Source organism: Acidaminococcus sp. HCP3S3_G9_1 (assembly GCF_052122455.1).
Lineage (GTDB): Bacteria > Bacillota > Negativicutes > Acidaminococcales > Acidaminococcaceae > Acidaminococcus.
In genome coordinates, this window is the sequence record NZ_JBQKCH010000015.1 from 1 (window position 1) to 55,007 (window position 55,007).

Here is a 55,007-nt window from a genome sequence, read left to right on the forward strand (position 1 = left end):
GCGTCAGATGTGTATAAGAGACAGACTTAGTACTATGCCCAGCTCCAAAACTCCCGCTTTCGCGTATCTGGGTACATCTTCCGCGCCTGGCGGGAAACGGGTGCCCATCTCTTTTCGCGCATCTGACCCATCTCGCGGGCCTGTCTCCTCCTTCCTTCGGCTGGAGACTAGTGACTGCCGGCTAGTGACAGGAAGTGCTGCATCCGGCAACACTTCCTTGTTGACATTCCATTGCAACGGCTGTATAATGCAAAACATCAAGTACAGAGGGGTTGATGGATTATGGCATCCGTTAATGTAAATATCCGTATAGATGCGGATCTGAAAAAAGAGTTTGAGGAATTTTGCAGCAACGTGGGCATGAACATGACCACTGCTTTCACCATTTTTGCCAGAAGAACGGTCCGGGAAAACCGGATTCCCTTTGAAGTGTCCGCCGACTGCCGCCGGGCAGCCATCCACCAGGTACCGGTGGATCCTACTCCGGCCCAGGGAACGGCCACCAAGAGACCGGAAGACATGTTTGAGGAAATCAAGCAGGATTTCAATATTTGAAAAAAATCCGGCTGCCGCCAGAAAAAACTGGAGCAGCCGGATTTTTGTCACTCGACCAGTGACAAGTAACAAGAGAACAGTAACCGGGGGTGTGAATTTTTTCACACCCCCTTTTTAATTGTTTCAGGGTTTGGCATCCTATGGGAAAGGAACCCATCTGCCGGAGGCAGATGCTGTTGAAGGGAAACGCAGCCATAGGCTGCTAACCCACCACCAGCCTGGCGGCTGGTCCCCCGCCCTTGCAAAGGGCGGATAAATTGATCGGAAGCATCTACGTGCTGGAAGCCCTGTCCCTCCCGCCCTTGCAAAGGGACGGATAAATGGCACGCAGGCTTCGCCCTGGGGCCAGAAGCGAGGGCGTCAGCCCCAGCGTATATCCGCCCTTTTCAAGGGCGGGGGACCGTTGCGCTTGCGCAAGGGTGGTGGGTTAGCAGCGTCGGCTGCGTTTCCCTTTCAATCCGGCGGAGCCGGTTTCCACAACCACCAACGATGAACCCCAAGGCACCTAACCACCTAACCACCTAACCACTTAGCCACTTATCCCCCCTGTCCCCCTCCAACCTCATGTAAAATGATACCAAATACAAAGAAAAAACGAATAAATAACCAATATTGACAAGCATCTTACAGCCACATATAATGGAAATATAATATGTATAGAACGATGTTATGTTTTCTATAATTTAAAAGTACAGCAAAAGAGTAGACTTTTTACGGCAGAAAGAGGAATCTTTCAGGGAGGATATGGTCATGAACAAAATCTACAAAGTCATCTGGAGCCGGGTCCGGCACTGCTATGTGGTGGTGTCTGAGCTGGCTAAACGGGCTGGAAAGGAAAAAAGCACCTGTCTGTCCACGGCAGGAAAGACGGTAGCCGTGCTGGGCCTGGGAGCGGTGCTCTTTATGGGGAGCCCCTGTTCAGAAGCGTTTGCGGCAACAGGGAAAGTCACTGGGGGTGCTTCAACCAACCAGGCAACAGGAGAAAATGCCACAGTCAGCGGTGGTGAAAAAAACAAGGCCGAAGGGAAAAATTCCAGCGTTAGCGGCGGTGGTGATAATGAAGCTGTAGGCGAATCCTCCAGCATTAGCGGTGGCATGCAGAATAAAGCCACCGGGAAACATTCCAGCGTTACCGGCGGTACTCAGAATCAGGCAGGGGGCCAATTTGCCACGGTCAGTGGGGGCAGCGGCAACAAAGCCTTTGGCGCAGATTCTGTGGTTATTGGGGGTACCGGCAATATTACAGGTAAAGTGGCTGTAGATAAAAACGGGGATCCTCTTCTGGATGCCAACAGAAATGAATATGCGGCCGACGCCTCCAATCCATTTCCTATTTATGGGGTAGGCTCCGTAGCCATAGGCGGCTATTCTTCCACTATCCAGGGAAACTATTCCGTAGGCATCGCTGGCGGCAGCACCAGTGCAGGGGCTGCCAGCGCTGTGGCGGCCGGCAACCAGGCCACGGTGACTGTGGCCAATGGGGTGGCCATCGGCTATGAAGCCACGGCTTCTGTCATTGATTCTTCTCGTGCAGCCGATACAGAAGGTCGTATTGTATCCTTTGGCCATAAAAAAGGTGATGTATATTATACGGTACAGTATCAGAATCATACCGTTACGGAAAACACCTATGATTCTGACGCCTACAACCGCCTGGTCAACGTAGCCGACGGCATCGATGACCATGACGTGGTGGTCATGGAACAGTTGACCAAGGCCAAAGCGGAAGCGGTGGCAACGGCTAAAAACCAGATCAAGGTCAAGGGTGATGAAACCAACGTCCATGCGGAAGAAACCACGGACCAGGACGGCGTACAGACCACCACCATCAGCCTGAAGCCCAAGGTCACGTTGAAGGACAGCACCGACACCACCGGTGCCAAGCAGGTGGTGCTGGACGGCACGGCTGGCACCATTTCCGCCGGCCTCAGCACGGACACGGGGAATTTTATTTCCCTAGACGGGACCCAAGGCCTTGCCAAGGTGGGAGCAATCCAGATCGGCAATCAGTCCTTTACCTATGATTATATGAAGCCGGGCAGTCTCAATGACGATGGGGCCACCCTCAAGCTGGAATCTGTCCGGGCAAGTGCATCGGGGAACTTTGTGACGGGCCTTTCCAACCGTACCTGGACGCCGGGAAATTATGTGACCGGCCGGGCTGCCACGGAAGACCAGCTGGAACAGGCGGGCCGCCACTTCCTGAGCATCAAGACGGCCTATAAAGATGATGATGGCAATTCGATAACGCCGGTTGCAGAAAACAGCTTGGCCAATTACTACAATGATGGAGCCAGTGGCTCGGCTTCCATGGCCTTTGGCGTGGGAACTACAGCATCCGGCGATTTGTCTTTGTCCATGGGTGTGAACAGCGCTGCTTCAGGTATCAATTCCTTGGCCATCGGCTATGGCAATGAGGCTGCTGGTACCCAGTCGGTGGCTGTGGGCAACAGTACCAACGCCAGCGGAAATTTTTCGGTTGCCATGGGCCTTGGAGCCCAGGCCGGTACGAAAAATGATGATGCAGAGTCCACCGAACATGGAGCCGCTGTGGCCGTGGGTTATGGTGCAGAAGCGGTGGAAACCGGTTCTGCTGCTTACGGCTATTCGGCTGGGGCAAATGCTGTCGAATCTTCCGCTTTTGGTACCAGTGCTAATGCCACGGCAGATGGTGGCGTAGCTTTAGGCGCACACTCTGTTGCCAATCGGGAAAAAGGATCTACCGGCTATTTGGCTCCGGATATGACGGATCCTGCCAATGCAGCTAAGGCAGCCACTTGGGTGTCCACTTCCGGGGGTGTTTCCCTGGGGGGGACAGATGTAGAAGGTAAGACCATCAGCCGCCAGATCACCAATTTGGCTGCCGGGTCTGCGGATTCCGATGCGGTGAACGTGGCCCAGCTGAAGGCTGTGGAAACCAAGGGCATGAACTTCCAGGGCAATGATACTGACACTTCTGTCCATGTAGACCAGGGGGGGACTCTCCAGATCCAGGGCAGCGGCCGGAAGGAAGATACGGAATACTCCACCCAGAACATCAAGGTGCTGACGGATACGGCCAACAACCGGCTTTCCATTTCTCTGGACAAGAATCCAGTGTTTGATTCCGTCACTGCCGGTACGGAAAGGACTTCCGCTGACGGAGGCCAGGCCGGCTCCCTCAAGATCGTAGGAGCGGACAGCAGCAGTACCAACAAGGCCACCACCATCACTGCCGGTTATGTTGATACACCGGAACTTTCCGGTACCACTGGCACGGGCCGCCTCAGCTACACCGATGGGGATGGCGCGGCCCATACGGTGGCTACTCTCGGGGATGGTCTGAAACTGGCTGGAGATACGGGAACGGGCAGCGTTGCACTGGACAAGACGCTTGACGTAAAGGGCGGTGCAACTGACCTGGCAACGGGCAATAATATCGGCGTTACCGCCAATGGTTCCACCCTGTCCCTGAAACTGGCCAGGGATATCACCGGGCTGGATACAGTGACCGCTGGGGGCGCTAAATTGGGCACCCAGACCGACGGGAATAATCCTGCCCAAAGCGGTGACTATCTTACCGGATTGGACAATACCACCTGGACCGTAGGGCAGACCCAGCCTGTCACCGGCCGTGCGGCTACGGAAGATCAGTTGAAGAGCGTGTCCGATGTGGTGGACAGCAACAAGACCCAGATTACCACCAATACGGAAGCCATCGCCCAAGGCCTGAATTTCTCGGCCAGCAACAAGGTAGATGGCACCTATAAGACGGTCAAAAAGAACCTGGGCGATACGGTGGCCGTCCGCGCCAACGATGCTCAGGATGGGCACACCTACAAGACGGACAACCTGACCACGGAAATCGACGATAACGGCATCATCACCGTGAAGATGGACACCCAGCTTACGGCGGACAAGGTGACTGTGGGAACAGGAGATAAAACCATTACGGTGGATGGAAATAGTGGCAATATGACCACTGGTTCTTCTACTCTGGGCAGCAACGGCCTGACCATCAACAATGGTCCCAGTGTCACCCTCAGCGGCATCAGCGGCGGCAGTAAGCAGATTTCCGATGTAGCCAGTGGCAAGTCTAGGGATGATGAATCCGGCAACCCTGTTTATGAAACAGAAACCAATGCCGCCAATATCGGCGATGTGAAGAATATCGCCGCCAAGACCGTAACCGTCAGCGGAGATGGGGCGAATACGAAAGTCGAAAGAACTCCTAATACCACAGACGGAACAGTGGACTACAAGGTTTCCCTGAATGACACCGTGACTCTGGGCAGCGATGCCGACAAGAAAATCGCTCTTGATGGCACGGCTGGCACTGTTTCTGTAGGGGATAAAGTCACCCTGAATGGAAATACAGGAACGGCCACCATTGGCGGAGCCACCCTTGGCAAGTCTGGCTCGGATACATATCTGACCGGCCTGACCAACAAAACTTGGGATGGTACAGCTGTGAGTGGTCGTGCGGCCACCGAAGATCAGCTGAAGAGTGTGTCTGATACAGTGAATACTGGCTGGAATGCCAAAGTGGGAGACCAGATCCTGGCGGTTACTCCTGCCAATAAGACCCTTACTTTTACAGCGGGAGATAATATTGCTCTTACACCAACTGACAGCAGCAAAACCATTACCATTGCTACCCAACCCAATGTAAACTTCACCACGGTCCGTGTGGGAAGTACGGATGGAACCGATGGTATTTACATCGGCAGCCAGCCCGGCGGCGGTGCCAACGGCAGTGCCACGTCAAACATTACCAGTATTACAGGACTCAAAAATACAGCATGGGTGACGGACCATTTTATGTCCGGCCGGGCAGCTACGGAAGATCAGCTGAATGAAGTAGCGAAAACCATCAAAGGGGAAGCCAGTGCTTCGGATATTTATGTAGAAAGTGGCTCCGTTTCTTATGGCAATAATGGGGAAGGCACAGGGACTTTAGTCAGGAAGAATGACAAGACCACTGGGCAACTCACCGGGCTCCACGATTACTATGTCACCGGCGGCAGTGTCAGCACGGATGGTAAGACCCTGAATCTGACGAAAAATGGCGGTGATGCCATTCCGGGCATTGATATGACCAATGTGCTGAAGCTGAATCAGGACAGCCATCTGGTGGCTGCCGACAGTGGTGAATACACGGTAGGCAGCGACGGCAAGGTAACGCTGAAGGTGAAAAATAACGCAGCGGGAAGCACTCCTACGGATGTGGTGATTTCTGGTATTGCCAGCAATGCGGCTCTGCAGCAGGGCTTGAATTTTGAAGCCAATGAGGCAGAGAAGGAGGGCGGAAGTGCTGCCTACAAGGCTCAGCTGGGCGGCAAAGTCAGTATCAAGGGTGGTGCTGCTCAGAACGGCCATACATACAATACGGACAATATCACCACTACCATGGATAATGGCACCATCACAGTGAAGTTGGACAATGACCTGACGGCTCACAGCCTGACGGCCGGGTCCAGTACGGTCAACGGTACGGTCAGAGTGACCGGTACCGGCGGAGCTTATATTGAAATGGATGGCAGTGACGGGTCCCTCCATATGGGGAACAATGGCGGCCGGTATTCTGCTCTTTATCAGGATTATGGCGGTGCCGGTTTCCTGAATTCTGCAGACAGCTCACCTCGGCTGAAATATGATGTGGATACCGCCAAAGGCACCTATCATACCATTGCTACCCTGGAAGATGGCCTGAAATTTGCCGGTGATGATGCCAAAAATGATACATCCAAAGTCGTCAGCACAACCCTCAACAGCACCCTAAATATCACCGGCGGTGCTGCCGGCAATCTGACTGATAACAACATCGGCGTGGTGAAGAACGATGCTGGCGACGGCCTGGCAGTCAAGCTGAATAAGGACCTCACCAATATGGGCACCATCAGCTTTGCACCCACTACAGGGACTACAGGCAGTGGTATCAAGATTGGTTCTCAGACCATCGCCAACAATGGCACCAGCCCCAATGATGCTGCTGGGGATTACATTACGGGCCTGACCAACACCAAATGGTCGAAAGATGGCATCGTCAGCGGTCGGGCGGCTACGGAAGACCAGCTCCAGCAGGTGGCCAAGTCCATTGTGGACGGGAAGGAAACCGGCGGTGGCTTCGGCCTCAGCGACAATGCAGGCAATGTGGTGAAGCAGGATCTGGGCGGTTCCATCCAGCTGAAGGCGGCAGACGACAATTTGACCACCACAGCGGATACCACTGGCAAAGCCATCACCATTGGTCTGAGCAGGACGCTGACCGATATGACCAGTGCCACCTTCAAGGACGGCACCAGCGGAGCCACTGCCGTAGTGGATGGCAAGGGCATTGTGGTGACGCCGAACCAGGGAAGCGAAGCCGACAAGGTGAAACTGACCGCCGACGGCCTGTCCAATGGCGGCAAGCAGATCACCAATGTGAAGAGCGGACTCTATGATACGGCACAGAATAAGCCGGTGGATATCTCCACCATTACGGCAGGCAGCCCTATGCTGCAAAATGGGGCCACTATCGGCGATTTGCAGACCGTCAGCAATGGTGTGAAAACAGAACTGACGGACAAGGGCCTGAACTTCAAGGGCAATGACGCTACCACCACTGTCCATAGAAATCTGGGCGACACCCTGACCATCCAGGGAACCGGCGCGGATGGCCGTGACTACGACGGCGGCGCCAATGTGCAGGTCAAGGCGGATAAGAATGCCAATACGCTGACGGTCCAGCTGGATCGTGACCTCAATGCCCATACCCTGACGTTGGGGAAAGCATCCACCGGAACGGGAACAGGGGAAGCAGGGAAGCTGATCCTCAATGGGACCAACAAGGATAATGGGATGAGCCCGGTATCCATCGGTGTCACCTATCGGGGAAATCAGGACAAAGAAGCCATGAAGACGGCCATGTCCCGGATTACCTATAAGGGCGGTAATGGAAATGACCACACCGTGGCTACCCTGGAAGACGGGCTGCAGCTGGCCGGGGACAATGGGGAAGCCCTCAATACCACCCTGGACAAGAAGGTGACCATCAAGGGCGGCGTCGCGAAGGACAAGCTGGTGGACAATACCACGGACCCCACGAAGAACAACAACATCGGCGTCGTTGCCAGCCAGGATAAAGATGGCAATACCACCCTCTCCCTGCAGCTGGCCAAGGATATCACCGGCCTTAATACGGTGACGGCCGGCACGGTTGTTATGGGGAATCAGAGTGTCGTCAGTGACGGCAAGGTTACAGAAACAGGAAACTTTGTTGCCGGGCTTGAGAACACAGACTGGGATGGGAAGGATTATGTTTCCGGCCGGGCGGCTACGGAAGACCAGCTGAAAAAGGTCAATGATTCCATTACCAAAGTCCTGGGCAATGGGACATTTGCCATTACGGCCGGTGGCAGAGGGGAAGCCGTGGATGCCACCATTGAACAGAATCTGGGCAGTGCCATCCGGATTTTTGGGGATGCCCCTGTAACCAACGAGAAAAACGATGGCTCCGGGGATTTCTGGGATCGGAGCAAGGCCAATATCCTGACCAAGGTGAAGAAAGACCATGATGGAAATGATTACGTTTCCGTAGAACTCCAGGATCATCTGGACGTGGGTGTCCATGGGGATGGTAAAACCATCGAAGGCACGGACGGCAGCATGCAGTTTAAAGGCAAGTCTGCCAAAGAAGTAAATATTACCGGCGATACCGGGATCACCCTGAGCGACAATGGCAAAAAGGCCGTTGCTCTCCGCCAGGCTGACGGCGCAGGCTATCTGGATCTGACGGGGACGGCTGGAACCCAAGCTACGGTATCCGTCCATACCGTTGCCAAGAACCTGGCCCAGCAGGACCAGACTCGGCTTACCTATACCGACCAGGGCAACAAGGCTCATGAGGTGGCTACCCTGGAGGATGGGCTGATCTTCGCCGGGGATACTGATGACAATGTGAGCCGGACCCTGAACGGCACCCTGAAGATTTATGGCGGTGCAGATGTAAACAGTCTGTCCGATGGGAAGAATATCGGTGTGGTGGCTTCTTCCGACGGCCTGCAGCTGAAACTGGCCAAAAATCTTACCGGCATCGAAAGCATCACCGGGCTGACCAATACCACCATTACATCTGCTGATTTTGCCACCAAAGGCCGGGCAGCTACGGAAGAACAGCTGAAACAGGCCATGAGCAGCGTTACCACAGTCACTTCCGGAGGCGGCTTCGGGCTGACGGCAGATGATGGGAAATCGGTTAAAGCGGATTTGGGCCAGACGGTTTCCGTCAAAGGGAGCAGCAACATCACCACTTCCGTGTCCGAAGATGGCAAGTCCATCAACATCAAGCTGAACAACAATGTGGATTTGGGCTCTGAAGGCTCCATTTCTGCTGGTGGCGTGACCATCAACAACAGTGGCATTGATGCCGGCGGCAAGAACATCACCAACGTGAACAGCGGCATCGTCAAGGGCGATGACAGCGACAACACCAACGCCGCCAACATCGGCGATGTGAAGAAACTGGCCGGTGAAGCGGCCCAGGGGGCTGTGGACAGCCTGGGTACCCGGGACTTTACCGGGGATGACGGAGAAACAATCTCCCGAAAACTGGGCAAATCCATGAAACTGTCCGGCGGGGCAGATACGGCCAAACTCACCGACAAGAACATCGGTGTGGTGAAGAACGCCGACGGCACCGGCCTGGACATCAAACTGTCCAAGGAACTGACCGGCCTTACCAGCGTCACCACCGGCAACAGCACCTTGAACAATGATGGCCTGACCATCAACAACAGTGAAGGCAAAGCCGGTACGACCATCACCAACAGCGGTATCAAGATTGCCGCCAATGGGGAGGGGACCCACAATGTGGAAATCAGCAGCAGCAATGTAAGCATGGGAGGCCAGCAGATCCACGATGTGGCTCCCGGCACGGCACCCACCGATGCGGTGAACGTAAGCCAGCTGGGGGGTGTGGTCAATGGAGTGAACAATGCCATTACCCGTCTGGACAGCCGGGTGGACCGGGTGGGGGCCGGCGCCTCTGCTCTGGCGGCTCTCCATCCGCTGGAATTCGATCCGGAAGACAAACTGAACTTCGCCGCCGGCTTCGGCCATTACCGGAGCGCCAATGCGGCGGCCATCGGGGCTTTCTACCAGCCTACGGAAAGCGTCCGCTTCAATGTGGGCGGCAGCTTCGGGGGCGGGGAGAACATGGTGAATGCCGGGGTGACCTTCTCTCTGGATCCCCAGCGGCGGGACCGGTTCCAGAGCCGGATCGCTCTGATGCGGACGGTCCAGCAGCTGCGCAGCGACAACGAAACCCTGCGTCAGGACAACCAGAAAGTCCACGCCCAGCTGGACGCCATGAACGACCGGCTGAACAAGCTGACGGCCCTGGTGGAACAGCTGAGTGCAAAGAAGTAATGGGGATTGTCAGCAGCCCAAGGAAAGGGGCTGTTGCACGTTAATGGTCGATGAGACCTCTTGAAAGCCCTTTTATCTGTGTCTTGTCATTATGGACTGAAAGAGGCATTGAAAAATGATGGATCATTTTTCAATGCCTCTTTCTTTGTCTTTCAGTCCGCCCCCTTGGGGGCGGGGGACCGTGCTTGCCCGGTGGTGGGGGTGTCTGTCGATTGACGCCGGTTGTCTCCGTTGCTGTCACCGCCAGGCGGGGCACCCCTGCCCGACGCCGCTTCCCGTCGCTAAAATTTTCGGCCTCGCCATTCGAATCCGCTTCCCGCCAACGCGCTGACGCTTGAACGAGGCTCCCAGCGGATGAGCGAAACCGGAAATTTTTTCACGCTCCGCTCAAGGGTCGTTCAGTGGTACCCCGCCTGGCTCTGTCCTTTCTGTTGTCTAAAAAATTACAATAAAAAAGGACTTCCGGTCTCTAGGAGGCCGGAAGTGGTGTAAAATTTCAGTATGCAACAAAAAAATTTACCTAAGGATTATACAAAATTGGGCACAGTTTTGCAACTCCATTTGCCTATGGATATTGAATATTCGATTCCTAAAGATAATTCGGTCTGGCTGGTTCGCGATGGTGTAGAAAGGATGAACCTAGGCAAATTGTTTAGCACTTACTCTCATCTGGAGAGAAATGAAGTGGACCCACGCCAGATGCTGGAAGAGATTCCGGACTTCTTCCTTAAAACTGAAACGACCTTCGGGATCTGCATCCGTCATGGAGATGAACTGCATAAGCGGCATCTTAAGAAGTTACTGCGCAAACTTCTTAAGATGAAGAAAGCGTCAAACACTGTCTTCGTCCATGGGACCGGCAAAAGGAAGACTCCTCTGCAGAAGGCTGTGGAACGGCTGCAGGGTTACATCTCCCGTTTGAAGGACTACGAAACGGCGCTGCATATCTGCGGAGACCGCAACAGCTATGCAAAGACAGACCATGATGCCACCTTCATAAGAATGAAGGAAGACGCCATGCTCAATGGGCAGCTGAAGCCGGGCTACAACATCCAGTTTGCTGTAGATGTGGAATATGTAGTGTGGACGGGAGAGAGCCCCTGGCCCACCGATGTGAAAACACTGATTCCCTTCCTGGAAGATCTGCGGGAACATCTGGGAAGCAACTACCGTAAGATAGTTGCCGATGCGGGGTATGAAAGCGAGGAAAATTACGAGTATCTCCTGAAAAATGGAATGATCTCCTTCATTAAGCCGAATAACTACGAAATCTCCAAGAAGCATTCTTTCCAAGACGCAATCTGGCGCAGAGAAAACATGGCCTATGATGCGGCAACTGACAGTTATCTCTGTGCCAATGGAAAACAGGTAAAATGCGAAGGCACGAAAAAAAGAAAGAGCCGGAGCGGATACGTGATTGAGAATACAGTGTATGCGTGCCACGATTGTACGGGATGTCCGTACAAGAAGGATTGCATCAGGGGCAACAATTCCAAGCAGCCCTTGGAGCAGAGAGAGAAACATTTTGAGGTTTCAAAACGGCTCCTGGAACTGCGGGCAGAAGATGAGGAACGGATAACGTCGGAAGAGAGAAAACTGCTGAGGATGAACCGGTCGATCCAGGCTGAAGGTGTCTTTGCAGATGTGAAGGAAACTCAGTTGTTCCGGCGATTCCTGGGGACCGGGCATCTGAACGCGCTTACAGAGACTGTAATCTGCGTCCTAGCGCACAACTTCAACAAATTGCACCACAAGATCCAGAACGGAACCCAGGGCAGATATCTATTTCCCTTGAAAGAGTTGGCCTGACCCACTTGAAGAACTAAAAAGTGGCAAAAAAAGCCGCCAAAATGGACGGCTTACATTGTTGTACTCAATTTCAGGGAATTTGAGATGTTTTTTTGATTTTCCATTGAAGACTTTGAAACTGAAGAAAGAAGGGGGGCTGTTGCATGTGTGAAAATCTCACACATGCAACAGCCCCTCCATTTCCTTAGATAGCCATGTGTGCTATTTGTTGTTTTCAGCTTGCAGATCATTGACTGCGGCCACGATTTTATCGAGTCCTTCTTTTAGGAAGGAACGCGGACAGGCAACCGTCATCCTGAAATACCCGCTGCCTCCTTGACCAAAAACACGGCCATCTTCAATAAGGACCTTGTGCTTTTTTATCATCAATTCAAAGAGCCGCTCAGGGTCGCCGTATGCTCCCAAATGAATCCAAGCAAGGAAGGTCCCTTCTGGTTTCTTATAATTTGCCAGAGGCAAGTGTTTTTGGAGATATTCGACCAGAAAATCGAAATTTCCTTCGATGTATTCCATGACTTCATCGACCCATCCGTCACATTTGCTATAGGCAGTTTCTGTCAGTACCATATCAAGAGGCGGTGCGAAACTGATATAATGTTTCAGCCGTGTTTCATGATACCAAATCTTTCTCAGTTCTTCATCCCGGACAATGATTTGGGAAATGGGGACACCTCCGACATTGAACGTTTTCCCTAAAGCTACAGCTGTAATGACCTTAGGGTAATCGGTAACTGTCATAGTAGGATGATGTGTCACATCCTTTCTCGTTGCATCACAGTGCAATTCATCAGAGAAAAGAAGGACATTGTACTTTTGGCAGAGGTCAGCCACATTTTTAATTTCTTCTTCTGTCCATACACGGCCTACGGGATTATGTGGTGAGCAAAGAATCATCATGGTATTTCTAGGATCTTTGATTTTATCGGCCAGATCATCGAAATCCATACTATAGTTTTCATTTTCATTGATCAGCTGGTTGTTAACAACTTTGCGGCCATTTCCTTCAATCAATTCAGCGAAGGGATAGAAAACGGGTTCTTGAATGATTATGCCATCACCTTCTTTTGTGAAAGCCCGGATGGCAAATCCAAGTGCAGGTAGGGTACCAGGAGAGTAGAATATAGAGCGTCTTTCGATATCCCAGTTAAAACGTCTCTTATACCATCCCTGGACGGATTCAAAATAGCGGCTGCCAGGCATGGAATGCCCTAAGAACCCCTGTTTGATCCGGTTAATCAATGCCTCCTGGATTTCTTTGGCTACCGGGAATTCCATATCGGACAGCCATAATGGCTGGGCATCCTTAGGGACACGGGGATCGACGAAATCCATGAAATCCCACTTTACACAATCGGTCCCTCTTCTGTCATGCAATTCATCAAGATTCAATTTGCTCATACTTGGTTCCTCCTCATGATTTTTTTGCAAAAGCTTTCTGGTAGGCAGATAACTCTTCAGGATAATCTTCTTTTATAATTTGGTTCCAATACTCAGCACCCTTGATGCCACATCTTTCCGGAATAAAAACCGGTTCAATGCCTTTCGCAAGCTGTCGCTCGTAGTCGCGAAGGGTAGCGATACCTGGTTTATACAGAAAAGCAAGACATGCAAGGTTTACGAGAGAGAGCAGGCCGCAAAGTGCTGAAGCCATATTCCATATTAACGTAGAATGGACCAATGGACTGACAAATCCAAGTGCGACAGTAGCTGCATTGATAGCGATATTGACGGCTTTTACAATGGGTTTATCTAAGCAATCACTGAAAAAATAGTAGTAAATCCGAGACAGATACATGGAATAGGCCATGATGGTCGTAAAAGTGAAGAGCCCCATGGCAGCTGTTATGAAAAAGGAACCGAACCCTTGAACGGTTGAATTGATAGCCTCTGTGACGAAGACATCGTAGCCTCCCTGGATATGCTGCACGACATAACTGCCATCACTCGATACGACACTATAACTTTCCGTCACGAGGATCATGAGAGAAGTGGCCAAGCAAATACAGAGAGAAATAAAGACAGAAAAGACCTGAGATAAACCCGCGCGTGCAGGATGGGATACGTCGGCACATCCTGCCACCCAAGCTCCTGTACCAAGACCTGCTTCGTTCGAAAACACACCTCTGCGGACACCCCATGATATAGATGTTCCCACCATTCCGCCAAAAACTGCATGGGTACTGAACGCAGATGATACAATCAATGAAAGTACATACGGCACATGAGAAAGATTGATTAAAATAAGTAGGAGTGCAACCCCTACGTACGCAATGGACATAAAAGGTACTACTTTGTCAGCAACGCTGGCAATGACCTTTGAACCTCCAAATATCACAAAGACCAGGAGGAGTGTATATCCTATTGCGACTGTGAGTGGAGACACATCATAACTGGTCGTTACAATGGAACTGAATGCATTTGTCTGCACGCCTGCGAAGATGATCAAAAAACGACACTGACAAAACCATAGAATCCCGCCATCCAGGAAGAGCCAAGGCCTTTTTCCATGTAAAAGGAAGGGCCACCGGCATATTCACCATTGACACGGCGTTTCCATATCTGGGCTAAGGCTGATTCAATGTAAGCAGAGGCAGAACAGACAATGGCCATCGCACACATCCAGAAAACAGCACCCGGACCCCCAAACATAATGGCACTAGCAGTCCCTGTTATATTGCCTGTTCCAACCCTTCCCCCAATAGCGATAGACAACGCCTGGAAAGGGGTCAGCCCGGCCTTTCCCTTTTTATTGCGGAAAGAACAGCGGACCATTTCCTTAAAGAGGCGTATCTGAGGAAACTTTAAGGCAATAGAAAATAAAAGGCCGCAGCCCAGGGAAAATATGACCAACGTAGGTCCCCAGGCAAAATTATCAACCGCAGTGATCAATTCATCAAAAGTCACGATAGACTCATCCTTTCTCGGTATCTTTTACGATGAAGCTGCATGGAGGTTGAAAAAAAACAGCAGATAGGATATCCTGATGAGAGAACAAGTAGCAATATATTGGCATGCCAAATGCTAATATAATAATACACTTTGTGTTATTATATTGTCAAGGAGGTTTTTTATATTGGACACTATCAACTTGATCGTATCCAAAAATATTCGCAGGATCCGTAATGAAAAAAGTATCAGCCTAGAGGAGCTTTCCAAAATCAGTGGCGTCAGCAAATCTATGCTGGCTCAAATTGAACGGGGTAAAGGAAATCCGTCGCTGTCCACGCTTTGGAAGATTGCCAATGGTCTCATGGTTCCCTTTAACACGCTTGTGACACGGCCTCACTTGCCTTATGAAGTTGTGAAATTAGCGGATATCGATCCCATCATAGGTGATGCAGGGGTCAGGAACTATGTTATTTTTCCTGGGGATGGCTCCCAGCGTTTCAGTGTCTATTACATGGATATAGATCCTGGGGCTCAGTGGGAGTCTGAGATGCATATGCGGGGGACCATTGAGTTTATCACCGTATTCTCTGGGGCGTTGGAACTGGAAATAGAACATGAAAGCTTTCGCCTTTGTGAAGGGGAAAGCATCCGTTTTAAAGCAGATGTCCGTCATGCCTATAGGAATATCAGTGATAGCCGTCTCATCTTTCACAACATCCTTTACAACCCATAAGCAGCCGAAACCGATTAAAGGGTATCGCAGGATCTCAGTGGTAGACCTTTCCAGATAGTTATTATGACTTCTATAAGTTATTTCTGCTCAAATGAAAAACGGTAAATTTTGCTGTTCTTCCAACAAAGTTTGATCTGACACCCAGCTGGATGTCAGGAACGGCCGGCTGAATGCCCTGGTGGAACAATTGAGGGTGAGAAAGTGACGGAATCTCCTGTTCCTCGATTCCCTACACCTGTGCTATAATATTCTATTATCCCGGTTGATACTGGAGTAAGGTATCTGAGATCTGATTTTAATGCGGCTTTGGGGACGTGGATTAGGACGTTCCCAAAGATCGGGCGCTCTGCCATGCTCATGTTTACACAGCTTCCTAATAGGTGAAATGCTCCGGGGAAAATTTACGAAGGCCCATAGGATTTATGGAGCCGGAGAAGGGAGCCATTTTACAATGGAAAGAGAAGATTGGATCAAAACGGGTTTGGTTGCTGGAGGCGCTGTACTGGGCCTTCTGGGAGAACGGGTGGTCAAATCCAAGCTGGTGAAGAAAGCCCTGGTCAAGACCACTGCTGCGGCCCTGCGGGTGCAGAAATGCGCTGCTGAAAGCTCTGCTTCCCTCCAGGCACAGGCTGATGACATCGTAGCCGCTGCCAAGGAAGAAAACCAGAAACTGGAAGACGCGGAAGCGGCTGAAAAAGCCAAAGAAGAAGCGGCGGCTGCCGTTGTTGAAGACCAGGCCAAATAAGCTCTTTTCTTCAGGGAAAGGAGCGGAAGCCTTATGAAATTCCAAATTCAACATGAAACAGCCGGCCGTCTCCGGGTCCGCTGCCTGGCCCAGGAGGGACGGATGGTCCGTTCCTTCAGCCTGGAACAGGGAGCGGCCATCCTGGGCGGTCTGGAACGGGTCCCCGGGATCCGGAAGGTGAAGCTGTATTCCGGCGCTGCCGGGATCGCCGTGCTGTACCGTCCCGATGACCTGGGGAAAATCCGGGAAGGGATCCTCCAGGCCCTGGCCCGGCTGAACATGAACGATCCGGAACTGCGGAAAGCCACCAAGGAAAAAGCCGGAGCCCTGATGTTGAACCGGCAGTACCGGAACCGGCTGCTGACCCTCCTGGCCCGGCATTTTGCCTGCAAGTGGTTCCTGCCCCTGCCGATCCGGATGGCAAGAGGCTGGTACCATACCCTGGGCTTCATCCGCCTGGGACTGAAATCCCTGCGCCACGGCCGTCTGGATGTACCGGTGCTGGATGCTACGGCCATTACGGCGGCCATGCTCCAGAAGGACATCAGCACTGCCGGTTCCGTGATGCTGCTGCTGCGGATCGGGGAACTGCTGGAGGAATGGACCTACAAGAAATCCGTCCATGATCTGGCGGACAATATGTCCCTCCACATCGACACGGTGTGGAAAGTGGTGGATGGCACAGAAGTGGAAGTATCCCTGTCCGATGTCCAGGCCGGGGATCTGGTCAGCGTGAAAATGGGCAGCACCATCCCTCTGGATGGGGAAGTGGCCAAGGGCGATGCCATGGTGAACCAGGCCTCCATGACCGGGGAATCCATGCCTGTCCACAAGACTCCGGGGCTGACGGTATACGCCGGCACCGTGGTGGAAGACGGGGAGATCACCGTCCGGGTGAAAGGCGGCGCCGGCAGCAACCGGTACGACCGGATCGTGAAGATGATCCAGGATTCCGAAGCTTTCAAATCCAACCTGGAAAGTCGGGCCAGCCATCTGGCCGACCGTCTGGTGCCCTGGTGCCTGGGCGGGACCCTGCTCACCTATCTGCTGATCCGGAACCTGACCCGGGCCATGTCCATCCTGATGGTGGACTTCTCCTGTGCGCTGAAGCTGTCCATGCCTCTGGCGGTACTGTCCGCCATGCGGGAATGCAGCACTCACAAGATCACCGTCAAAGGGGGCAAATTCCTGGAAGCGGTGGCCCAGGCAGATACCATTGTCTTCGACAAAACCGGTACCCTGACCCTGGCCAAGCCCAAAGTGGCTGATGTGCTCTGCTTCAACGGGTACGACCGGGCCACAGTGCTCCGGTATGCGGCCTGCCTGGAGGAACATTTTCCCCATTCCGTGGCCAACGCCATTGTGCGCCAGGCGGCGGATGAAGGGCTCACCCACGAGGAAATGCACAGCAAGGTGGAATACATCGTGGCCCACGGGATCGCTTCCATGGTGGATGGGAAGCGGATCGTCATCGGGTCCGGCCATTTCATCTTCGACGACGAGAAATGTGTGATCCCCAAAGGGGAAGAAGCCCTGTACGAAAGCCGTCCGGAGGAATATTCCCATATTTACATGGCCCTGGACGGGAAACTGGTGGCCATTATCTGCATCCAGGATCCGCTCCGGCCGGAAGCGCCGGCGGTGCTCTGGGAACTGCGGAAAGCCGGCTTCAAACAGCTGGTGATGATGACCGGGGACAGCGAACGGACTGCGGCGGCAGTGGCGGCGAAAATCGGCGTGGACAAGTTCTACGCGGAAGTGCTGCCGGAAGACAAGGCCCGGTTCGTGAAAGAGGCCAAAGCCAGCGGCCACCGGGTGGTCATGGTGGGAGACGGGATCAACGACTCCCCGGCTCTGTCCGAAGCGGATGCCGGTGTGGCCATTGCCGAAGGGGCGGATATTGCCCGGGAAATCGCGGACATCACCATTTCGGCTCACGACCTGCGGCAGCTGGTGGTGCTGAAACAGATCAGCACCCTCTTGATGAAGCGGGTGAACTTCAACTACGATTTCGTGGTATCCTTCAATGCAGGCCTGATCGGCCTGGGGGTCATGGGTATCCTGCCCCCGGCCACCACAGCCCTGCTCCACAATGGTTCAACCATTGCCATCAGTCTCCACAGCATGACGGATCTGATGGAAGCGTAAAAAATGGTGTGTTGCGCGTTCTGTGCAACACACCATTTTTTTCACGGCTTCAACGGTTCCAGCACGAACCCGATCAGCTTATCCAGCAGCTGTTCCGCCGGACATCCTTCCGGGTTCAGGGACAGGGGCCGGTCTTTGATCAGGAACAGCATTTCCGTAATGGCCGTCAGGATGAAGGTGACATATTCATAGCCGTGGTCCTGCTGGGGTGTCCGGAGCTCGCCAGCCTCCACCGCTTTTACCAGCAGGCTCTGGATGTAGTCTCCCAGCCGGGTGAGCCGCTGCCAGGAATCGTCGTTCAGGAGCCCGGAGGGGGTGAGCAGTTCCTGGTACAGGATGATCATGTGCTGGTGGGGATCCAATTGACTTTGCAAAATGGCGTGGAGGTATTTCTTCAGCCGCTGGAGAGGCGGTTTTTCCTCTTTTTCGATGGATTCTTCCAACCGGTGGAGCACTTTCAGCTGGCTGTCGATAATGGACTGGTACAGGGCCTGTTTGCTGCCGAAATGATAGGAAATCAGGGCACTGTTGCATCCGGCCAGCCGGCCGATCTCCTTGATGGAAACATTGTGGTATCCCTTTTTGTCGAACAGTTCCGCCCCGGCATCCATCAGCCGCTGCATGGTTTCTTCCGAATTCCGTCTGTGCATGATTGCTCCCCTCTTTACTTAAAATAATTAGTTATGTGATTAATTTAATTATAACGCAGAAAAGGGAGGGGGTAAAGGCAAAAACACCTGTTTGCTGCCCTTCTTTTTTGCTATAATGGAAGAAGAATTTTACGAAAGGCGGAAACTGTCATGGAAACCATTTTGCTGGGGGCGGTGCTGTGCGCCCTCCTTGTTTTGATCGTGCTGCTGGTCCAGCTCCAGAAATCCCTGGGGGCCCAGGAAGAAGTCCGGGCCCAGCAGGCCCGGGAGGAGGCGGACCGGCTCCGGGACAGCCTGGACCAGAAGGTGACCCTGTCCATGAGCGTGGTCAGCGACCGGCTGGCTATGGTGAACCGGGGCCTGGGGTCCATGCAGTCCCTGGCCCAGGGCGTGGGGGATCTGAAGAAGGTCCTGACCAATGTGAAGAACCGGGGGATCTGGGGGGAAATGCAGCTGGGAAACCTGCTGGGAGACATGCTGGCTCCGGAACAGTACGGCACCAACGTGGCCATCCGTCCCCGGAGCCAGGAACGGGTGGAATTTGCCATCCGGCTGCCCGGCCGCACCGGGGATGCCCCTGTATGGCTGCCCATTGACGCTAAATTCCCTCTGGAAGACTACCAGCGGCTGGTCCAGGCCCGGGAAGACGGAGACGCCGACGCCGAAACCCTGGCCCTGAAACAGCTGGAAATCCGGCTGAAAAGCGAGGCCAGGGACATCCGGGACAAATACATCGCCCCTCCCTATTCCACGGATTTCGGCCTGCTGTACCTGCCTCTGGAAGGGCTTTTTGCAGAAGCCGTGTCCCGGCCGGGCCTCATCAGCGAACTCCAGCGGAAATACCGGGTGACCCTGGTGGGGCCCACCACCCTGGCCGCTGTGGTGAACAGCCTCCAGATGGGCTTCCGTACCCTGGTGGTCCAGAAACAGACCAGCCAGGTGTGGCGGCTGGTGGCCCAGATCAACACCGACCTGGGTGCCTTCGAAACGGCAGTGGAACGGGCGGAAAAGAAACTGGCCGAAGCCCAGTCTGCCATGGAGTCCGTGGGAGACCGTACGCGGATTCTGAAAAAGCACCTGGACCGGGCAGAAAAATTTACGAAAGCACTTGATGGAGAGGAGGAGAATAGATGACCCCTGAAGAACTGGATAAAATCCTGGCAAAGGGAGAAACAGAAACTGTAGAATTTAAATCCTGGATTAAAGCTAAAAATGAAAGAGAAAGAATCAGCCTGGCAGTTGACGAACTGATTGCCTTAGCCAATGCAAAAGGTGGAACTGTTTATATGGGGGTTGAAGATGATGGTACTATTACAGGTTGTTCAAAGTATGACACTCAGAAAATCCTTGAAGCTGTTTATGATAGAACTCGACCGCCCCTTTTCGCACAAGTGGAAGTGATCAATCATCCGGACGGGGAGGTTTTGGCGCTCCATGTTCAATCTGATGGGGTCGTTTACGCGACAACTGATGGTCGCTGCCTGAAAAGATTGGGGAAGAATTCTAAGCCTTATTACCCAGAGGAAATGAGTCATCGGTATTCCATTGATCAGATTCCGGACTTCTCAGGACAAATCTTGCCAGAAAGTACGATAGAAGACATTGATCAGGTGGAAGTTTATCGGTTGAAGCAGCAACTGAAAAACAGGGATCCGGAATCCACACTTTCTGAAATGGAAGATATTCCTTTTTTGAAAGATCTTGGTCTCGTCAAAGGAAATGGACAATCTTTCCAACTGATTTGCCCCGGAATAAACTGATTGCAGAAACGCTGCAGAGATTGAAATATGTACAGCGGACGGGACAGGGTGTGGATATTATTTTCAAGGATACCCTGGCAGTTGGTAAACCGTATCCAAGATATAAAATCTATAGTGATGCCGTTTCCTTAAAGCAAAAGAAATGATTCTTGAGTACATGGGAGAAAAAGCATCCATTACAAACGAACAGACTCGAGAATTATGTGGATTTACGAAACAGCAGGCCCGCAGTACATTGGATAAAATGAGAAAGGAAAAACTGATTGCTCTTACGGGAGCTGGCAGGGCCAGTAAATATGTCCGTATGAGAGAAAAAGGACTGAGTGAGAAGAAACAGTGAAGGCTCTTATCGGTGTATCGAGTTTTTATCGAGTCTCTTCTGAAAAAACTCGAAAAAAACTCGATAATGGCAGTGGCCGAAGCCCAGTCCGCCATGGAGTCCGTGGGGGACCGTACGCGGATTCTGAAAAAGCACCTGGACCGGGCAGAAAAATTTACGAAAGCACTTGACAATACAGTAGAGAATGAGTAAAATCGTAAGCAAGTGCTTGATGTACCTAAATAGATATACTGAATAAACTGTCCATGAAGGAACCAAGTACACAAGGCCTTTTCTTCCAGAGAGCTGCTGGGTGTGGGAAGCAGCGGAAGACCCTGTGGAATCCACTCCTGAGACGATGGGGGCAGCAACCCATCCGGCCAAGCCGTTATCCTGGAAATGAGGCTGCAGTGCAGCGAAATAAGGTGGCACCACGTGAGAGGTTCTCCCGTCCTTGACATACCCGTTTAGGGGGTCAGGCACGGGAGTTTTTATTTTATACAAGGTACCCGTGAGGGGCGAAGGAGAGACAATCATGGACAAGAAAAAAGTCATCGTGGTGGAACGGATTTCGGACAAGGGCGTGGAAATGCTGAAGGCCCAGCCGGACCTGGAAGTGGATGTAAAGTTCGACATTCCCCGGGAAGAGCTGCTGAAGATCGTAGGGGCCTATGACGCCATCATCGTCCGCAGCGTCACCAAAGTCAACGAAGAATTCTACAAGGCGGCCAAGAACCTGAAAGTGGTGGGCCGTGCGGGCAACGGGGTGGACAACATCGATATCGAAGGTGCCACCAAACGGGGAATCATTGTAGTGAACACTCCGGAAGCCAACGTGATTTCCGCTGCCGAACACACCATCGGCCTGATGCTGGCCTCCTGCCGGAACACCGTACGGGCCCAGAAGATGATCGAAAGCCGGGTCTGGGACCGGAAGAACCTGAAGGGAGTGGAACTGTACCACAAGACCCTGGGGATCATCGGCCTGGGCCGGATCGGTACCCTGGTAACCAAACGGATGCAGGCTTTTGAAATGAAGGTCATCGCCTACGATCCCTACATCCCGGATGCCCGGTTCAAACGGCTGGGTGTGGAAAAATGCGAAACCCTGGATGATCTGCTGGCCAAGGCCGATATCATCACCATCCATACTCCCAAAACGGAAGAAACCATCAACATGATCGGCAAGGAAGAACTGAAGAAATGCAAGAAGGGCGTCCGTCTGGTGAATTGCGCCCGGGGCGGCCTGTACAATGAACAGGCAGTGGCGGAAGCCATCCAGGAAGGCCAGGTGGCCAGCATCGGTCTGGACGTGCTGGTGGACGAACCCAAACCCATTTCTCCCCTGATCGGTCTGGACCAGTGCGTGCTGACGCCCCACCTGGGAGCGGACACCGTGGAAGCCCAGGACAAGGTGGGCATTTCCATTGCCCAGGAAGTGGTGAACGTGCTCAATGGTCAGATGGTGCCCAACGCGGTAAACCTGCCGGCCCTCCATCCTCAGGAACTGGAAGGGATGTTGGGATACCTGCAGCTGGGTGAATGCCTGGGCAAACTGTACTACCAGCTGGAAAAGGATCCGGTGGATAAGGTGGAAGTGGTTTATGAAGGCCCTGCCGCCAACCTGGAAACCACCCTGATCACCCGGAGCATCCTGAAGGGCCTGTTCGATCCCATCCTGAAGGAACGGGTGAACATGGTCAATGCGGAACTGGCTGCGGAAACCCGTGGGGTGGCCGTGGTGGAAGGGAAGATGAACGGGGAAGACCGGCTGAACCGGGTATCCGTGAAGATTTCCAGCGGGAACAAGGTATTCACCGCCGCCGGCATGGTGGCACCGGACGAAACGCCCCACATTACGGAAGTCCAGGGCTACCACTATGACCTGGTGCCGGAACACTACATGATCCTGGCCAAGAACGACGACAAGCCCGGGATGATCGGCCAGATGGGGACCCTCCTGGGGGCGGCTCATGTGAACATTGCCAACATGCAGGTGGCCCGGAAGCCCAAAACCGGCAACGCCATGATGATCATGACCGTGGACAGCCCGGTGGAAAAAGCCACCCTGCAGATGATCGCCGGCCTGGACGGGATCCAGAGCGCGGATTTTGTGACCCTGTAAAGAGAACGGCTGCCGCAGGCAGCCGTTCTGTCACTGGTCTCTGGTCACTAGTCACTAGCGGAAGGAAGGAACCCGGGCAGCGGGTTCCTTTTATTGAGAACGCAGCTTTCGGGCTGCGTTTTTTTGCAGCCGGCCGGGAAGGGCGGGCCTGCGGCACGCCCCTGCCTCGTTGCTGTCGGACCATGGTTTCAACGGTCGGAGAAACGGGGTCTTCGACAATGCTGTTATTGTGATTTCGCCCGGACCTTTGACCCCAACGGCGTAGGGGCTTGCCGTGGCGAGCCCATCCCGGCCTCCATTCCATCGGTTGTCCTGTATGCGGGATGACCGGGCGGGATTGCGATGCAGCCCTGGGTCATCCCTTACGGGGTACAGGCGGCTGATTTCCCTTGTCTTGTAATTCTCCAGGTCAGATGATATACTGGCAGCAGGCAAAATGTTGACAGTGCTCTTGAAGCACAGGAATCCCCGGTGTGGCCACACCGGGGATTCTGTTTATGAAAAATATTTTTCAAGGGAAATAGACAAGCTAATCAATAAATTTCGTACTAAAAATATCAAAAATCAAATATTTTTAGTACGAAATTTATTTTAGCCCCATCAAATCTGTTTCCTCGAAGAGAGTAAACCAAAAACCGTAAAGTGTAGACTAATAAAAACCTAGAAATAAGATTTTCATAAAGTATAGAAGAACACTTTTCGGCCATTTCCCTGCAGCGGTGGTACCGGTTCATCCTGCCCTGTTACAGCCTGGTGGCTATAGTCCTGTGCGTATCCATCCTATTTGGGACTTTTGTGGGATGGCAGTGAGGAGGGAGACGGCAATTGGGGCAGTCATAGGAGGCGGCAGCCCCTTATTCCAACAAAAATTCCAGGATATTCTTGTGGATGATACCATCCTGGCTCATGTCTGCCAGATCGCTGCTGATGACGTATTTGGGATAATTGTCCTGGATGGCTTTCAGATTGCCGAATTCCCGGTCCATGTCTTTGGGAGTCAGCAGATAGGCCACCTGGATATACAACTTTTCCCGTCCCTTCTGGCAGATAAAATCGATTTCCTGGTCCTTGAGTTTCCCTACCCGGACCTGATAGCCCCGGGTGCGCATTTCCAGATAGATCAGGTTTTCATACAGCTTGCTGATATCCAGTTTTTCGCTGGATTTGATGGCATTGCGCAGGCCCAGATCAGCGGCGTAGTATTTTTCCGTTGTGGTCAGCAGTTCTTTGCCTATAATATCGTAGCGGGAAGCCTGTTCAATGATAAAGGCATCCTGGAACCACTGGAGTTGGTTCAGGACCGTGGGAACCGATGTCTTCAGGCCGGCAGATGTAAGGGCCCCGCTGATTTTGCGGGCAGAACAGGGATTGCCGATGTTGTCCAGGACAAAGGCCAGGACCCTTTGGAGAGAAACGGTGTCCCGGGTCTTGTGGCGGGAAAGCACGTCCCGGAGGACCACCGCTTCGAACAGATCCCGCAGATACGTTTCTGCGGAGGCGGCGTCCGGCAGATAGAAACGTTGTGGGAAGCCCCCAAACCGGAGATAGTCCTGGAAAAGTTTTTCATCGGATTGGAAGGTTCCCTGCTGCTTCTGGAACTCCCGGGCTTCTTTCAGGGAAAAAGGATAGACCGGAATTTGGATATAACGGCCGGATAGGCAGGTGGCCAGTTCATTGGAAAGAAGGGTGGCATTGGAACCGGTTATATACAGATCGCAGTCAATATCCACACGCAGGGAGTTGATGAAAATCTGCCAGTCTGGAATATCCTGGATTTCATCAAAGAAAAGATAGAGCTTTTGGGGATGGGCCTTGGCATAGGACAGGATATCATCGTACAAACGGCCTTCCTGCGCCTTGCGGCGGGTTTGCAGAGATTCCATGTTGAACAGCAGGACTTGTTCCGGATGGCGTCCATGGTCCAGCAGCCAGTCTCTCATCTGTTTCATCAAAACGGTTTTCCCGGAGCGGCGGATCCCGGTGAAAATTTTGATCAGGTCCTGGTCCACAAAAGGAATGGCCTGTTCCAAGTAGTGTGTGCGAAGAATCATGGATTCACACCCTTTCAATAAAATTCTATATTTAACACTTTATCATATATATAAAAAACCGTAAAGTATAGACTAACAAAAAATATAAAATCAAGAGTTCCATAAAGCTTATAATCATATGAAATGATAAAATCGACTCCGTAGGGGCCGGTTCAGGACTTTTGCAAAGCAAAATGCCGCCAGAGCCGCCCGCCAATGCCCCAACAATCGGTACAGCAGGTCCGGGACGACCGGGCGGGATTGGGTTGCAACCCTGGGTCATCCCCTACGGGGTATATCAACCCAAAATACAACCTTCGTACAACCAATATTGTTTTAAATACCCATGGCAGAATTTTATTAAAAGCTATATAATATGCAAATCAAAGCATAAATATACACGGAGGGAACTGCCATGAAAAAACTGATGACTGCCATCCTGACTGCCGGACTGCTGGGGACCTGCATGGCCCGGAGCCTGGCTGCGGAACCTGTTTACAAATACGGGAACGGGGAGAAAAAAGGGAATATTTTAACTGTGGCTGTGGCCTGGAAACAGACTGCTGCCGAATACCGGGCCCTGTACCACCAGGCTTTCAACATTGCTCAGGAACGGGTGGACCAGGCCCTGGCTGCCCGGAAGCCCGGGGACAAACCCCTGTGTGTGGTCACCGATGTGGACGATACCCTGATCCTCCATCCCGATTACTGGGGCTCCCTGATTGCCACCAAACACGACGCCTTTGACGATCCCCTGTTGGATGAGCATATCAAACAGGACAAACTGACGGCGGCTCCCGGAGCCCTGGACTTTCTCAACTACTGTAAATCCAAAGGAGTGGAAGTGTTCTACGTCACCAGCCGGGACCAGGGAGAAGGCACCTACGGCTATGCCCTGAAGAACCTCCAGGACCTGTCCTTCCCCTATGCAGACAAGGACCATCTTACCGTGCTCATCGATACCTCCAACAAGGAAAAGGAACAGAAAAAAATCGCCCAGACCCACAATATTGCCGTGTATCTGGGGGACAGCCTGAATGATTTCCAGCGGGTGTACTATGTAAAGGACGTGGATCAGCGGAATGCCCTGATGGAAAAGGACAAGGACCTGTTCGGGAAAAAATTCATCCTCATGCCCAACCCCACCGACGGCCATTGGGTACGGGCCATTTTCGGGGAATCCGAACCGGCACCCACCAAGAAGAACCGGGAAACCTGGAAAAAAGCCGCCGAAAAGCAGCAGAGCCAGGTGATCCTGGAACATATGGGGAAATGAAGGCGGTCAGCTGTTAACGGTCAACGGCCTGCGGCACGCCCCTACCTCGTTGCTGTCGGACTATGGTTACCAATGGTCGGAGAAACGGGGGCTTCGGCAATGCCGTTATTGTGATTTCGCCCGGACCCTTGACCCCAACGGCGTAGGGGCTTGCTGCAGGCAAGCCCGTCCCGGCCTCCCGGCAGGGCACTACTGCAATGGACAATACGATTGTACCGGGTCCGTAGGGGCGGCAGGCCCGGCCGCCCGCAGACGGCCTGTTGTACAGCCCCTGCAGCAATCTATTTATTCAAAGTCGCTTAAAAATACGGAGAAAATCATAAAAAGATTTATCGTTTTCGTGCAAAATTAGCCTAAAACATTTGTTGTTTTCGTGTAATCCCATAGAATCCCCTGCCGCTGACCGTTGACAGAAAGGGGCTGCTGCCCATGCAACAGCCCCTTTTTCACTTCATCAGCGCCTTCACACTTTTCCTTTTGAAATATTTCCGGATCTCTTCACACAGCTTTTTTTCCGGGGTGTGCATTACCCAGTTCTTCCGGCGGACCAGGGCGAATTTTCTTGTCACCGGGGGATCCAGCCGGTAATAATGGATCTTGTTTTCATATTCCATGCAGGATTTTCCGATAAAGGTGATGCCGATGCCCATGGCCACCATGGCCCGGGTAGTGACGATGCTGTTGGTTTCGCACATGGTGCTGGGGTCCAGGCGGATGGCTTCGAAAATCAGGTCCGTCACTTCCCTCAGGGTGGAGCCTTTTTTGCAGATCAGGAAATTGTCTTCGCCCAGTTCTTCCTCCAGATCTTTCCAGGGGAACGTATCCCCTGGATTTTTTTTGCAGTAGGGATGGTTTTTGGGTACTGCCAGCAGGATTTCCTCCACCCCCAGGATATCCACCTGGTCCGGGGAAAAGGGAGAAGTGTCATGGATGGCCATCACCGCACAGTCAATGGCTTCTTCCTGGAGCATACGGCTCAGATCGATCACGTTCCCTTCGGTGATTTCCACAGTGGCTTCCGGGAATTCCGCCTTGAAACTGGGGACCACCGCCGTGAGCATTTTCAGGCACAGCTGGGAAGTGAGACCCAGGGTGATGTGGCTTTTGTTGTTCATGGAGCGGATGTTTTCGTACAGATGCTTTTCAATGGAAAGGACCCGCTGGGCCGCTTCCACATACAATTCTCCTGCGGGAGTCAGGAGCATCCGGTTCCGAGTCCTTTCAAAAAGCGGCACACCGATTTCCTGTTCCAGTTTGGCCAGGTACTGGCTCAGGGAGGATTGGGAAATGTACAGCTCTTCCGCCGCCTTGGTCATGTTCTGCTTCTGGGCGATGGTCAGGATGTACTGGAGATGACGGGTATCCATAAAACAAGCCTCCTTGCAGACTTAGAAAAAGTAAGAGTGCCTCTTAGAAAAACTATTCAAATAATCAGATAATATTAGCAAAACTGATTGCAGGAATCATTATTACATATTGGCCAGGGAAAAGCAAATTGGCTATATTGATTACAGACAATTTGAAACATTCAAAAGCGCGCGATAAGGATTGCAAGGAGGAAAAACAATGGCAACTACACCGATTGTAACAGATATGAAGGTCATCCCCGTAGCCGGGTATGACAGCATGGAAATGACTCTGAGCGGGGCCCACGCACCGCTTTTCACCCGGAACCTGGTGATTCTCCACGACAATGCCGGCCATGAAGGCATCGGGGAAATCCACGGGGGCGAATATACGAAAGAATGTCTGGACAGCTATATTCCCCTGGTGGTGGGGCAGGAAATCGGCAAATACCGTTCCATCCTGGGCACCATCCACAGAGGAGGCAAAAAAGCCGAAGGAGATGACGGGGAAGGGATCCAGACCCTGGACATTTCCAAACTGAAATTCGTGGTCCGGGCAGAATGGGCCCTGGAATGTGCTCTCCTGGACCTGCTGGGCCAGTACCTGGGTGTTCCCATGTGCGAACTGCTGGCGGAAGGCAAGCAGCGGGACAAGGTGGAAATGCTGGGGTATCTGTTCTATGTATCTGACAAGAACAAAACGGACCTGCCCTACCTGGACGAATCTGACAGCAAGGATCCCTGGTTCCGGTACCGCCGAGGCGAAATCCTTACCCACGAACAGGTGGTGGAAGAAGCCCAGATCCTCCACGAAAAATACGGCTTCCGGAACTTCAAGCTGAAAGGCGGGGTCATGGAAGGGTCTTATGAAATGGACACCTGCCGGGCTCTGAAGAAAGCATTCCCCAATGCCCGGATCAACATCGACCCCAACGGGGCCTGGAGCCTGGATGAGGCCATCCGGCTGTGCAAACCCATGGAAGGGGTCCTGAGCTACATCGAAGATCCCACCGGCCCGGAAGCGGGCTTCTCCAGCCGGGAAGTGATGGCGGAATTCAAGAACGCCGTTTCTCTCCGGGTAGCCACCAACATGATCGCCACCAACTGGCGCCAGTTCTACCATGCAGCCGCCCTGAAGGCCGTGGACATCGTCCTGGCGGATCCTCACTTCTGGGGTATGGAAGGGAGCCTGCGGATGGCAGCTCTGCTGAAGGAATGGGGCCTTACCTGGGGCAGCCACTCCAACAACCACTTTGACATCACCCTGGCCACCTTCGCTCAAGTGGGGGCTGCGGCACCGGGGAATCCGGCTCCTCTGGATACCCATTGGATCTGGCAGGATGGGCAGAACCTGCTGAAGGATACTCCCCAGATCAAAGACGGGTTCCTGGAAGTATCCAGGAAACCGGGGCTGGGGGTCACCCTGGACATGGACCGGGTCATGGAAGCCAACAAGCTGTACAACCAGATGCCTTCCCACGACCGGGACGACGCCATGGCCATGCAGTACCTGATCCCCAACTGGAAATACGACTGCAAGAAACCCTGTCTGGTGCGGTAAGAGAAAAGGGGGAACCTATCCATGAGCTTTGCGGCCTTTGTCGGCTTTGCGATGATGATCCTCATCACCACACTGCTGCTGAAAAAGAAAGTCAGTACTCTGTTTGCCTTCACCATCATCCCCATTATCGGGGCCTTCCTGCTGGGGGCCAACGTAAAGGAAGTCTGCGATTACGTGAAATTCGGCCTGGGCAAGACCCGGGACCTGATGTTCATCATTTTCTTCTCCCTGCCTTATTTCTCTCTGATGAATGAAGTGGGACTGTTCGACACCATGGTGGAATTCCTGCTGAAGCGGACCAAGCTCAGCGTCACCATTGTGATGATCATTACCGTGTTCGTTTCTCTGATTACGGAAATCGACGGCAGCGTAACCTCCACCTATCTGGTGACCGTGCCCATGATGCTGCCTCTGTACAAGAAGCTGAAGATCGATCCCAAATGTCTGCTGCTCCTGTGCTCCGCCACCATGTGCGCCCTGTTCATTACGCCCTGGAACGGCCGTACCCTCCGGGCAGCCACCCTGCTGGACGGGATTCCCGCTCCTCAGAACTACATTTTCGTCCACATGCTGCCCCTGATGCTGATCTACATTGCCATGTGCCTTGGGCTGGCTGTGCTGCTGGCCCGGTTCCAGATGAAGAAAGGCGCCGGCCAGGTGGATGAAAGCGTCATCATGGAAGACCTGGAAAAGAAAGACCAGTCCGAACTCCGGCGGCCCAAACTGTTCTGGTTCAACCTGCTGCTCACCGTGCTGCTGATTGTGGGCCTGAGTGTGGTGCCTGCTCCCGGCTATGTGATCTTCGCCCTGGGCCTGGTCATCGCCCTTACCGTGAACTATCCGGATCTGAGCCTCCAGAACCAGCTGCTGAAGAAGTACTCCAAAGAAATGTATTCCACCGCCTGCGCCGTGTTCCTGTCCGGCGTGGTGGTAGGGGTCCTGTCCAAGAGCGGCATGATGGACGCCATGGTCCAGTTCCTGGTGGGCATCATCCCCAGCGTCCTGGGACCCTGGGTGTACCTGATCATCGCCATCTTCAGTGCTCCGCTGATGCTGATCTTCACCAACGATATCTGGCAGTATGCCCTGGTGCCCATTGTGGCCGGGGTCAGCGCCAACTACGGCGTGCCCAAGGAAATCGTGGTCATGACCCTTCTGATGAACATGGGGGCCATGGTTTCCCCGGTGGCCCAGCCTCAGATTTACCTGGCCTGCGACCTGGCGGACCAGACCGAGCTCCAGGATTATGTGAAGTTCTCCTTCGCTCCTTTGTGGATCATGAACATCCTGTGGCTGGTGGCCGGCTATGCCCTGGGCATCTTCCGGTGATCTTCCATCGCCAACAATGTATCAAAACCATACATCCTTGGAAACCAACAGACCCAAAGGGCCGCCCCTGCGCGGGAGCGGCCCTTTGGGTCTGTTTTACGTCCTGCACTTCACTCTTATCTTTTCTCTGCACTCTTTACTCTTTACTCTGCACTTTAGCCTTGGCTTTCTTTATCCAGTATTCCCGGGCCTGTTGGATGAACAGCTTTTCTGCCTGATTCAAAAAAGCTCCTTTGGGATAACTGACCGCCACGTTCCAGTGGAGGGGCTTTTCAAAGGCATAATACCGGATCCCCTGTTCAAAGCCCCGGGTGGTGGATTCCGCCACAATACCGCAGCAGATTCCCGCTCGGACCATTTCCAGGATGGTGGCCGGATTGGCGGTGTCAAACAGGATCCGGGGCACCATCTGCCGGGCCCGGAACAGTCGGTCCAGCACCGGACGCATGGTGGTCTGCTTCCGCAGCAGGATTATGGGACGGTCCTTCAGGGCCAGGAGAGGCAGACGGGGACGCTGTCCCTCTGCCGCCGGCAATTCTCCTTCCAGCTTCCAGTCTTCCGGTACTGCAATGAGGATATCCTCTTCATACAGGTCTTCATATTCATTGTCGTCCCGCTGGCTCCCGAACAGAGTCATGAACCCCAGATCCAGATCCCCGGCAGTGACCAGCTTCTGCATCTGGAACACGTTCAGTTCATAGGGGACCACCACCAGGTTGGGATATTCCTTGTGGAAAGCCGGGTACACATGGATGAACATGTCCGGCCCCCGGACGGGAGTCATCCCCACCCGGATGGTTCCCGTGTATCCGTGGGTCAGGTCGCTGATCTGGCTGTAGGTGTTCTGCTTCACCCGGAGCATTTCCCGGGCCCCTTCCAGGTAGATTTCCCCGGCCCGGGTAGGGCCCCAGTTTACCTTGCTGCGCTTGAAAAGAGGCGTCCCCAGCTCATGTTCCAGGTGGAGCAGCTGCTGGTTCAGGGCCGACTGGGTCAGGAACAGCTTTTCCGCCGCCTTGGTGATGCTCTTTTCTTCTGCAATTTTCAGGATGTGTTCGATTAGTCTGGTATCCATAAGTGGAAAGGACCTCCCCGCTGGTAAGACTTAGAAAAAAATTTAAGGATTCTCTGTCGATATATTAAGTGTACATCTACATTATAGGGCAATATAATAAACGTAACAAGGTGTTACGGAAAATTCAGACAGTTGCTTTTTTACTGGTTATTCTTGCATCAATCAATTTTCATAGAACTTTGAGGAGGGAAGATCATGCTGAAAAAAATGTTGTGTGCAGGGCTGGCAGCAGCTCTTCTGGTGGCCGTCACCGGCTGCGGCGGATCCAAGGACAAGGGGAGTGCCGGGACCAAGGCCAAGTGGCCCAAGAACGTGGAAGTGGTGGTTCCTTACGGTGCAGGCGGGGATACGGACTTCAATGCCCGGCTGCTGTCCCAGAAGCTGAGCAAGAAACTGGGAACCAACATTGTGGTTTCCAATATCAAAGGCAACGGGGGCGCCACCGGATCCCGGAAAGTCAAGGACGGCAAGAAGGATGGCAGTATCCTGCTGTTCAACCATACGGGCTTTGTAGTGAACAAGGCCAGCAAGGCTTCTGATTTCGGGTTTGATGATTTCTCCTTTGCTTCCATCGTAGGGCTGAACCCGGGGAACGTAATCGTGGTGAACAAGAAACTGGGAGTCAATTCCCTGGCAGACTTGAAAGCCTATACGGAACAGCATCCGGATGAACTGAAAATCGCCGTACAGACTGGTGCCACTTCCTACGTCATCGCTTCCCAGCTGGTGAAACAGGGCTTCAAACTGAAAATGGTGGATGCAGGAGCTGCGGCTTCCCGGCTGACCGCGCTGCTGGGCGGTCATGTGGACGTTATCTTCTCTCCCTACGGCGGGGTCAAGGACTACATTGCTAAAGGGGAAATGGTTCCGCTGGCTATGGATGGGGAAAATGATCTGGTGGTTCCGGACAAGAACATCAATGTGAAGACCATCAAACACCAGGGCTTTGATGCCTACGTGCCCTTCTACTACTTCGTGGCCTTCCCCAAAGGCACCGACCAGGCTCTGATCGATTCCTTCAATGCGGCGGCCAAGGACATCATCGAAAACGACAAGGATTACCAGAGTAAAATCTACAACATGTACTTCCAGAAACCCACCTTCCTGCCGGGAAGCGACGGACTGGCCAAGTTCAATGCCTATGAAAAGGTTCTCCAGAGTGTCCAGTTCACGGAAGTTGCCAAGAGCAACTGACGGAGACAGGAACCCTGGGTGAAGGGAAACAAAGCTGGCGCCGGTTCTGCAGGGAATCGGCACCAGCTTCTCCATTTACGAAAGGAAAGAATATGGGTACAAAAAAGATTGCGGAATACACCATCGATCTGGTCCTGCTGGTGGTGGGCATCGCCCTGGCGGCAGCGGCCCAGAGTATCTCCCCAGGATCCTCCATCGGCATCGGAGGGGATTTCATGCCGAAGGTCTGCACAAAGATCTGGATCTTCATCAGTCTCTGTCTGCTGCTGTGGGAAAAATTCACGCCGGATGATCACCAGAAAGGCATCACTGCCGATCTGAAATGTCTGGGACTTACCTTTCTTGCTCTTTTCCTCTATATCGTCCTGCTGGATACCCTGGGATTCGTGATTTCTTCCATTTTGTATATGGCAGCTCAGATGCTGATCTTCATTCCCCTGGAAAGCCGGAACCGGAAACACTATATGATGATCGGAATCCTGGCCATCGTAGTGCCCCTGCTGATCAATGAAATCTTCGAAGAAGTCTTTTCCCTGATCCTGCCTGCCGGGATCCTGTTCTAAGGAGGCTGTTATGGTTGCTGAAGGCATTTTATCCGTACTGAATCCCACAACCCTGCTGATCATCCTGGTAGGGGTTGTCGTGGGGATCATCTTTGGGTCCATTCCCGGGCTCACTTCCACCATGGCGGTGGCCTTGTGTCTGCCCATTACCTTTGGGATGTCGCCCCTTAACGGGATTTCCATGCTGATTGCCCTGTATGTGGGAGGCACTTCCGGCGGTCTGATTTCCGCCATCCTGCTGAAAATCCCCGGCACACCCTCTTCCGTAGCCACCACCTTTGACGGGGCGCCCATGGCGGAACGGGGCGAAGGGGGCCGGGCCCTGGGCATCGGCATTTTCTACTCCTTCCTGGGAACCATTCTTTCCATGGTGGCTCTGTTCTTCATTGCTCCGCCTCTGGCGAAAGCTGCTTTGAAGTTCGGCCCCATTGAAACCTTTTCCATCTGTCTCTTCGCGCTGACCATGATTGCTGCCATGATTTCTGACAACCCGTTCAAAGCGGTGATGGCCGGGGTCTTCGGCATCGTGATTTCCCTGTTCGGGATTTCCGACATCACCGGTTCCGCCCGGTTCACTTTCGGAATCCCGGAACTGGAAAACGGATTTTCCCAGCTGCCAGTGATGATCGGGCTTTTTGCCACGGCTGAAATCCTGAAAGCAGCCGCAGAAGGGGTGAAAGCCAAAGAAGGCCAGATCCTGGAATACAAAATCAAAGGCTTTGGGTTTACCCTCCAGGAATTCAAGGACCAGTTCGTGAACTTCATCCGGTCCGCCCTGATCGGCATCGGCATCGGCATCCTGCCGGGAATCGGCGGCGCTACGTCCAATATCGTGGCTTACAGTGTGGCCAAACAGCAGAGCAAGCATCCGGAAAAATTCGGTACCGGCTGCATGGATGGCATTGTGGCTTCCGAAACCTCCAACAACGCCTCCATCGGCGGGGCTCTGATTCCTTTGCTGACCCTGGGAATCCCCGGGGATACGGTAACCGCTATTATCCTGGGCGGCCTGATGCTCCATGGCATCATCCCCGGTCCTCTGCTGTTCCAGCAGAGCGGTGAACTGGTCTATGGGTTGTTTGCTGGTCTCATGGTGGCTACAGTAGTGATGCTGGTGGTGGAATACGGGGGCATCCGGGCCTTTGTCCGGGTCCTGGACGTTCCCAAATACATCCTGTTCCCCATTATCTTCGTCCTGTGCGTGGTGGGGACCTACGGCACCAACCACAATATGTTCGATGTTTGGACTTCCCTGGTGTTCGGGGTCATCGGCTACTTCATGAGCAAGTACAAATATCCCCAGGCTCCCATGATCTTGGGCCTGGTGCTGGGGAAAGAAGTGGAACAGAACCTGATCCGGGGCATGCAGTACACTGACGGCAACTTCCTGCGGTTCTTTGAATCCCCCATTGCCGCCGTGTTCCTGACCATTTCCATCGGGGTCATCCTGTGGGCAGTGATCAAACAGGTAAGACGGAGATTCTGCAAAGCATAAAATTCTATTGCAACAAAATAAAAAGCTGTGAAAACGGCTGACCTTGGATGGTCGGCGGTTTCCACAGCTTTTTTTGTCTTGAAGAAGAGAACAACGCTGTTTTGTGTTCCGATTTATGGACGTAAGACAATCCTTATCAATCATTCAGTAAAAAGGAAGTCATTTCCGTCAAAGTGTTCTGCCGTAAGATAGGTTTCGATTTTTTGCTTTTCAAATAACAGGATGTTCTTTATGGTATCGGCTTTTTTGCTGTTCATGCGAAATGAAGGCGCACTTACACTTAAAGCCGCTACAATTTGTTTGTTTACGCGCAGGGGAGTGGCAAAACAAGTTAAGTAATTTGAGGATTCTTCATTTTCCGTAGCGATTTGTGTATTTCGGATTTCGTGCAGCTCTTTTTCCAAACGTACAAAAGAAGTAATGGTATGTTCCGTTAATGCCTTTAATCCATAAGGATAAAGTTTCTTGACTTCTTCAATGGAATGATCGCTCAGAAGGGCTTTTCCCAAAGCCGTGCAGTAGGCTGGCAGCCGTTTTCCCACATGGGACATTAAGCGGATGGCTTCTTTATTGTCAATCTTTGCGATATACAGGACTTCTCCCTTGTCGAGAATCCCCAACTGACAAATTTCGTCCACTTGTTCTACCACAGAACTCATTTCTTCACGAATAAACTGCATAATGGTTCGGTCATTCGTATAGGATTCTCCTACACAGAAGGCACTGATTCCAATACGGTATTTTCCACTGGCAGAATCCTGTAAGATGAATTTCCTCTGGCAGAGAGTCCGGACAACAGGAAACAGAGTGCCTTTGGCTGCATGAATGTTTTCGGCAATTTCAGAGAGGGTGAAGCCTTCCGAATTGGCCGCCAGCAGTTCCAAGATATCCAGTACTCGCGCGGTAGGTCGATGAATCTGGAATTGGCTTGATTCAACCATCATGTTGCCTCCTTTTCGAGAAAGAGTTCGTATATTCGTACGCAAATTTATTATACCATGTTTTGTCTGCTTTTCTCCTCTTTTTGTGAAGAAGAAAAAGAAAAAATTCGTAAATCAAGTTGACGTTTGAAAATGCGAATGGTATGATGACGCCATAAAGTTTGTATATACAAATTAAGACGAGAATACGAATAAACAAATAGGGAGAGTACAAGTTATGAAAATTTTGCAGAATGTTAGGAAAGTACCTGCGGGAATGATGGTCGTTCCAATGGTCCTTGGTTCTCTGATCAATACGTTTGTACCGGAAATTGTGAAAATTGGGTCTTTTACAACAGCTACCTTTACCAGCGCAGGGACAGCAACTGCTATTGGTATCCAGCTCTTTTGCCTGGGTACTACGCTTCAATTAAGTGATATGCCAAAAGTCTTGAAGCGCGGAGGACTGCTGTTGATTGCTAAATTTATTATCGGAGCTGCGATCGGCATTGCAATTGGCATGCTTTGTGGCAAGGCGGGATTTTTGGGATTGACGACCCTGGCGGTGATCAGTGCCGTCACGAATTCCAATGGATCCGTTTATCTGGCTTTAATGACGGAATATGGAGATGAAACGGATTGTGCCAGCATGGCATTGCTTTCCATTAACGATGGACCGTTCCTGACGTTGGTTGCCATGGGGGCTTCCGGGCTGGCCAATATCCCTCTTGTGGCTTTAGTGGCTGCTGTAGGCCCCTTGCTGATGGGGATGATCCTGGGAAATTTAGATAAGGAGATTCCAAAGTTTGTGGCTCCGGCAGGGACGATTTTGATTCCCTTTGTTGGTTTTTGCTTGGGTGCAGGGATAAAATTAACAAATCTGGTCAAAGGAGGATTTGGTGGGATTTTACTTGGGTTGATTTGCTGCTTAGTAGGAGGAATCTTTATTGTGGCCTGTGAACGGTTCATTGGGCACAGACCAGGATATGCGGCATGGGGCGTTTCTACCACGGCCGGCAATGCTGTGGCCGTCCCTGCAGCTGTTGCGCTGATTGATCCGGCCTGGGCTCCCTATGAATCTGTTGCGACGGCTCAAGTAGCTGCGGCTGCAGTGGTGACTGCCATTATGGTACCTTTTATTACGTCCTGGTGGGCCAAAAAGTACGGATGCCCCAAATATCCACTGGCCGGGCAGGACTTCGGTAAAGAAAATGTTATTTAAGAGGAGAGGAAAAGTATGGTAAACGCAGTTGTTATTGATGCGAAGGACAACGTGGCTGTGGCGATCGAACCGTTAAAAAAAGGCTCAAAGGCCAATATCCGGTTCCAAAATGGAAAAGAAGCATCATTGGCGGTTACGCAGGATATCCCGATTTATCATAAATTTGCCATCCGCGATATTCCACAGGCCCAGCCGGTTGTGAAATATGGTGAGCATATTGGCATTGCATCCTGCGATATCCATCAAGGGGACTATGTACATGTCCACAATGTGGGCAGCCATAGGGAAAATCTGGAAGCGGAAGTTTAAAAGGAGGAAAGCAATGATGCAAACATTTCATGGATATAAAAGACCTGATGGACGGGTTGGAATCCGAAACTATGTTTTGATTTTGCCGGCCAGTGTCTGTGCCTCTGATACAGCACGCCTGGTGGCACAAAATGTGAAGGGAGCCGTAACGTTCAACAATCAGCTGGGCTGTTCTCAGGTACCCAGCGATCAGCAGCTGACCATGGATGTTATGGCGGGGTATGCGGCCAATCCCAATGTTTATGCCACTGTTGTGATTTCTCTGGGCTGTGAAAACTGCCAGATGGATCTGGTAGTCGATGCCATTAAGCAAAGAACCAATAAGCCCCTGGCGACTTTTATCATCCAGGAAAACGGAGGAACCATTAAAACCGTAGAGAGAGCAACCCGTGCTGCGAAAGAGTTTGTCCAGGAAGCTTCCTTGCTGCAGAAAGAGGAATTCCCCCTGTCTGAACTGATTTTAGGGACAGAATGCGGAGGCTCCGATCCCACCAGCGGTCTGGCATCCAATGTCCTGATTGGGGAAGCCAGTGACCGGATCGTAGATTTGGGAGGCACGTCCATCTTATCAGAGACCACGGAGTTGATCGGGGGCGAACATATTCTGGCCCGGAGAGCGAAGACTCCTGAAGTCAAAGAGAGAATTTTTGAGATCGTCCATCGGTATGAAAAAGCCCTGCAGCTTGTGGGGGAAGAAGTCCGGGAAGGGAATCCTTCTCCTGGGAATAAAGCGGGGGGAATCACCACTCTTGAAGAAAAATCCCTGGGCTGCATCCATAAATCCGGACACCGCCAATTTACCGAAGTCTATGATTACGCTAAACAGGTAGAGAGCAAAAAGGGCCTAGTGATTATGGATACCCCCGGGAATGATCCTTCTTCCGTGGCGGCCATGGTTGCCGGCGGTGCACAAATCGTTGTCTTTTCTACGGGACGGGGAACGCCTACCGGAAATCCCCTGGCGCCTGTGATCAAAATTACCGCCAATAAGATTACCTACAGGAACATGGAAGACAATATCGATATTGATGCCAGCCCATTGATTTATGGAACCAAAACGCTGGAGGAGATGGGAGACGAAATTCTGAAAGAAATCCAGGAAGTGGCAGATGGAAAGTATACTAAAGCGGAATCTCTTGGGTATACGGAAATGGCTATCGCCAGAGTCTGCAATTTCGTGTGATTGCCAAGGAATCATTTCGTGGCAGCAATTCAAAAGAAGGGACAAGTGATTGGGATGAAGAAAGCAGAAATTTTAACGCCGGTGGTAACCGCTTTTGATGCAAAGGGAAATATTGATGTAACCGCAAACCAGAAAATTTATGAATACCTGATCGGAAAGGGTATTGATGGCCTTGTGGTCATGGGGAGTACGGGCGAGTTCTTCAGCATGACGAAAGAACAAAAAAAGCAGCTGATCGATGTTGCCTGCCAATATGCGGATGAGACGAAAGTCTTGATCGGTACAGGCGGGATGGTGGCCGATGAAACGGTCGAACTGTCCAATTATGCCCTGGCAAAAGGCGCCCATGCAGTGATGATTGTCAGCCCGTATTATTTCAAATTTTCCCAGGAGACTCTGGAAACCTATTATGGAAATCTGGCCAGCCAGATCAATGGGAACATTTATATTTATAATTTCCCGGCACGTACGGGCTATGATGTCTCTCCGGAAGTGACGCTGCGGCTGGCGAGAAAACATGCCAACATCGTGGGGTATAAAGATACTGTGACAGAAATGGGCCATACACGGAAATTAATCGATTTGCTGCGGCCGGAATTCCCAGATTTTGTCGTTCTTTCCGGCTTTGAGGAATTTATGGCGCATAATGTGATCAGCGGCGGAAACGGGTGTATTGGGGGTCTGTCCAACGTTTGTCCGGAACTGTTCCATGGATTGGCTCAGGCGTTAAATGAAAAGAAATTTGATGAAATCATCAAGTATCAGAAAATTGTGGACCAGGCAATGGAACTTTATGAAATCGGGGATCCATTCATTCCCATTTTAAAAGAAGCCATGGTCCAGAAGGGAATTCTGACAAACAATTGGTGTACGGTTCCCATGCCAAAAGTAACGGCTGATCAGTGTGAAAAAGTGAGGGTATGGCTGAAAAAAATGCCTTTTTGATTAAGAAATGCAGGTCCAAATATAGTTCTGTTTTGGTAAATTAAATATGAAAACAAGAGTGTGAGGAGAATACCCACACTCTTGTTTTCATTTTACAAGCATTTAGAAAAAAGAAAATTTCATGTATTTATACAAAGAAAGAAAATAATTTCGTAAAATCCAGGATAATTTGTGCTAAAACTGTTAAAACACGAACAATAAATTTATTATAATAAAAACAGTTCGAAAATATATTGAACTTTTCCTTATACAGTGCTAAACTTGTACACAATCCAACCAGTTCTCTACCGTAATAAAGAAAAACTGGAAGGCGCGGAAACAGACAGCGCAGGATGGAAGCAAAGTGTGGTCTGAATGGTTCAAAAGGGGAGGGGTATGTATGATTCCGAAGATTGCGGCGTTGAACGGGGGAACACTGGATTCCCTGGTGCTCAGTGTTTCTTTGCTGGGCATTCTGCTGATTGTGGGTACCATGGTCCGCCTGAAAGTGGGCCTTCTGCGCAAATATCATGTACCGGCCTCTTTGGTGGCCGGGCTGATCGGGTTGGCATTGGGGCCTTTTTTCCTGGGTGTCATTCCCAAGGAAATCACGTCTTCCTGGGCCGGATTTGCCGGACGGCTCATCACTTTTGTGTTTGCTCCCATGCTGATGTTCAACAGTGTCCGCAGCGGTAAGGGAACTGTGAAAAAAGTGGCCAGTACCATTTCCTTCGGATGGATGGTTTCTCTGGCCCAATATGCTATCCCCATGCTTCTCAGTGCCCTGATCCTGATTCCGCTGTTCCATGTGGATCCGCTGTTCAGTGTCATTGTGGAAGAAGGCTGGCTGGGCGGTCATGGTACGGCTGGGGGCATGGCCCAGGTGTTTGAAGAACTGGGATGGGCGGACGGTGCCTCTCTTTCCATTACTTCTGCTACAGTTGGACTGATCTGGGGCATCCTCAGTGGCATGATCCTGATCAATATTGCCGTACGGAAAGGCTGGACCCATTATTTCCACGATAAAGCATCTCTGAAAGCGGAGGCCACTGAAGTCTATCCGGAAGAGGAACGGCCGGCAGTGGGGCGGGCCACCATTGAAAATGGGGTCATCGATCCTTTGGCTTTCCATTTTGCCATTCTTTGTGTGGCTGTTTATCTGGGATGGATCGGGAAAAAACTGATTGACACCTATCTGCATATTTCCATTACCTGGTATGTTACGGCCCTGTTTGCTGGTCTGCTGATGCGGAAAGTCATGAACCACACGCCCTGGAAGGATTGCCTGGACCGGGGCATCATGAGCCGGATTCAGGGCATTTGCCTGGAGCTGCTGGTTACCGGAGCTGTGGCGTCTGTGAATATTCCAGTGGTTGTAAAATTTGCCGTGCCGCTGATCATCCAGCAGGGTGTGATGATGGCAGTGATGTTCTTCGGCCATATCTGGTATGTGCGGCACTTCTACGGAGAAGACTGGTTTGAATACAATATGCTCCACTATGGAGAAGCCACCGGGGTGTTTGCCACAGGCATGCTGCTGCTGAAGACCTGTGATCCGGAACTGAAATCCAATGCACTGGAAATCCTGGCACTCTCCAGTCCCTTCAGTGACTGGGCCATCGGCGGCGGAGTATTGACCGCCATGATGCCCTACTGGGTGATGAAATACGGATACATCAACTGTACCATTGCTACCACGGCTCTGGCACTGGTTCTGGCTTTTGTCCCCAAAGTCCTGGGTACCTGGCATCCTTTTGCAGAATATGCACCTGAAAAAGCCAAGGCTCCGGAAGGGGTTGCTGTGGCGGCCATGGCCAAGAACTGAAAGCTTGTCCTGATTTGATCCAGAACTGCATAGAGGGGGAAAAAACGTATGTGTACAGCAGAAAAAGAGAATGAACTTGGAGAAGCATCCCGTATCCTGGAACATCCGATCCTGGGAGAACAGAACATCGGAAAGAAAATCGTGGAATTCACTTTTGACGGAAAGACTCTGAAAGGGTATGAGGGCGAGCCCATTGCGTCTGCCCTGAAGGCTGCCGGGGTCCAGATCCACCGGTATACCCAGAAAAAGCACAAGCCCCGGGGCATCTTCTGTGCCATTGGCCGCTGTACGGACTGTGTCATGATTGTGGACGGCAAACCCAATATCCGTACCTGCATGACGCCGCTGAAGGCGGGAATGGACGTGAAGACCCAGTATGGAGTCAGTCCGCTGCCTTTCGATCAGCAGAAATGAGGCTGCAGGGGTTACAGGAAAATTCGGATTCAGCAGATGGGAGAGATGAAGATGCAAATGACACGATATGATCTGGTGATTGTAGGCGCTGGTCCTTCTGGTCTGTCCGCTGCCATCGAAGCAGCCAAAAAGGGCTTGGATGTGGTTGTTCTGGATGAAAATGCACGGCCTGGGGGACAGCTTTTCAAACAGATCCATAAATTTTTTGGGTCCAAGGAACACAAAGCCAAGATCCGGGGCTTCCGGATCGGGGAAGAACTGCTGAAAGAAGCAGATGCCCTGGGTGTCCAGGTAAAACTCAATGCCACGGTAATCGGTCTGTACCGGGACAAAGAAGTGGTCTATCGGATGGATGATGCCATACATCATATTAAAGGGGACACGGTAATCATTGCCACTGGAGCTTCGGAAAACATGGTTCCTTTTGATGGCTGGACCCTTCCGGGAGTCATGGGGGCCGGTGCAGCCCAGACCATGATGAATCTGTATGGAGTACGTCCGGGAAATAGAATCCTGATGCTGGGGTCCGGCAATGTGGGACTGGTGGTCAGCTTCCAGCTGCTCCAGGCAGGCTGCGAAGTGGTGGCTCTGGTGGATGCGGCACCTAAAATCGGCGGCTACGGTGTCCATGCAGCCAAGGTGGCCCGGACTGGGGTTCCCTTCTATACCAGTCACACCATCCTGAAGGCGGAAGGCAAGGAACATGTGACAGGGGTGACCATTGCGGAAGTGGACAGCCATTTCCAGTTCATTCCCGGAACGGAGAAACATTTCGATGTAGATACCATCTGTGTGGCCGTTGGGCTGTCTCCCATGTCCCAGCTGTTGAAAATGGCGGGCTGTGAGATGGAAGACAATCCAAAACGGGGCGGCCAGGTTCCCATCTGTGATGAATATGGACGGACTTCCATTCCCGGTCTGTTTGTGGCAGGAGATGTATCCGGTATCGAAGAAGCCAGTTCGGCCATGATCGAAGGCCGGATGGCCGGAGAATTGGCGGCGGAATACTTGGGGTACACTACGGAAAAGGAAGAGACGGAAAGTCTGGAAGGGCTGGACAAAGCCCTGGATGGACTGCGGCAGGGAATGTTCGCTCCCAGGAACCGGGGCAAGACCATTACCGAAACGGAAGAAGGCATCCCCATTTCCACTACTTTATTGAAGAAAGGGTATGTGACTGACGAGGAAATCACCCGCTTCCCTGGGGTAACGGAAAAAGAGGAGATCCATCCGGTAATCGAATGTACCCAGAATATTCCCTGCAATCCCTGTCAGGATGTATGTCCCAACCACTGTATCAAGGTAGGAGACAACATTACGGCTCTTCCCTGTCTCAGTGCAGAAAAACGCTGTACGGGATGCGGTCTTTGTGTGGCCAGCTGTCCTGGTCAGGCCATTTTTCTGCTGAAGGAAGACAAGTCCGAGGGAACTGCGGAAATCACTCTTCCCTATGAATTCCTGCCTTTGCCCAAGAGCGGGGATAAAGGGATGGCTTTGGGCAGAAACGGGGAAACAGTCTGCACGGCGGAAGTGGTTGCCGTAAAGAGCAGCCCTGCCTATGACAAGACCAGTCTTCTGACCATGAAAGTCCCTCTGGAATATGCCATGAAGGCACGGTTCTTCAAAAAGGCGTAACGGACGGAGATCAACCGGAACAGGAAAGGACTGACAGGATATGGGAAAAATCATTGATCGTTCCAGAGATATTGGAGAATTTGTTCCGCAGCCGGATGATGACATGATTATCTGCCGCTGTGAAGAAGTCACCAAGGGAGAAATCCGGCGGGCCGTCCATGAAGGACTGTATACCATTACAGAAGTGCGGCGGTTCCTGCGCTGCGGCATGGGGCTGTGTCAGGGCCAGACCTGCGCCAAGCTGGTTAAAGGCATCATAGCCAGAGAACTGGGAGTCAGCCCGGCAGAGCTGGAACCGGCCACCAGCCGGGCTCCCATGCGTCCTCTTGAAATGGAAGTCTTTGCACGGGAAACAGGGGAGGCGGAAAAATGATGAGTACGGCAGATGTAATCATTGTGGGAGCCGGCATTGTGGGAAATTCCACGGCCTACTATCTGGCTAAACGAGGATGCAGTGTCATAGTCCTGGAAGGGGACAAAAATGTGGGAAACGGTGCGTCTTCCCGAAACGGAGGGGGCGTCCGCCAGTCCGGACGGGATGCCAGGGAACTGCCTCTCATGCAGTATGGAGTGAAGAATATCTGGCCTCATATTTCTGAAGAACTGGGATATGACTGCGAATATCATCAGGATGGGAACCTGCGGCTGGGGAAAACGGAAAAACATCTCCAGATCCTGAAAAAACTGGCAGATTCCGCCTGTGCCTGCGGTGTGGATGTAAAAATGATTGACGGAGATGAAGTACGGGCCATCAATCCGTATCTTTCCGAAGAAGTCATTGGAGCCAGCTGGTGTCCTACTGATGGACATGCCAATCCCCTGTCTACCACACTGGCCTTTTATATGGCGTCCAGAAGATTGGGGGTCCGGTATTACAGTGGAGATAAAGCAATTCAATTGAGGAAAATCAAGGGACATATCCGTCAGGTGATTACGGAAAGCGGAGCTGTCTATGAAGGGGATACAGTGCTCCTGGCCGCTGGATACGGAAGCCGGGCCCTGGCTGCCACTGTAGGCATTGATGTCCCCATTGAAGTGAATATCATCGAAGCTCTGGTCACGGAAGCGGAGCCTCATATGTTCAATCAGATGCTGGGGACGGCCGAAGCGGATTTTTACGGACATCAGACCAATCATGGATCCTTTGTATTCGGTGGAGACTGCGGGTTGGAAGGGTTTACGGAAGACCCCATAGACCGCCCCAACTCCAAGAGCAACTGCAGTATTACCGCTCCCTGTGTCTGCCGGGGCATCATGAAATATTTTCCGGATCTGGCCAAAGCCAAAATCGTCCGGACCTGGGCCGGAGAAGAAGACAAATGTGTGGACCTGGTTCCGGTACTGGGGAACGTGGAAGAAGTCCCCGGTCTGATGCTGGCCTGCGGATTTACCGGCCATGGCTTTGGCATCGGCCCGGCAGTGGGCAATCAGCTGGCAGAGCTGGTTACGGAAAACAAGACCGAAGTGGATCTGTCCGCTCTCCATTACAACCGGTTCGTGGCGAAGATCTGAAGAAATGCTTTACAAAGTGTGCAGCATGGAAGTTGGCTGCACACTTCTTTGTTGGCAGTGATTTCTTCAAATGGCGGTTTCCTGTTCTGGCAGAGTCTCTTTCCATGACTGTCGGTACCCGTTATAATAAAATCGACAGTGACGAAAGGAAGGGACCCGTTATGGAACAGAAAAAAGGGACTGCAGGAAAACTTTCTTACAAGGATATTGCCTATGACCGGATCAAGGATGCCATTTTATTCAACCGTTTCCGGATTGGCGCCATTTATTCTCAGGAAAGCTTGTGCCGGGAACTGGGTATCAGCAAAACACCTCTGCGGGAAGCTCTGTTGGAACTCCAGACTGATGGGTATGTGACGTTCTGCCGGGGCAGAGGAGTACTGATCCAGCCGGTATCCTTTGAAAAAGCCCATGATATCCTGGAAGCACGGATGACCATGGAACCCATCTGCGCCCAGCTGGCAGCCCAGCGGGCCAATGAAGAAGACCGGCAGGCAATGGACAGCCTGCTGACTTCTCTTCAGGAAGGCCTTCCTTCAGAAGATGGGCAACGGCTGTACCGAATCGACCACAGCTTTCATCGGGCTGTAATACAGTCTGCCCACAACGAAATCTTTTTCCGGTTCCTGGATGTGGTATTGGACCATTATCTCCGGTTTGAAGTGAAGAGCGTCTACAACAATTCCATTGATGCCCGAAAAGTGTATGCGGAGCACCGAAAAGTCTATGAGGCCATTGCAGAGAAAGATGAAAAGAAAGCCTATAAGGCTATGGAGACCCATCTGAAGAACTCTTTTGCCAGGACTTTGCCGGAATATTGGAAGAAGTAATATATTACTTTAGAATAAATTAATGTGACAAAAACTATTGAAAATTAAAGGGAAATCAGATATACTGAAAGAAAATAAAGAAAAAAATACCGAATATATTCTGCTGCAGAGGATAAGAAATATATTTCTTGAAGTGGAAACAAGATAGCCATCAACATATTTCCTAAAGCCGGATGTTTCAGTCTGTCTTCGTGCAGGCTGCTGCAATCATATTTTTTAAGGGAGGGATTTTTATGTTGGTGGCAATCTGGGTCATTACCTTTTGCCTGATCATCGGCATCGGTGTGTATGCTGGTTCCAGCATCAAAGCGGCCAGTCAGTGGTCCGGAGGTGACCGTACTCTGGGAGCCTGGTCTTTGGGGTGCGTTTTTGCGGCCTGGCAGATTGGCGGTATGGCAATAGTGGGAGCTGCTCAAAATGGATACAACCTGGGCATTTCAGGTGCCTGGTACTCCATTGCGGGCAGTTTTTATTTTATCTTCCTGGCCTTCTTCGCCAAACTGATCCGGGAAAACCTGCCCAGTGAATCCGTGCCGGAATATCTGCAGCTGAAATTTGGACAGAAGACGGCCCGGCTGTATTCTTACGCCTGGATCGTTTACGGGTTCCTGTACATTCCTATCCAGCTGAAGACGGTTTCCAGTATTGTGCAGATCGTACTGCCGGGGCTGAGCGTCAGCTGGGCCATGCTGATCGGGGTAACCATTGCGGTGGTCTACACCAGCTTTTCCGGTATGCGGGGTGCCTCTGCCGTAGGCCGGGTGGTCTGCATCGGGACTTATATCCTGCTGATGGCATTTGTCTTCACCACGCTGCCCAAATTCGGGAACTACAGCGGCCTCTTGGCCAAACTGCCGGCCCAGTATGCCTCCTGGCACAACATGCCCACCCATCGGATTATTGCCTGGATCGTAGGCGGGTGCATCAGTACGGCGGTGATGCAGTCCGTACTCCAGCCTCTGCTGTCGGCAAAATCTCCTGAAGCGGCCCGGACCGGGTCCATCCTGGGGTATGTGATTGCTGCGCCCATCTGCGTTCTGACGGCTATTTGCGGTATGTTCTCCAAGGCTTCCGGCGCTGATCTGGGGAATGGGACCACAGCTTTTGCCTATGCCATCAAAGCGTTCAGCAGCCCGTTGTTCGCTGGTGTGGTCTTTGCCTTCGCAACTATGATCATTGCGGCCACCATGGCCACCATGATGTTGGCCACTGGGACCATCATCACCAATGTGTACAAGACGGAAATCAATCCCCAGGCGGATGATGCCAAGGTGCTGAAGATTTCCAAGTGGATCACCTTTATCTTTGCTTACCTGACCCTGCTGCCGGCCAACCTGATTCCCAGCAATGCGCTGACCAACCTGTTCCTGACTCTGCAGCATGTGGCTGCGGCACCGGTAAGCTTTTCCATCCTGGCAGGGATCATGTGGAAGAAGATTACTCCTCAGGGGGCTTTCTGGAGCATGCTCTGCGGGATGATCGTGGGGGTTGCCTGGATGCTCCTGAAACTGACGGATATGCTGGAAGCGGTGTATCCTGTGGTAATCGTAACGTATTCTGTGGGGATCATCGTGTCTCTGATGACTGGAAAGAAGGAAGCAGCATGACTCAGACAAAAAAAGAAATCTATATGTGGCCTTCCTACTGGAGCCGTCCGGTGGCTCATGGATCCTGTGGTGCCATCAGCAGCAACAGCGTCTATGCCACCCGTGCGGGATTGGAAATCCTGAAAAAAGGCGGCAATGCCTTTGATGCGGCGGTGGCTGTATCACTGGCCCTTTCCGTAGTGGAACCCCATCATTCCGGATTGGGAGGCGGGTGCTTTTCTCTGCTGTACGTGGCCAAAGAAAATAAATTCGTTGCCCTGGACGGACGGGGAATCGCTCCCAAGGCGGCCGGCCCGGATCTGTTCATCAAAGATGGAGAAGTCCAGGATGAATGGAAGGATCTGGGAGGTCAATCGGTGGCTGTTCCCGGACTGCTGCGGACTTTGGAAGAAGTACTGGAAAAATACGGAACCCTGACCTGGAAGGATGTGGCAGCACCGGCCATCCGTTTGGCGGAAGAAGGCTTTGGTACAGGATATACGGAATCTCTGACCATGGAGGACGATTCTGTCCGCCGGAAACGGAGACTTTCCGCCGCTTTCCGGAAACTGTATCTGAAGCCGGACGGCAGCCAGTACCGGTTTGGAGAAAAACAGACCAATCCGGAAATCGGAAAGCTGTTGGAACAGGTAGCAGAAAAAGGGGCTGATGCTTTTTATACTGGCAGCACAGCCCAACAGATGGTGGATCTGATCAATGCAAGGGGCGGCTGTTTTGTCCTGGAAGATTTCACGGAATACCGGCCCAAATACCGCCAGGTGCTCCATACCTCCTATCATGGGACGGATGTGGTGTCCTTCGGCCCGCCCAGCGGCGGCTGTGCCGTACTGGAAATGCTGAATATCCTGGAAACCAGAGATGTAAGGAAAACCGGGCAGAATACAGCGGCTACCATCCATGCACTGGCAGAAGCCATGAAACTGGGGTTTGCTGACCGGAGCCAGGCTCTGGGGGACCCGGACTTTGTCCAAGTGGATACAGACCGGCTGGTGAGCAAAAAATTTGCGGAAGAAAGAGCAGCTTTTATGACAGAAGAAGCCGGAGAATTTGCAGCAGCAGAGAATATCGCCGCCAAAGACTATCCCGGGAATACCTCCCATTTTGTGGTCATGGATAAAGAAGGAAATGCCTTTTCTCAGACCCAGACCGTCCGTGACTGGTTCGGCTGCGGCATTGTGGTGGATGGCTTGGGATTCGTTCTGAACAATGCCATGAGCGATTTTTCGGCGGAAGCAGGTGCCATTACCAGCCAGGGGCTCAGCTATGGCATGGCCAACAGCATTGCCGGCGGGAAGACCCCACTCTCCAGCATGGCTCCCACCATGGTGTGCCGGGATGGAAAACCTTTCCTGGCCATCGGAGCGGCAGGGGGCCCCAGAATCATCACCGGGATTGTCCAGGGAATTGTCAACGGAGTGGATTTTGGCCTGACACCGGAGCGGTTGGTAGGCCTTCCTTACATCCACTGTCAGACCCGGAAACAGGGCCTGGAAGTGGAACTGGGGGTTTCGGAGGATACCCTGGACCTACTGCGGAAACGGGGTCATACCATTGTGAAGGTCCCCAGTGATCAGGCCATGAGCACCATGCTCAACAGCGTCATGTGCCGGGATGGAGAATATTATGCAGCCGGTACCCAGCGGGTGGACGGCTGCGGAGGAGCTTTGCTGCCGGATGGTCATGTGGTGTTGGAGGGCGTAAGCCAGGAGTAGAGACGGAAGACAACACTGATGATTCAAAAGGGTGCCGCATATTTCAAAGCAGCACCCTTTCCAAGTCTTATTATAATAATTAAGAGGAACAGACGGTATATTTACTTTCAGTCGTTATTTTTAAACCCATATACCCTGCAGGGATTTTCTACTAATGCAAGATGGAGAGCCTTTTCATCCGTAAAAAAACAAGGGCAGAGGTTCAAGTGCCCTTGTTTTTCTTTTTTATTTAAAACACAATCCGTCAATTCCGATGGAGCCGTCTTCTGTCAGAACACCGCCGCCGCCGTCTACCCGGTTGGTCCCGGCTGGATAGAACAGACCGTCTTTGTACATGATGCCGTTGGGCATGCAGGACATGACGCCTACATTGGGGGGCATAATGACTTTGTGTCCTTTCTTTTCCAGAAGAGCAACCGTGTCAGGAGAAAAACCGTCTTCCAGTTCCAGCCCCTGTTCCTTTGTGAGACAGCACATGAAGGGAGTGCGGACAGCCGGTTCCATCATCCTGCCATATTCCAGGGTGTTGAGAATCATTTGGAGCACGCTGGTGATGATCCGGGGACCGCCGGCGCAGCCTACGGCCAGTACAGGCTTCCCTGCTTTGAATACAAGGGTGGGGCACATGCTGGACAGAGGTGTCTTTCCAGGCTGGACGGAGTTGGCTTCTCCATAGGCCAAGCCCTGGGTGGTCCGGACCCCGGTCTTGGGACTGAAATCAGCCATGGCATTGTTCATGATAAAGCCCCGATGGGGAATCACTACTCCGCAGCCCCACCAGTTGCGGATGGTCTGGGTCTGGGCAAATACGTTTCCGTACCGGTCCATAATGGAAAAACTGGTGGTACAGCCCGGATAGGATTTTGCCTCAATGCCTTCAGTGGGAGCGAATTCCTGGGCTTGGTCCATATCGATCTTTTTGGCCAGTTGGGCAGCATATTCTTTGGAAAGCAGTTTGTCCAGCTGGATCTTCACAAAGTCGGGATCGCCCATTGCCACGGAGCGGTCTGCAAACATCATCTTCATGGTCTCAGCAATTACATGGGTGGCAGCCGCTGAATGGTATCCCATGGCTTTCAGATCAAAATTTTCCAGGATATTCAGCATCTGGATTACGTGGGTGCCGCCGGAGGATGGAGGTGCCATAGAGATGATGTCATATCCCCGGAAGGTCCCCCGTACAGGCGTACGGGCCTTGGGACGGCAGTTGACCAGGTCATCTTTGACCATAACGCCTTTGTTTTTCTGCACATAATGGATGATTTCATCAGCGATGGGCCCGGTGTAAAACCAGTCAACGCCTTTTTGGGCAACCTGTTCCATGGTGTCGGCCAGATCCGGGTTGGTGATTTTTTCTCCATAGATCCGGGGCTTCCCATTGTGGAGATAGTACTTACTGAACCCTTCATAGGCATCCCGGTTGTGTTCCGCTTCCGGAGTATCGGAGATCCGGGCATAGGGGAAACCGCAACAGAATCCTTTTCGAGCCAGATTGATAGCCGGTGCGGAGACTTCTTCCCAGCTCATGGTCCCATACTTTTGCAGGATCCCATCCAGGGCCCGGTAAAGAGCCGGGACAGCGGTGGAACGGCCGGAGAATTCAGTCAGGCTCAGATCCACATTACCGTCGGCATCCAGGAACATATCCTCAGAAGCATGTATGGGGGCTACTCCCCGAGCATCACAGCAGTAGAACCGGTTGCTGCCCTTATGGTAGAAAACGTAGAAACAGCCACCGCCAATGCCGGAGTGGTAGGGACCGACAAGCCCAAGGGTCAGAGAAACGGCACAGGCTGCATCAAATACATTGCCGCCTTTTTTCAGGATCTCCAGTCCGGCGGCGGTGGCATAGGGACTGTTGGAGGAAACGGCGCCCTGGTTCCCATAGGGATAGGGCCGATAATAGAAGATATCATTCAGCTGATAGCCAAGATAAGGATGATTGGGCATAAGAAAGACCTCCTTCAGAAAACAGAACAGTCAGTGCGCACTGCTTTTTGTTGCCACATAACCAACCAGATAACTGACAGCAATGGTGGGATACACCACATTGATCCTACCGTTCAGACCGGCGAAAATCCAGAACAGGGCAATGATAATACCGGAAAAAATGCTCAGCAGAGAAGCCTTGGCTGTAACCTTATCCCAGAACAGGCCAGCGATGACAGTAAAACTGAAGGGCGCATAGACCAGGTAGTTCAGGGTCAGGAACATATTGACCATTTGAGCAGAGGGAATCAGGAAACCTACGGCCAGGGAGATGTAGGCAACGGCGATGGTGCCCCAGCGGGATACTTTCAGGACTGTCGTATCGGATGCCTGGGGATTGATTTGTTTGGAATACACATTGGAAATGACCGTGCCGGTGGCCATCATCATGGTGGCCATGGTGGCAGCGACAATCATGGTAATGACGGCGAAGATGATCCCTGCCACCAACGGCTGGGACAAGTGAGCGATACTCCAGGCAAAGGCACTGGCCCCGTCTCCCAAGGCACTGGTGTTGGCTTTGGCCATCATGCCGATAATGGCGGTAAGAATGCAGATGGGAGCGGCAATCACATACCCCAGGATGCAGCCCCAGGTGGCTGCATGGTCGCTTCGTGCAGCAAACATGGGTTGCAGGGCCGCTTGGCTGACGATGGTGGTCAGGGCCCCACCCACTGCCCAGGCAACAATCTGCTGGACAGGCATGGCCGTCAGGTTGTTGTAACCAGAGGGAAGACGGGTCAGCAGACCGCTGTAGCCGCCCATGGCATCCAGATTCTGATAGACGAAACCGATCAGGAGCACATAGGTGGCGATGCAGACAATACGTCCGATTATGTCAGAACCTTTCATGCCGGCAAATCCTGTATAGGCTGCTGCAATGGTGACGCCCACAAACATGGCCAGATCAAGGCTGATGCCGGGCAGGACCATCTGGATTACAGAGGCGACGGTCTTCAGCTGGATAGGGACGTAGAGAATCCCAAAGACGATCCAGATATAGGCCTGGACTTTTGAAACAGAAGGACCATAACGGCTTTCCAGGAACACGGGCAGAGAGCTTGCCTTCATGTATTTCCGCATGGGTTTGGCCAGAGCGGCCATCAGAAGGAAATAGACTCCGCCGGCAATGGAGTACCAGCAGCCAGCAATACCCATGGTGTACCCATTTTGAGCGGCACCCACAATGCTCATGCCTCCGATCTGCCAGGCACCTAGCATGGCACCGACAGAGAAAATCCCCATGGAACGGTCACTGCCGTTCCACTGATCGGATTTTGTGATCCGCGTCCCGGCATAGATGCCAAAACCGATGATAAGGAGAAATGTGATGATCCAACTAGCCAGCAGCATGGTGAGACTCCTTTCTTTCTGCATGAAATTTACGGTAGAAATAAGAATAGAAAAGTAAGAAAATAAGCCATTTTACTGATAAATACAATATTTTATTTGCTCTTTTGTTAGTATCGTATTATATTTATGCTATGTTGATATAGGAATTTTCGGAAACTGATTTGGTAAAAATCGGAACTGATCTGCAGGGAACAAGGGGAAGCAATATGGAAGAAACGGAAAAATATGCGAAAATTTTATCGGTACAGCCTTTTTGGGAAGCAGAGAAGAACAATCGATTCATATTGACAGATCCGGAACTTGGAGGTCCGGTGGCTGTGGCTTACGAACTGACAGCAGGACAGGAAACCGATGGGCTGACCAGTGTACCGGGAATCGGACTGCTGGGTATTATGTTCTCTTTGGAAAAGGAGAAACCCCAGGCCATGATCTGCGGGCTGCTGAACAAAAGCAAAAAAGTGCCTCTTTACGGCGTCCATCATACCTTGTGCTGTCAGTTCTTTCCCGGGCAGTTTACCCGTCTTTTTGGAATTCCCAGCCGGGAGGTGACGGATATGGAAGCGCCGTTGGAAGATTTTATCAGGGTGGGGACCGTGCCGGAAGAAATTGCGACGGCAGAAGGGTTTGAAAACCAAATGGCAATCATCAGACGGTTTATTGAAGAGTGGAAAAACCGGAAACTGCGGGACACCAGTGACGGATTGGTCCAGTATCTGATGAAAGATGCCCTGCAGAAGCACGGTTCTCTGCAGATTGCCCAACTGGAAAAAGATACGGGGTACAGTGCCCGCTATCTCCAGCGGGTTATGCTGGAACATGTGGGACTGGCCCCCAAGACCGCACTGAACAACATCCGTTTCCAGAGCGTGCTGCGGCGGCTGTTGGAAAATCCCTTTTGCTCGCTGGCAGAGGCGGCCCAGGCCTGTGGGTATTACGACCAGAGTTATTTTACCAAAGTATTCAAGGAATACATGGGCACGACGCCGGCTGCCTTTGTGAAGCAAATCCAGGAAATGGTCCGGAAAGGGGAACCTGTCAAAAAGTAAGGTGGGTAAGTGGAAAGACAGAGCTGAAAACAATCATAAAGACAAGTATCGTATTTTTTCATTCTCATTTTCTGAATCATGAAAAGAATCAATAGCAGAGCTGAAATAGGGTAAATCAATTGACAGAACAAAATATTCATAATACACTGACAATATATATCTTCGAAAGGATGTGAAGTGGATGTTCAAGAAGTTTGGTCGGATTGCGGCGGTTACAGCATTGTCTTTGGGAATGGCACTGGGCCTGGGATACAGGGCGGAGGCCATGGTAGGCGGCAAACCCGTCATCGGGATTTCCTGGGAAAGTGCGGATCAGGAAAGCGACTATGCTCCCATCAAGAAAATCATTGAAATGGCCGGAGGGATTTCGGTGGAACTGGGGCAGATCAAAAGCTCGGATGTTCAGTATGATAAAAACGGTGCGGTGGACAAGACCTGTCTGGAACCGTCGGGAATGCTGAAACAGAAATATGCGGACAAAATCAAAGACCAGAACTTCGGGAACACCAATATTGCCACCGTGATGCAGGGCATCGATGGGGTATTTGGAACAGGGGGAGAGGATATCAGCCCTTCTCTTTACAAACATCCGGAAAAGGAAAAGAACCATGGGGAAGAGATCAATGCTACCCGGGACATTTCGGATTATACCCTGCAGGCCTACTGCCTGAAAAACAATATCCCTACTTTGAATGTATGCCGCAGTGAACAAATGATGGGCATTGTGTCCGGGGTCAAATTCATGCAGGACATCCCGGATTACTATAAAGCCCACAAGAAATCTTATGATAATCTTCATCGGATGCCTCCAGGAACCCCCAATCGGGATTATACCCGGCACGATGTACGGATCCTTCCCGTACAGTCCCATCTCCGGGCCATTGTAGGGAAAGATGAACTGAAGAACATCTCCTCCTGGCATCATCAGAACATTGAAAGTCTGGCTGGAACGGCGCTGATCCAGACTGCCGAAACTACGGACAATGGGATTTCCCTGATTGAAGGAATCGAGTACCCCGCCAACACCTTCAGTGTGGGACTTCAGTTCCATCCGGAAAATGATCTGACGGAAGTGCTGATCAAAAAGAAGGACAAGGAAAAGTTCTGCGATACGGAAATCTGCATGGGGTTCTTTAAAGCCTTGGTGAAAGCTTCTGCGAAGTAAAAAATAGAGTAACAACGCCCGGTATGCCTGTTTGGCAGACCGGGCGTTGTTCCTTTGCTGGCAGTAAACTCTGCTGGACACCATCTGCCGGGGGCAGATACTTCTGAACTTGTAAAACCCGCAGGCCCGCCCGTCCCGGCCGCCCAGGGGGCATATATTCAAAAAGGAGCTGTTGTGAGCTGCCCCCCAATTGTTAGACCAAAAATCTAACAATTGGGGGGCAGTTTTTTATGGCAAAACACAGCTATGAATTTAAGAAAAGGCTATGTCACAACAAACAGTTGATAAATAGCCATTTTTATAGGGGAGTATCAGAACTCCCCTACAAACTGTTATTTGCAGTTATCTATACTCATTTGGAATTTCGATATG

Annotated in this window: 39 protein-coding genes and 1 pseudogene; 31 read left to right on the forward strand and 9 right to left on the reverse strand. The window is 52.0% G+C overall.

Going from position 1 to position 55,007, the window contains the following annotated elements:
• The first annotated feature begins 282 nt into the window (after nt 1-282).
• The 3 genes from ACTQY1_RS09285 (at nt 283) to ACTQY1_RS09295 (ending at nt 11,754) form a co-directional block, all read left to right on the forward strand.
• Nucleotides 283-555, forward strand: coding sequence for a type II toxin-antitoxin system RelB/DinJ family antitoxin (locus ACTQY1_RS09285; RefSeq protein ID WP_441374110.1), 273 nt, complete (start codon nt 283-285; stop codon nt 553-555).
• Nucleotides 556-1,305: 750 nt separating this feature from the next.
• Nucleotides 1,306-9,945 carry an ESPR-type extended signal peptide-containing protein gene (locus ACTQY1_RS09290; protein ID WP_441374111.1) on the forward strand — a complete coding sequence of 2,880 codons (8,640 nt, stop codon included), beginning with the start codon at nt 1,306-1,308 and terminating at the stop codon, nt 9,943-9,945.
• A 501-nt stretch (nt 9,946-10,446) separates the two neighbouring features.
• Nucleotides 10,447-11,754, forward strand: coding sequence for a transposase (locus ACTQY1_RS09295; protein ID WP_441374112.1), 1,308 nt, complete (start codon nt 10,447-10,449; stop codon nt 11,752-11,754).
• Between the two features lie 201 nt (nt 11,755-11,955).
• Here ACTQY1_RS09295 and ACTQY1_RS09300 read toward each other — a convergent pair whose 3' ends face one another.
• Nucleotides 11,956-13,152 (reverse strand): MalY/PatB family protein, encoded by a 1,197-nt coding sequence (locus ACTQY1_RS09300; protein WP_441374113.1) that lies wholly within the window; start codon nt 13,150-13,152, stop codon nt 11,956-11,958.
• A gap of 13 nt (nt 13,153-13,165) precedes the next feature.
• Nucleotides 13,166-14,526 (reverse strand): annotated as a pseudogene (locus ACTQY1_RS09305) (alanine/glycine:cation symporter family protein).
• Between the two features lie 301 nt (nt 14,527-14,827).
• Between ACTQY1_RS09305 and ACTQY1_RS09310 the strand changes: the two are divergent.
• The 3 genes from ACTQY1_RS09310 (at nt 14,828) to ACTQY1_RS09320 (ending at nt 18,269) form a co-directional block, all read left to right on the forward strand.
• Nucleotides 14,828-15,376, forward strand: coding sequence for a helix-turn-helix domain-containing protein (locus tag ACTQY1_RS09310; RefSeq protein ID WP_441374114.1), 549 nt, complete (start codon nt 14,828-14,830; stop codon nt 15,374-15,376).
• Nucleotides 15,377-15,827: 451 nt separating this feature from the next.
• Complete coding sequence (locus ACTQY1_RS09315; protein ID WP_075579328.1) at nt 15,828-16,121, forward strand: DUF6110 family protein; 294 nt, start codon at nt 15,828-15,830, stop codon at nt 16,119-16,121.
• 33 nt (nt 16,122-16,154) lie between these two features.
• On the forward strand, nt 16,155-18,269 hold the full coding sequence (locus ACTQY1_RS09320; protein WP_441374115.1) for a heavy metal translocating P-type ATPase: 2,115 nt from the start codon (nt 16,155-16,157) through the stop codon (nt 18,267-18,269).
• Between the two features lie 41 nt (nt 18,270-18,310).
• Here ACTQY1_RS09320 and ACTQY1_RS09325 read toward each other — a convergent pair whose 3' ends face one another.
• Nucleotides 18,311-18,919 (reverse strand): TetR/AcrR family transcriptional regulator, encoded by a 609-nt coding sequence (locus ACTQY1_RS09325; protein WP_022488282.1) that lies wholly within the window; start codon nt 18,917-18,919, stop codon nt 18,311-18,313.
• Nucleotides 18,920-19,069: 150 nt separating this feature from the next.
• Here ACTQY1_RS09325 and ACTQY1_RS09330 point away from each other — a divergent pair, with 150 nt between their 5' ends.
• From ACTQY1_RS09330 to serA, 5 genes are all read left to right on the forward strand, one after another.
• On the forward strand, nt 19,070-20,053 hold the full coding sequence (locus ACTQY1_RS09330) for a DNA recombination protein RmuC (RefSeq protein ID WP_441374116.1): 984 nt from the start codon (nt 19,070-19,072) through the stop codon (nt 20,051-20,053).
• Nucleotides 20,050-20,679 (forward strand): AlbA family DNA-binding domain-containing protein, encoded by a 630-nt coding sequence (locus tag ACTQY1_RS09335; RefSeq protein ID WP_441374117.1) that lies wholly within the window; start codon nt 20,050-20,052, stop codon nt 20,677-20,679. The genes ACTQY1_RS09330 and ACTQY1_RS09335 overlap by 4 nt, the downstream gene beginning before the upstream one ends.
• 20 nt (nt 20,680-20,699) lie before the next feature.
• Nucleotides 20,700-20,825, forward strand: coding sequence for a hypothetical protein (locus ACTQY1_RS09340; protein ID WP_441374118.1), 126 nt, complete (start codon nt 20,700-20,702; stop codon nt 20,823-20,825).
• 11 nt (nt 20,826-20,836) lie between these two features.
• Nucleotides 20,837-21,019, forward strand: coding sequence for a hypothetical protein (locus ACTQY1_RS09345; RefSeq protein WP_441374119.1), 183 nt, complete (start codon nt 20,837-20,839; stop codon nt 21,017-21,019).
• Between the two features lie 514 nt (nt 21,020-21,533).
• Nucleotides 21,534-23,123, forward strand: a complete 1,590-nt coding sequence (gene serA, locus ACTQY1_RS09350; RefSeq protein WP_022488280.1) for a phosphoglycerate dehydrogenase — start codon at nt 21,534-21,536, stop codon at nt 23,121-23,123.
• 854 nt (nt 23,124-23,977) lie between these two features.
• Here serA and ACTQY1_RS09355 read toward each other — a convergent pair.
• Nucleotides 23,978-25,174: an ATP-binding protein gene (locus tag ACTQY1_RS09355; protein WP_154487978.1), complete on the reverse strand. Its 1,197-nt coding sequence runs from the start codon at nt 25,172-25,174 to the stop codon at nt 23,978-23,980.
• A gap of 394 nt (nt 25,175-25,568) precedes the next feature.
• On the opposite strand from ACTQY1_RS09355, the gene ACTQY1_RS09360 reads away from it, so the two are divergent.
• Nucleotides 25,569-26,429 (forward strand): 5'-nucleotidase, lipoprotein e(P4) family, encoded by an 861-nt coding sequence (locus ACTQY1_RS09360; RefSeq protein ID WP_441374120.1) that lies wholly within the window; start codon nt 25,569-25,571, stop codon nt 26,427-26,429.
• Between the two features lie 446 nt (nt 26,430-26,875).
• Here ACTQY1_RS09360 and ACTQY1_RS09365 read toward each other — a convergent pair whose 3' ends face one another.
• Nucleotides 26,876-27,796, reverse strand: a complete 921-nt coding sequence (locus tag ACTQY1_RS09365; RefSeq protein WP_154487976.1) for a LysR family transcriptional regulator — start codon at nt 27,794-27,796, stop codon at nt 26,876-26,878.
• A 199-nt stretch (nt 27,797-27,995) separates the two neighbouring features.
• On the opposite strand from ACTQY1_RS09365, the gene ACTQY1_RS09370 reads away from it, so the two are divergent.
• The gene (locus ACTQY1_RS09370; protein ID WP_154487975.1) at nt 27,996-29,336 is read left to right on the forward strand and encodes an enolase C-terminal domain-like protein; all 1,341 of its coding nucleotides are present in this window, start codon (nt 27,996-27,998) and stop codon (nt 29,334-29,336) included.
• 21 nt (nt 29,337-29,357) lie between these two features.
• Nucleotides 29,358-30,665, forward strand: a complete 1,308-nt coding sequence (locus ACTQY1_RS09375) for an SLC13 family permease (protein WP_022488270.1) — start codon at nt 29,358-29,360, stop codon at nt 30,663-30,665.
• A 136-nt stretch (nt 30,666-30,801) separates the two neighbouring features.
• On the opposite strand, the gene ACTQY1_RS09380 is transcribed toward ACTQY1_RS09375, so the two are convergent.
• Nucleotides 30,802-31,737 (reverse strand): LysR family transcriptional regulator, encoded by a 936-nt coding sequence (locus ACTQY1_RS09380; RefSeq protein WP_441374121.1) that lies wholly within the window; start codon nt 31,735-31,737, stop codon nt 30,802-30,804.
• Nucleotides 31,738-31,932: 195 nt separating this feature from the next.
• Here ACTQY1_RS09380 and ACTQY1_RS09385 point away from each other — a divergent pair, with 195 nt between their 5' ends.
• From ACTQY1_RS09385 to ACTQY1_RS09395, 3 genes are all read left to right on the forward strand, one after another.
• Entirely contained in the window at nt 31,933-32,931 is a 999-nt protein-coding gene (locus ACTQY1_RS09385) for a tripartite tricarboxylate transporter substrate binding protein (protein WP_154487972.1), read from the forward strand.
• Between the two features lie 92 nt (nt 32,932-33,023).
• The gene (locus ACTQY1_RS09390) at nt 33,024-33,494 is read left to right on the forward strand and encodes a tripartite tricarboxylate transporter TctB family protein (RefSeq protein WP_154487971.1); all 471 of its coding nucleotides are present in this window, start codon (nt 33,024-33,026) and stop codon (nt 33,492-33,494) included.
• A gap of 10 nt (nt 33,495-33,504) precedes the next feature.
• On the forward strand, nt 33,505-34,989 hold the full coding sequence (locus ACTQY1_RS09395; RefSeq protein WP_154487970.1) for a tripartite tricarboxylate transporter permease: 1,485 nt from the start codon (nt 33,505-33,507) through the stop codon (nt 34,987-34,989).
• Nucleotides 34,990-35,129: 140 nt separating this feature from the next.
• Here ACTQY1_RS09395 and ACTQY1_RS09400 read toward each other — a convergent pair whose 3' ends face one another.
• Nucleotides 35,130-35,933: an IclR family transcriptional regulator gene (locus ACTQY1_RS09400; protein WP_229778443.1), complete on the reverse strand. Its 804-nt coding sequence runs from the start codon at nt 35,931-35,933 to the stop codon at nt 35,130-35,132.
• A 214-nt stretch (nt 35,934-36,147) separates the two neighbouring features.
• Here ACTQY1_RS09400 and ACTQY1_RS09405 point away from each other — a divergent pair, with 214 nt between their 5' ends.
• The 12 genes from ACTQY1_RS09405 (at nt 36,148) to ggt (ACTQY1_RS09460) (ending at nt 49,082) form a co-directional block, all read left to right on the forward strand.
• Entirely contained in the window at nt 36,148-37,131 is a 984-nt protein-coding gene (locus tag ACTQY1_RS09405) for a 2-keto-3-deoxygluconate permease (RefSeq protein ID WP_441374122.1), read from the forward strand.
• Between the two features lie 15 nt (nt 37,132-37,146).
• A complete protein-coding gene (locus ACTQY1_RS09410; protein ID WP_154487968.1) occupies nt 37,147-37,440 on the forward strand; it encodes a UxaA family hydrolase in 294 nt (97 codons plus the stop codon).
• 13 nt (nt 37,441-37,453) lie between these two features.
• Complete coding sequence (locus ACTQY1_RS09415) at nt 37,454-38,623, forward strand: UxaA family hydrolase (protein WP_195839614.1); 1,170 nt, start codon at nt 37,454-37,456, stop codon at nt 38,621-38,623.
• An 18-nt stretch (nt 38,624-38,641) separates the two neighbouring features.
• A complete protein-coding gene (locus ACTQY1_RS09420) occupies nt 38,642-39,568 on the forward strand; it encodes a dihydrodipicolinate synthase family protein (protein WP_441374123.1) in 927 nt (308 codons plus the stop codon).
• 379 nt (nt 39,569-39,947) lie between these two features.
• Complete coding sequence (locus ACTQY1_RS09425; protein WP_279125733.1) at nt 39,948-41,372, forward strand: sodium/glutamate symporter; 1,425 nt, start codon at nt 39,948-39,950, stop codon at nt 41,370-41,372.
• 48 nt (nt 41,373-41,420) lie between these two features.
• Complete coding sequence (locus ACTQY1_RS09430; RefSeq protein WP_441374124.1) at nt 41,421-41,786, forward strand: (2Fe-2S)-binding protein; 366 nt, start codon at nt 41,421-41,423, stop codon at nt 41,784-41,786.
• A 57-nt stretch (nt 41,787-41,843) separates the two neighbouring features.
• On the forward strand, nt 41,844-43,421 hold the full coding sequence (locus ACTQY1_RS09435; protein ID WP_154488006.1) for an FAD-dependent oxidoreductase: 1,578 nt from the start codon (nt 41,844-41,846) through the stop codon (nt 43,419-43,421).
• 40 nt (nt 43,422-43,461) lie between these two features.
• Entirely contained in the window at nt 43,462-43,794 is a 333-nt protein-coding gene (locus ACTQY1_RS09440; protein ID WP_154487965.1) for a (2Fe-2S)-binding protein, read from the forward strand.
• Nucleotides 43,791-44,933 (forward strand): NAD(P)/FAD-dependent oxidoreductase, encoded by a 1,143-nt coding sequence (locus ACTQY1_RS09445; RefSeq protein ID WP_288310239.1) that lies wholly within the window; start codon nt 43,791-43,793, stop codon nt 44,931-44,933. Before ACTQY1_RS09440 ends, ACTQY1_RS09445 begins: the two co-directional genes overlap by 4 nt.
• 161 nt (nt 44,934-45,094) lie before the next feature.
• A complete protein-coding gene (locus ACTQY1_RS09450) occupies nt 45,095-45,763 on the forward strand; it encodes a GntR family transcriptional regulator (RefSeq protein ID WP_154487963.1) in 669 nt (222 codons plus the stop codon).
• Between the two features lie 233 nt (nt 45,764-45,996).
• Nucleotides 45,997-47,370, forward strand: coding sequence for a sodium:solute symporter family protein (locus ACTQY1_RS09455; RefSeq protein ID WP_154487962.1), 1,374 nt, complete (start codon nt 45,997-45,999; stop codon nt 47,368-47,370).
• On the forward strand, nt 47,367-49,082 hold the full coding sequence (ggt, locus tag ACTQY1_RS09460) for a gamma-glutamyltransferase (protein ID WP_154487961.1): 1,716 nt from the start codon (nt 47,367-47,369) through the stop codon (nt 49,080-49,082). Before ACTQY1_RS09455 ends, ggt (ACTQY1_RS09460) begins: the two co-directional genes overlap by 4 nt.
• A gap of 225 nt (nt 49,083-49,307) precedes the next feature.
• On the opposite strand, the gene ggt (ACTQY1_RS09465) is transcribed toward ggt (ACTQY1_RS09460), so the two are convergent.
• Together ggt (ACTQY1_RS09465) and ACTQY1_RS09470 are read right to left on the reverse strand one after the other, a co-directional pair.
• Nucleotides 49,308-51,032, reverse strand: a complete 1,725-nt coding sequence (gene ggt / locus ACTQY1_RS09465; RefSeq protein ID WP_441374125.1) for a gamma-glutamyltransferase — start codon at nt 51,030-51,032, stop codon at nt 49,308-49,310.
• 30 nt (nt 51,033-51,062) lie between these two features.
• Nucleotides 51,063-52,424 carry a sodium:solute symporter family protein gene (locus ACTQY1_RS09470; RefSeq protein WP_288310233.1) on the reverse strand — a complete coding sequence of 454 codons (1,362 nt, stop codon included), beginning with the start codon at nt 52,422-52,424 and terminating at the stop codon, nt 51,063-51,065.
• Nucleotides 52,425-52,741: 317 nt separating this feature from the next.
• Here ACTQY1_RS09470 and ACTQY1_RS09475 point away from each other — a divergent pair, with 317 nt between their 5' ends.
• Together ACTQY1_RS09475 and ACTQY1_RS09480 are read left to right on the forward strand one after the other, a co-directional pair.
• Nucleotides 52,742-53,470: a helix-turn-helix domain-containing protein gene (locus tag ACTQY1_RS09475; protein WP_195839613.1), complete on the forward strand. Its 729-nt coding sequence runs from the start codon at nt 52,742-52,744 to the stop codon at nt 53,468-53,470.
• Nucleotides 53,471-53,651: 181 nt separating this feature from the next.
• Complete coding sequence (locus ACTQY1_RS09480; RefSeq protein WP_154487957.1) at nt 53,652-54,635, forward strand: gamma-glutamyl-gamma-aminobutyrate hydrolase family protein; 984 nt, start codon at nt 53,652-53,654, stop codon at nt 54,633-54,635.
• The last annotated feature ends 372 nt before the right edge of the window (nt 54,636-55,007 follow it).

Coding starts and splice junctions, on each gene's coding strand:
- ACTQY1_RS09360 (WP_441374120.1), top strand. CDS start 25,569: ATGAAAAAACTGATGACTGCCATCCTGACTGCCGGACTGCTGGGGACC.
- ACTQY1_RS09405 (WP_441374122.1), top strand. CDS start 36,148: ATGAAAATTTTGCAGAATGTTAGGAAAGTACCTGCGGGAATGATGGTC.
- ACTQY1_RS09470 (WP_288310233.1), bottom strand. CDS start 52,424: ATGCTGCTGGCTAGTTGGATCATCACATTTCTCCTTATCATCGGTTTT.
- ACTQY1_RS09335 (WP_441374117.1), top strand. CDS start 20,050: ATGACCCCTGAAGAACTGGATAAAATCCTGGCAAAGGGAGAAACAGAA.
- ACTQY1_RS09435 (WP_154488006.1), top strand. CDS start 41,844: ATGACACGATATGATCTGGTGATTGTAGGCGCTGGTCCTTCTGGTCTG.
- ACTQY1_RS09375 (WP_022488270.1), top strand. CDS start 29,358: ATGAGCTTTGCGGCCTTTGTCGGCTTTGCGATGATGATCCTCATCACC.
- ACTQY1_RS09365 (WP_154487976.1), bottom strand. CDS start 27,796: ATGGATACCCGTCATCTCCAGTACATCCTGACCATCGCCCAGAAGCAG.
- ACTQY1_RS09425 (WP_279125733.1), top strand. CDS start 39,948: ATGATTCCGAAGATTGCGGCGTTGAACGGGGGAACACTGGATTCCCTG.
- serA (WP_022488280.1), top strand. CDS start 21,534: ATGGACAAGAAAAAAGTCATCGTGGTGGAACGGATTTCGGACAAGGGC.
- ACTQY1_RS09455 (WP_154487962.1), top strand. CDS start 45,997: ATGTTGGTGGCAATCTGGGTCATTACCTTTTGCCTGATCATCGGCATC.
- ACTQY1_RS09370 (WP_154487975.1), top strand. CDS start 27,996: ATGGCAACTACACCGATTGTAACAGATATGAAGGTCATCCCCGTAGCC.
- ACTQY1_RS09355 (WP_154487978.1), bottom strand. CDS start 25,174: ATGATTCTTCGCACACACTACTTGGAACAGGCCATTCCTTTTGTGGAC.
- ACTQY1_RS09390 (WP_154487971.1), top strand. CDS start 33,024: ATGGGTACAAAAAAGATTGCGGAATACACCATCGATCTGGTCCTGCTG.
- ACTQY1_RS09415 (WP_195839614.1), top strand. CDS start 37,454: ATGATGCAAACATTTCATGGATATAAAAGACCTGATGGACGGGTTGGA.
- ACTQY1_RS09300 (WP_441374113.1), bottom strand. CDS start 13,152: ATGAGCAAATTGAATCTTGATGAATTGCATGACAGAAGAGGGACCGAT.
- ACTQY1_RS09450 (WP_154487963.1), top strand. CDS start 45,095: ATGGAACAGAAAAAAGGGACTGCAGGAAAACTTTCTTACAAGGATATT.
- ACTQY1_RS09315 (WP_075579328.1), top strand. CDS start 15,828: ATGGAAAGAGAAGATTGGATCAAAACGGGTTTGGTTGCTGGAGGCGCT.
- ggt (WP_441374125.1), bottom strand. CDS start 51,032: ATGCCCAATCATCCTTATCTTGGCTATCAGCTGAATGATATCTTCTAT.
- ACTQY1_RS09440 (WP_154487965.1), top strand. CDS start 43,462: ATGGGAAAAATCATTGATCGTTCCAGAGATATTGGAGAATTTGTTCCG.
- ACTQY1_RS09400 (WP_229778443.1), bottom strand. CDS start 35,933: ATGATGGTTGAATCAAGCCAATTCCAGATTCATCGACCTACCGCGCGA.
- ACTQY1_RS09285 (WP_441374110.1), top strand. CDS start 283: ATGGCATCCGTTAATGTAAATATCCGTATAGATGCGGATCTGAAAAAA.
- ACTQY1_RS09445 (WP_288310239.1), top strand. CDS start 43,791: ATGATGAGTACGGCAGATGTAATCATTGTGGGAGCCGGCATTGTGGGA.
- ACTQY1_RS09290 (WP_441374111.1), top strand. CDS start 1,306: ATGAACAAAATCTACAAAGTCATCTGGAGCCGGGTCCGGCACTGCTAT.
- ACTQY1_RS09410 (WP_154487968.1), top strand. CDS start 37,147: ATGGTAAACGCAGTTGTTATTGATGCGAAGGACAACGTGGCTGTGGCG.
- ACTQY1_RS09480 (WP_154487957.1), top strand. CDS start 53,652: ATGTTCAAGAAGTTTGGTCGGATTGCGGCGGTTACAGCATTGTCTTTG.
- ACTQY1_RS09345 (WP_441374119.1), top strand. CDS start 20,837: ATGGGAGAAAAAGCATCCATTACAAACGAACAGACTCGAGAATTATGT.
- ACTQY1_RS09430 (WP_441374124.1), top strand. CDS start 41,421: ATGTGTACAGCAGAAAAAGAGAATGAACTTGGAGAAGCATCCCGTATC.
- ACTQY1_RS09295 (WP_441374112.1), top strand. CDS start 10,447: ATGCAACAAAAAAATTTACCTAAGGATTATACAAAATTGGGCACAGTT.
- ACTQY1_RS09330 (WP_441374116.1), top strand. CDS start 19,070: ATGGAAACCATTTTGCTGGGGGCGGTGCTGTGCGCCCTCCTTGTTTTG.
- ACTQY1_RS09320 (WP_441374115.1), top strand. CDS start 16,155: ATGAAATTCCAAATTCAACATGAAACAGCCGGCCGTCTCCGGGTCCGC.
- ACTQY1_RS09385 (WP_154487972.1), top strand. CDS start 31,933: ATGCTGAAAAAAATGTTGTGTGCAGGGCTGGCAGCAGCTCTTCTGGTG.
- ACTQY1_RS09380 (WP_441374121.1), bottom strand. CDS start 31,737: ATGGATACCAGACTAATCGAACACATCCTGAAAATTGCAGAAGAAAAG.
- ACTQY1_RS09325 (WP_022488282.1), bottom strand. CDS start 18,919: ATGCACAGACGGAATTCGGAAGAAACCATGCAGCGGCTGATGGATGCC.
- ggt (WP_154487961.1), top strand. CDS start 47,367: ATGACTCAGACAAAAAAAGAAATCTATATGTGGCCTTCCTACTGGAGC.
- ACTQY1_RS09395 (WP_154487970.1), top strand. CDS start 33,505: ATGGTTGCTGAAGGCATTTTATCCGTACTGAATCCCACAACCCTGCTG.